This window comes from Acinetobacter terrestris, from assembly GCF_004331155.1.
Taxonomy (GTDB): Bacteria; Pseudomonadota; Gammaproteobacteria; order Pseudomonadales; family Moraxellaceae; genus Acinetobacter; species Acinetobacter terrestris.
In genome coordinates, this window is sequence record NZ_SJNZ01000005.1 from 1 (window position 1) to 57,671 (window position 57,671).

Annotated in this window: 50 protein-coding genes and 1 other RNA gene (1 of these 51 running past the window's edge); 13 read left to right on the forward strand and 38 right to left on the reverse strand. The window is 41.9% G+C overall.

The window, feature by feature from the left end; genetic code table 11:
• Positions 1–990: 990 nt before the first annotated feature.
• Positions 991–1,854 carry an SAM-dependent methyltransferase TehB gene (gene tehB / locus E0H81_RS04090; RefSeq protein WP_131316742.1) on the forward strand — a complete coding sequence of 288 codons (864 nt, stop codon included), beginning with the start codon at positions 991–993 and terminating at the stop codon, positions 1,852–1,854.
• Positions 1,855–2,416: 562 nt separating this feature from the next.
• On the opposite strand, the gene E0H81_RS04095 is transcribed toward tehB, so the two are convergent.
• Complete coding sequence (locus E0H81_RS04095) at positions 2,417–2,650, reverse strand: hypothetical protein (protein WP_131316744.1); 234 nt, start codon at positions 2,648–2,650, stop codon at positions 2,417–2,419.
• 1,238 nt (positions 2,651–3,888) lie between these two features.
• Between E0H81_RS04095 and E0H81_RS04105 the strand changes: the two genes are divergently transcribed.
• Positions 3,889–5,102 (forward strand): IS3 family transposase gene (locus E0H81_RS04105; RefSeq protein WP_131316746.1). Its coding sequence is split into 2 segments (ribosomal slippage): positions 3,889–4,216 and positions 4,216–5,102, totalling 1,215 coding nucleotides; the frame shifts between segments, so codons are not numbered across the junction.
• A 1,787-nt stretch (positions 5,103–6,889) separates the two neighbouring features.
• On the opposite strand, the gene E0H81_RS04110 is transcribed toward E0H81_RS04105, so the two are convergent.
• The 5 genes from E0H81_RS04110 to ssrA all read right to left on the reverse strand — a co-directional run bounded on the left by E0H81_RS04110 (position 6,890) and on the right by ssrA (position 10,840).
• Complete coding sequence (locus tag E0H81_RS04110) at positions 6,890–7,159, reverse strand: hypothetical protein (RefSeq protein WP_131316748.1); 270 nt, start codon at positions 7,157–7,159, stop codon at positions 6,890–6,892.
• Positions 7,160–7,274: 115 nt separating this feature from the next.
• Positions 7,275–7,400: a hypothetical protein gene (locus E0H81_RS16100; protein ID WP_244926497.1), complete on the reverse strand. Its 126-nt coding sequence runs from the start codon at positions 7,398–7,400 to the stop codon at positions 7,275–7,277.
• A gap of 260 nt (positions 7,401–7,660) precedes the next feature.
• Complete coding sequence (locus E0H81_RS04115; RefSeq protein ID WP_244926498.1) at positions 7,661–8,272, reverse strand: hypothetical protein; 612 nt, start codon at positions 8,270–8,272, stop codon at positions 7,661–7,663.
• 1,045 nt (positions 8,273–9,317) lie between these two features.
• On the reverse strand, positions 9,318–9,800 hold the full coding sequence (locus tag E0H81_RS04120) for a VOC family protein (protein ID WP_171458569.1): 483 nt from the start codon (positions 9,798–9,800) through the stop codon (positions 9,318–9,320).
• A 681-nt stretch (positions 9,801–10,481) separates the two neighbouring features.
• Positions 10,482–10,840, reverse strand: a transfer-messenger RNA (tmRNA) gene (gene ssrA / locus E0H81_RS04125).
• A gap of 131 nt (positions 10,841–10,971) precedes the next feature.
• Between ssrA and glpK the strand changes: the two genes are divergently transcribed.
• The gene (glpK, locus tag E0H81_RS04130) at positions 10,972–12,456 is read left to right on the forward strand and encodes a glycerol kinase GlpK (protein WP_131316752.1); all 1,485 of its coding nucleotides are present in this window, start codon (positions 10,972–10,974) and stop codon (positions 12,454–12,456) included.
• Positions 12,457–12,532: 76 nt separating this feature from the next.
• On the opposite strand, the gene E0H81_RS04135 is transcribed toward glpK, so the two are convergent.
• The 3 genes from E0H81_RS04135 to E0H81_RS04145 form a co-directional block, all read right to left on the reverse strand.
• Positions 12,533–14,065, reverse strand: a complete 1,533-nt coding sequence (locus E0H81_RS04135) for a DHA2 family efflux MFS transporter permease subunit (protein ID WP_131267797.1) — start codon at positions 14,063–14,065, stop codon at positions 12,533–12,535.
• 6 nt (positions 14,066–14,071) lie between these two features.
• Positions 14,072–15,223, reverse strand: a complete 1,152-nt coding sequence (locus tag E0H81_RS04140; protein WP_131316754.1) for an HlyD family secretion protein — start codon at positions 15,221–15,223, stop codon at positions 14,072–14,074.
• 286 nt (positions 15,224–15,509) lie between these two features.
• Positions 15,510–16,007, reverse strand: a complete 498-nt coding sequence (locus E0H81_RS04145) for a thioesterase family protein (protein ID WP_131316756.1) — start codon at positions 16,005–16,007, stop codon at positions 15,510–15,512.
• A gap of 106 nt (positions 16,008–16,113) precedes the next feature.
• On the opposite strand from E0H81_RS04145, the gene hemB reads away from it, so the two are divergent.
• Together hemB and thiO are read left to right on the forward strand one after the other, a co-directional pair.
• Positions 16,114–17,127 (forward strand): porphobilinogen synthase, encoded by a 1,014-nt coding sequence (hemB, locus tag E0H81_RS04150; RefSeq protein WP_131316758.1) that lies wholly within the window; start codon positions 16,114–16,116, stop codon positions 17,125–17,127.
• 18 nt (positions 17,128–17,145) lie between these two features.
• Positions 17,146–18,243, forward strand: coding sequence for a glycine oxidase ThiO (gene thiO / locus E0H81_RS04155; RefSeq protein WP_131316759.1), 1,098 nt, complete (start codon positions 17,146–17,148; stop codon positions 18,241–18,243).
• A 9-nt stretch (positions 18,244–18,252) separates the two neighbouring features.
• Here thiO and E0H81_RS04160 read toward each other — a convergent pair whose 3' ends face one another.
• The 4 genes from E0H81_RS04160 to E0H81_RS04175 form a co-directional block, all read right to left on the reverse strand.
• Positions 18,253–19,161: a TIGR01777 family oxidoreductase gene (locus E0H81_RS04160; RefSeq protein WP_131316761.1), complete on the reverse strand. Its 909-nt coding sequence runs from the start codon at positions 19,159–19,161 to the stop codon at positions 18,253–18,255.
• A gap of 72 nt (positions 19,162–19,233) precedes the next feature.
• A complete protein-coding gene (locus E0H81_RS04165) occupies positions 19,234–19,677 on the reverse strand; it encodes an ABZJ_00895 family protein (protein WP_131316763.1) in 444 nt (147 codons plus the stop codon).
• A gap of 398 nt (positions 19,678–20,075) precedes the next feature.
• Positions 20,076–20,657: a LysE family translocator gene (locus E0H81_RS04170; RefSeq protein WP_171458571.1), complete on the reverse strand. Its 582-nt coding sequence runs from the start codon at positions 20,655–20,657 to the stop codon at positions 20,076–20,078.
• Positions 20,658–20,886: 229 nt separating this feature from the next.
• Complete coding sequence (locus tag E0H81_RS04175) at positions 20,887–21,078, reverse strand: NF038215 family lipoprotein (RefSeq protein ID WP_131316766.1); 192 nt, start codon at positions 21,076–21,078, stop codon at positions 20,887–20,889.
• 329 nt (positions 21,079–21,407) lie between these two features.
• Here E0H81_RS04175 and E0H81_RS04180 point away from each other — a divergent pair, with 329 nt between their 5' ends.
• Both E0H81_RS04180 and E0H81_RS04185 read left to right on the forward strand, forming a co-directional pair.
• The gene (locus E0H81_RS04180; RefSeq protein WP_131316768.1) at positions 21,408–22,277 is read left to right on the forward strand and encodes a 1-aminocyclopropane-1-carboxylate deaminase/D-cysteine desulfhydrase; all 870 of its coding nucleotides are present in this window, start codon (positions 21,408–21,410) and stop codon (positions 22,275–22,277) included.
• A 67-nt stretch (positions 22,278–22,344) separates the two neighbouring features.
• Positions 22,345–23,544 carry a BaiN/RdsA family NAD(P)/FAD-dependent oxidoreductase gene (locus E0H81_RS04185; RefSeq protein WP_131316770.1) on the forward strand — a complete coding sequence of 400 codons (1,200 nt, stop codon included), beginning with the start codon at positions 22,345–22,347 and terminating at the stop codon, positions 23,542–23,544.
• A 277-nt stretch (positions 23,545–23,821) separates the two neighbouring features.
• On the opposite strand, the gene E0H81_RS15890 is transcribed toward E0H81_RS04185, so the two are convergent.
• From E0H81_RS15890 to eat, 6 genes are all read right to left on the reverse strand, one after another.
• A complete protein-coding gene (locus tag E0H81_RS15890; protein WP_165492587.1) occupies positions 23,822–23,995 on the reverse strand; it encodes a hypothetical protein in 174 nt (57 codons plus the stop codon).
• 73 nt (positions 23,996–24,068) lie between these two features.
• On the reverse strand, positions 24,069–26,006 hold the full coding sequence (locus E0H81_RS04190; RefSeq protein WP_131316772.1) for a mechanosensitive ion channel: 1,938 nt from the start codon (positions 26,004–26,006) through the stop codon (positions 24,069–24,071).
• A gap of 254 nt (positions 26,007–26,260) precedes the next feature.
• Positions 26,261–26,608, reverse strand: a complete 348-nt coding sequence (locus E0H81_RS04195) for a hypothetical protein (RefSeq protein ID WP_131267785.1) — start codon at positions 26,606–26,608, stop codon at positions 26,261–26,263.
• A gap of 122 nt (positions 26,609–26,730) precedes the next feature.
• A complete protein-coding gene (gene eutC / locus E0H81_RS04200; RefSeq protein WP_131316774.1) occupies positions 26,731–27,549 on the reverse strand; it encodes an ethanolamine ammonia-lyase subunit EutC in 819 nt (272 codons plus the stop codon).
• Between the two features lie 15 nt (positions 27,550–27,564).
• Positions 27,565–28,950, reverse strand: coding sequence for an ethanolamine ammonia-lyase subunit EutB (locus tag E0H81_RS04205; protein WP_131316776.1), 1,386 nt, complete (start codon positions 28,948–28,950; stop codon positions 27,565–27,567).
• A gap of 35 nt (positions 28,951–28,985) precedes the next feature.
• Positions 28,986–30,428, reverse strand: a complete 1,443-nt coding sequence (gene eat / locus E0H81_RS04210) for an ethanolamine permease (RefSeq protein ID WP_131316778.1) — start codon at positions 30,426–30,428, stop codon at positions 28,986–28,988.
• Between the two features lie 216 nt (positions 30,429–30,644).
• Here eat and E0H81_RS04215 point away from each other — a divergent pair, with 216 nt between their 5' ends.
• Complete coding sequence (locus E0H81_RS04215) at positions 30,645–31,067, forward strand: hypothetical protein (RefSeq protein WP_131316779.1); 423 nt, start codon at positions 30,645–30,647, stop codon at positions 31,065–31,067.
• Positions 31,068–31,246: 179 nt separating this feature from the next.
• Here the strand turns inward: E0H81_RS04215 and E0H81_RS04220 are convergent, their stop codons facing one another.
• Positions 31,247–32,008, reverse strand: a complete 762-nt coding sequence (locus E0H81_RS04220) for a ferredoxin--NADP reductase (RefSeq protein ID WP_131316781.1) — start codon at positions 32,006–32,008, stop codon at positions 31,247–31,249.
• 85 nt (positions 32,009–32,093) lie between these two features.
• Between E0H81_RS04220 and gigC the strand changes: the two genes are divergently transcribed.
• On the forward strand, positions 32,094–32,978 hold the full coding sequence (gigC, locus tag E0H81_RS04225; RefSeq protein WP_131316783.1) for a LysR family transcriptional regulator GigC: 885 nt from the start codon (positions 32,094–32,096) through the stop codon (positions 32,976–32,978).
• 53 nt (positions 32,979–33,031) lie between these two features.
• Here the strand turns inward: gigC and E0H81_RS04230 are convergent, their stop codons facing one another.
• The 16 genes from E0H81_RS04230 to ndhC form a co-directional block, all read right to left on the reverse strand.
• Positions 33,032–33,769, reverse strand: a complete 738-nt coding sequence (locus tag E0H81_RS04230; RefSeq protein ID WP_131316785.1) for a cold shock domain-containing protein — start codon at positions 33,767–33,769, stop codon at positions 33,032–33,034.
• Between the two features lie 124 nt (positions 33,770–33,893).
• The gene (locus E0H81_RS04235) at positions 33,894–34,190 is read right to left on the reverse strand and encodes a cold shock domain-containing protein (RefSeq protein WP_067726417.1); all 297 of its coding nucleotides are present in this window, start codon (positions 34,188–34,190) and stop codon (positions 33,894–33,896) included.
• 88 nt (positions 34,191–34,278) lie between these two features.
• The gene (upp, locus tag E0H81_RS04240; RefSeq protein WP_131316787.1) at positions 34,279–34,914 is read right to left on the reverse strand and encodes a uracil phosphoribosyltransferase; all 636 of its coding nucleotides are present in this window, start codon (positions 34,912–34,914) and stop codon (positions 34,279–34,281) included.
• A gap of 122 nt (positions 34,915–35,036) precedes the next feature.
• Positions 35,037–36,530, reverse strand: coding sequence for an NADH-quinone oxidoreductase subunit NuoN (gene nuoN, locus E0H81_RS04245; protein ID WP_131316789.1), 1,494 nt, complete (start codon positions 36,528–36,530; stop codon positions 35,037–35,039).
• Between the two features lie 3 nt (positions 36,531–36,533).
• Complete coding sequence (gene nuoM, locus E0H81_RS04250) at positions 36,534–38,138, reverse strand: NADH-quinone oxidoreductase subunit M (protein WP_171458572.1); 1,605 nt, start codon at positions 38,136–38,138, stop codon at positions 36,534–36,536.
• A 7-nt stretch (positions 38,139–38,145) separates the two neighbouring features.
• On the reverse strand, positions 38,146–40,035 hold the full coding sequence (gene nuoL / locus E0H81_RS04255; protein ID WP_131316793.1) for an NADH-quinone oxidoreductase subunit L: 1,890 nt from the start codon (positions 40,033–40,035) through the stop codon (positions 38,146–38,148).
• Positions 40,032–40,340: an NADH-quinone oxidoreductase subunit NuoK gene (gene nuoK, locus E0H81_RS04260; RefSeq protein ID WP_067726428.1), complete on the reverse strand. Its 309-nt coding sequence runs from the start codon at positions 40,338–40,340 to the stop codon at positions 40,032–40,034. The genes nuoL and nuoK overlap by 4 nt, the downstream gene beginning before the upstream one ends.
• Positions 40,340–40,858: an NADH-quinone oxidoreductase subunit J gene (nuoJ, locus tag E0H81_RS04265; protein WP_171458573.1), complete on the reverse strand. Its 519-nt coding sequence runs from the start codon at positions 40,856–40,858 to the stop codon at positions 40,340–40,342. The genes nuoK and nuoJ overlap by 1 nt, the downstream gene beginning before the upstream one ends.
• Positions 40,858–41,400 carry an NADH-quinone oxidoreductase subunit NuoI gene (gene nuoI, locus E0H81_RS04270; protein ID WP_067870251.1) on the reverse strand — a complete coding sequence of 181 codons (543 nt, stop codon included), beginning with the start codon at positions 41,398–41,400 and terminating at the stop codon, positions 40,858–40,860. Before nuoI ends, nuoJ begins: the two co-directional genes overlap by 1 nt.
• A gap of 18 nt (positions 41,401–41,418) precedes the next feature.
• On the reverse strand, positions 41,419–42,435 hold the full coding sequence (gene nuoH, locus E0H81_RS04275; RefSeq protein ID WP_131268668.1) for an NADH-quinone oxidoreductase subunit NuoH: 1,017 nt from the start codon (positions 42,433–42,435) through the stop codon (positions 41,419–41,421).
• 3 nt (positions 42,436–42,438) lie between these two features.
• Positions 42,439–45,123, reverse strand: coding sequence for an NADH-quinone oxidoreductase subunit NuoG (gene nuoG / locus E0H81_RS04280; protein WP_131316797.1), 2,685 nt, complete (start codon positions 45,121–45,123; stop codon positions 42,439–42,441).
• Positions 45,124–45,134: 11 nt separating this feature from the next.
• Entirely contained in the window at positions 45,135–46,466 is a 1,332-nt protein-coding gene (gene nuoF, locus E0H81_RS04285) for an NADH-quinone oxidoreductase subunit NuoF (protein WP_131316799.1), read from the reverse strand.
• On the reverse strand, positions 46,463–46,972 hold the full coding sequence (nuoE, locus tag E0H81_RS04290; protein WP_131316801.1) for an NADH-quinone oxidoreductase subunit NuoE: 510 nt from the start codon (positions 46,970–46,972) through the stop codon (positions 46,463–46,465). The genes nuoF and nuoE overlap by 4 nt, the downstream gene beginning before the upstream one ends.
• 13 nt (positions 46,973–46,985) lie before the next feature.
• Positions 46,986–48,773 carry an NADH-quinone oxidoreductase subunit C/D gene (nuoC, locus tag E0H81_RS04295; RefSeq protein ID WP_131316803.1) on the reverse strand — a complete coding sequence of 596 codons (1,788 nt, stop codon included), beginning with the start codon at positions 48,771–48,773 and terminating at the stop codon, positions 46,986–46,988.
• Between the two features lie 88 nt (positions 48,774–48,861).
• Positions 48,862–49,539, reverse strand: a complete 678-nt coding sequence (locus E0H81_RS04300) for a NuoB/complex I 20 kDa subunit family protein (protein WP_131268677.1) — start codon at positions 49,537–49,539, stop codon at positions 48,862–48,864.
• Positions 49,540–49,545: 6 nt separating this feature from the next.
• Positions 49,546–50,094: an NADH-quinone oxidoreductase subunit A gene (gene ndhC / locus E0H81_RS04305; RefSeq protein WP_131316805.1), complete on the reverse strand. Its 549-nt coding sequence runs from the start codon at positions 50,092–50,094 to the stop codon at positions 49,546–49,548.
• A 658-nt stretch (positions 50,095–50,752) separates the two neighbouring features.
• Here ndhC and E0H81_RS04310 point away from each other — a divergent pair.
• A complete protein-coding gene (locus tag E0H81_RS04310) occupies positions 50,753–51,109 on the forward strand; it encodes a hypothetical protein (RefSeq protein WP_131268681.1) in 357 nt (118 codons plus the stop codon).
• 49 nt (positions 51,110–51,158) lie between these two features.
• Here E0H81_RS04310 and bfmS read toward each other — a convergent pair whose 3' ends face one another.
• Both bfmS and bfmR read right to left on the reverse strand, forming a co-directional pair.
• Positions 51,159–52,817, reverse strand: a complete 1,659-nt coding sequence (gene bfmS / locus E0H81_RS04315; RefSeq protein WP_131316807.1) for a sensor histidine kinase BfmS — start codon at positions 52,815–52,817, stop codon at positions 51,159–51,161.
• A 32-nt stretch (positions 52,818–52,849) separates the two neighbouring features.
• Positions 52,850–53,566 carry a response regulator transcription factor BfmR gene (gene bfmR / locus E0H81_RS04320; RefSeq protein ID WP_067726452.1) on the reverse strand — a complete coding sequence of 239 codons (717 nt, stop codon included), beginning with the start codon at positions 53,564–53,566 and terminating at the stop codon, positions 52,850–52,852.
• 588 nt (positions 53,567–54,154) lie between these two features.
• Between bfmR and E0H81_RS04325 the strand changes: the two genes are divergently transcribed.
• The 3 genes from E0H81_RS04325 to E0H81_RS04330 form a co-directional block, all read left to right on the forward strand.
• Positions 54,155–56,989: a ribonucleoside-diphosphate reductase subunit alpha gene (locus E0H81_RS04325; RefSeq protein WP_131316810.1), complete on the forward strand. Its 2,835-nt coding sequence runs from the start codon at positions 54,155–54,157 to the stop codon at positions 56,987–56,989.
• A gap of 168 nt (positions 56,990–57,157) precedes the next feature.
• The gene (locus tag E0H81_RS16105) at positions 57,158–57,289 is read left to right on the forward strand and encodes a preprotein translocase subunit YajC (protein ID WP_228139769.1); all 132 of its coding nucleotides are present in this window, start codon (positions 57,158–57,160) and stop codon (positions 57,287–57,289) included.
• Between the two features lie 217 nt (positions 57,290–57,506).
• Positions 57,507–57,671 carry the start of a ribonucleotide-diphosphate reductase subunit beta gene (locus E0H81_RS04330; protein ID WP_131316812.1) on the forward strand. Its footprint extends 1,119 nt past the window's final position, so the window shows 165 of its 1,284 coding nt (coding positions 1–165); the start codon lies at positions 57,507–57,509; the stop codon falls past the right edge of the window.

Below are 57,671 nucleotides of genomic sequence, written 5' to 3' on the forward strand. Positions count from 1 at the left end.
AAGGGCACCAATCTTGGCTCATCAATTTTCTGACAAATATTTCTCAAATAAACTTCGAGTCATTTCTACCATCAATCAATGAAAATAATTTCGATCGATCAACCAGTAAAAATCCACACAAGTTGTTCTTCATAAGCTCTTAATGATCTACCTTGCTCTTCGTCAGAGACAAGTAACAACAAGATAATCTCAACAACTCAGCGCTTCGCGCTTCGTTCGTTTCAACATATCTCGTTGGTATGCGGCGTATTCTATACAGTTTCTCAAGGCGCGCAACCCCTATTTTTACTTATTCGTTATGAGTGTCTATTTTTTCAGCTAATTTGCTAAAAAACCGTATTTCGGTCCATTCTTTAACCATATCTATAATAAACCCTACCTAACAGGAGTATTTAAACTCATTTATATTCCAGCTTTCACATCTAGCATTGTTATTTCTCTCTATTATCTTATTAACAGTTTTTATTTTGACTTTGCTTATTTTGAAGTGAATGACCCCAAAAATGAATTTAGCTAGAAGACTGTAATCAGTCGTGAGTTGTCTGGTATTTTTCTAAAGTCGTTTAGCTCAACTTTAGACAACAAAAAAATAAAGACATCAGAACTCCTCTTTTTATCTCATTATTAGCTTGGTCTAAATCTACTCATTCATTTTCCGAGCAAACCAATTTATTGTACTTACCCAAATTCCACACTTTTTAAATAATGAATGCTAAAGCTAACCATCTTTACAGTTGCACTTTAACAATCAAACTTATTTGTTACTCATTCCTGAAGATCAATTGCGTATACATTTTAATTCTATCTGCATAGATATTCTTTCAACTGATTAATATCAAATTGAGCAAAAAGTAGTCTTAAAAATAAATATCTAAAATAATATGCTGAAAACGCTTAAAGTGGTCTTTACTGTAATTACTTTTCTTATTACCAGAATCATTCAGTAAGTTAAACAAAGATTAATAGGCCATATAAATACGTGAGGACACTATGCAAGAACTTATCTGCTACAGGCAACTTCCCCATTGGACGCATGATTCAATTCCCCAAGCTTTTCAAAGATTACATAATACTAAAGCTGGGACATGGGCAAAACTGACGATATTAAAAGGTGAATTAAATTTTGCGATGTTGAGTGAATCAGGAGAAATACAGTCTGAATATGTTTTTTCTACGACCCATCAACCGCCTTTCATTGAACCTCAAGCATGGCACAAGATTGTTTCCACCAGTCAGGACATTGAATGTCAGCTGAGTTTTTACTGTAAACCCGAAGATTATTTCTCAAAGAAATATCAGATCACGCCTACTCATTCGGAAATTTTAGCGGCAATGCCTGACCTGCATGGTGGGAAAGCACTGGATGTAGGCTGCGGTTCAGGACGGAACTCGCTGTTTTTAAGCCAGCAAGGTTTTGAGGTGGATGCGTGGGATATTAATGAAAATAGCATTCAGAAATTAAACGACATTATTCAGTCCGAACAAATCAGCAATATTCACCCTGCAATTCGTGATTTGAATCTAAATCCTGACATTGATGATCAGTATGATTTTATCTGCTGCACTGTCGTGATGATGTTTGTAGAATCATCAACCATTCCGCCGCTCATTCAGCAGATGCAAAATGCAACCAAACCTCAGGGATTTAATTTGATCGTTTGTGCGATGGATACCGAAGATTATCCGGCTCAGCCTGATTTTCCATTTGCATTTAAACCAGGTGAGTTAAGCGCTTATTATCAGGACTGGACCATTATAAAATATAACGAAAATATCGGAGAGCTCCATCGTGTTGATGAAAATGGAAATCGTATCAAGCAGCGTTTCTCTACCTTATTAGCGCAAAAGACTTAACAAGGTACATCTTGAAATTAAATGCCTATACTAAGTAAATTAAACGCTACTAGAGTAGTTATCATATTTAACCTTACTTTATATAGAGTATTTCACACAACAAAAGGTTCTAAATTTCAATAATTTAGTGCCTTAACTATAATTAATATCTACACATTACTATACAAGTTGAAATCAACTTCATCTACGAACTCACCTTAGCCTACACCTCAAAACAAGAAAAACGCAACCTCATCCACCTTGTCCAGTCCTGCATTTTATTTCAGACAAAATCTACAAATAATTTAATAAAAATTTTGTACATCAAAAAACCACCCGAAGGTGGTTTTATCAAATCTTGAGGTTAGTTGGCCATTTGTCCCAGACCATATATAACAAGCATAAGCATTAAAGTCGAAGATGAAGTTACAAATATTTCTATTGTACTCATTGCTCTCATTCCCTGCTTTTATTTGTTCTTTTTTATACCTATAAATAAGAGCAGGATCAATAATTAATTGAAACAGGATGTAAATATTATGAGAATTATCAACCATAAAATATCTTCACAAGTAGAAATGAATTATTTCTTTTTCCACTCGAATAAAGGTTCGTCATTTGTAGCGACTCCAATTTCACAGCCTAGAAATTTCATATCCACAATACCCGTATCCATTGGAGTAGTGCTAATAAAATGACTTTGCTCCTCGAGTAATTTTTTATAGCTATCGGGACTTATGAATAGATAATTAGGTACTTTATAGTTTTGATCTATGTAATCGAAAAATGCCTGTTTTACTTGTTCTGATAAGTTCATTTTACACCTCCACCGATAACCTAAAATAAGATGCAGAAAACGATCAGGTGGGTCGTTTTTTTACAGCCACCTTATCCGCTTAATTTTTATACATCCAGAATACATGCTCATTTTTCAAACTCAATATCTGATTTGTTCCTTCTCATTAAGCGGCTATAAACTCCAGCTTTCCAACAAGACTCGTACTTTTATACCCTTCAGATTAAAAGTGGCCTTCTAAATACGAGTGAATAGAGAATTCATGATCTGTTTTCAACAACTCTTCCACATAAAAAACCCGATCAATCTTCGCAAGCGACAGGGCTGATATGTATTGTATTACGTTGGTCAAATTGGAGGGAATTTAGTCTGGTTTAGTCTTATCATTCTCCTGATATTCAACTTCAGTAAATATATTGGACTCATAATCGTATGCATGAATACAAAATAATTTACTCAGAAATCTAATCATGGTTTCACCTAGGTTAATAAGTTGATGTTCAAAAATAAAACTATAGATGTAATTGCCGATATACCCATTTTAGGAATTCATTTTTATCCCTTAATGAAGGTGCTAATTTAATATTTACTATTTCTCGACTGCCAAATCTGCCTACAATCTTAGAAGGCGAATCAAGTCTTATTTCAGTTTGAAAATCCTCATGAATGGCCGAGAAGAATTCCAACAATAGATCCAGCTCAGTTTTCGATTTAAAGCCAGGATGCTCTGCAACAAAGTTATACACTTGTTGCAATATATAAAAATTAGCAATATTTTCAATTTTTTAATCAAGTAAGTGATTAATTAAACTATATACTGCATATACCCTTCTTAAAATTTAGAAAATATTTGTTAAGTATTTGCTTATATTTAGTATAAAAAAGCCCATTTTTTAGATGGACTTTTCATTTTTTATTTACAGTATTTATAGTTATTCCGAAAAAGATCAGATAAAAATAAGTTCATATTGGTAATTTATGCATAGCCTTCACTGAGTATTTTAAAGACGACCTGAGTTCGAGGATGCGTAAATGTCTCGTCATCCCTTAAATCAATGACTTTGTCTGTAAGCGCGATTTTAGATAAAGGTATCCATGCTTCGTCGTTACTCGCTTCACTTAGAACTCTTTCATAAATCCGTTCTACGATAATTTCTGTGCCACACTTACTTTTAGCACTCACCTTGTAATAGCCCCCAATTAAAACGGACACTTCTCAATTAAGACCTAGTCATAGCACTAGGGTTAAGGAGTGTTCTATGGAACGTATTGAAGTTATTACATCAGTTCAACGTCGTCGACGTTATTCAGGTCAGGAAAAAGCTCAGTTTGTCGCCATGACCATGCAACCAGGCTCATCCGTTTCCTCTGTTGCCAGACAGTATGGCATCTCACCAAGTTTGCTGTTTAAATGGAAAAGACTTATGCAGGATGGTGGAGTCACTGCCGTGGAAGCCAATGATCAAGTTGTTAGCGTTTCTGACTATAATTCGCTGTTAAAAAAGGTCAAACAGCTGGAGCAAATGCTAGGCCGTAAAACAGTAGAAGCTGAAATTCTCAAAGATGCCTTAGAGATTGCCCAGGCAAAAAAGTACATATCGCACATGCCCTTATTACCACCCAACGATACCCAACACAGCAAATAGCCCATACCTTAGGTGTGTCCAGATCGAACCTTTATCGGCGAATGAAGCAGCCAGAAGCTGCTTCTCGTTTACGATACTCTAAGGCGGATGATATGGTTTTATTACCCATCATTCGGGAGATCTGTGATCAACGGCCGAGTAATGGATATCGACGGGTTACCGCGCATTTAAACCGTTATCTGAAACAGCATGTAATAAAACTTGCTCGGGTCAACCCCAAACGTATTTACCGGATCATGAAGCAGAATCAGTTGCTTCTCACGCAAGACGAGCCATTAAAGAATGACCGGACGCATGATGGGCGAGTTGCAGTATCTGTATCAAACAGCCGCTGGTGTTCGGATGGCTTTGAGATCAAGTGTTGGAATGGTGAGAAAGTACGGGTGATCTTTAGCCTGGATTGCTGTGATCGGGAAATCATGAGTTATCTTGCAACAACTACTGGTATCAGTAGTGACATGGTATGTGATGTACTGGTACAGAGCATGGAAAAACGCTTTGGTGCGGTCAGTTATTTGCCTCAGCCCGTTGAATGGCTGACAGATAATGGCAGTTGTTATATTGCGAAATCGACACGACAATTTGCACATGCACTTGGTTTTCAGATCTGTACCACACCGATTAGAAGTCCACAGAGCAATGGGATGGCGGAAGCCTTTGTAAAGACATTCAAACGGGATTACGTCTATTTGAATGATGTGCCTGATGCTAAAACTGTGCTGAATGCTTTGCCGCTATGGATAGAAGATTACAATTGCAATCATCCACATAGTGGATTAAAAATGAAATCCCCTCGGGAGTTTCGGGCGCTAAAATTAGCGAGTTAACTGTCCGTTTTTACGGGGGCTAATACACACCTCTTTTAATTTGTGAAGTTTAGGCATTTTATCTGTCTCTTATTTTGTTCTAGGCATTATAAAAAAGCATTCAATAAAAATTGTAAATTTTATAATTAAATATGTAATTATTTCTTTAGAATTAGAAACTTATTTTATATTTTTAATAAAATCTGATATCAAGTGTTTCTCATTCATGTGATCGTCTTTTTTCGCCCCCTGATCTAATGCCTTATCAGGTTCTACTTTTCCCTCATAAAAACCATAGGATCTATATAGATACAGATTTTTTTGCTTAAGGAAATCGGAGATATTTTTTCTAGACAAAAAAAAATCCACACTTAGGAAAGTATGGATATAAACTAAAAACACCTTGGGAGGTGCAGAAACTACAGCTAGTTCCTGTTGATTATTTTGTATACTTATCCATCAATTTCCATTGGCGAAATATACCAAAAATTAAAATAATGTTACACAAATCAAATTATTGAAATCCAAATTTAATAATTGAGAGTAAATAAAAAGCCCGATCAATGATCGAGCTTCTAATATTTTTTACACTTTCCTAAACAGGAGTTAAAGTGTAAAAATTAATCCCCACAAACATTACGAATAAACTGGATAAAATCAAATAGGTATCAACAATATTAAAGCTTTTGATGAAATTCCACATATAATAGGAAGGTTAACTCTTGTAATAGTATGTAAAATATACTACATAATTCATGCATAATCAATGAGATGCTAATGCACTCATAGTTTCTACACATAAGACGCGATCTTTGAGCCTTTTCTTTTTTGATCACCTCAATGCAAAACCGTGAATAATAAAAATCCGCTTAACAGAGCCTATTAAGCGGACTTAAATAATTGTTTTTTTCTATTTTTATAGTTGTTTCTTTCTTGGAATAACTAGAAGATATCACTAAAAATTCATTAACAAAGTATAGAGAATATAGATAATCTGTTTTTAAACGTTTACTTTAAGTTGTTTTTTCTTTATCAAAATCAATTATATAAAAAAATTAAAAAAGCCCAATCAAATGATCGAGCTTCGTTTATCTATTATTGCAACAACATTTACTTCCTATTCGCAAGATGGAATAAAGAAGTTTCTGCCTCCATTATCAATATTCTTATTCTTTCTGATTTTTTTCTCTTAAAATCTGCATAAACCTGCATACCCAGTAAAGACAAACCTATCAGAAATATTCCACTTAGAATAATAACCCTTTTTCTATCCATGACTTAACCAGATGCACAATAGTTATTGTAAATCCTAGTTTTACATTCATTCCATACCCAGCAGCAATGGCGGAAAGAACCTATTCACTTTAAAAGTTTTTTGTTACTCATTAATATGGCATTAAACAATGCTGAATACTCCACTCTTTATAATAATTTTAAATGCATATTTAATTTATTTTTATATATCAATAACATAATATTGACTCTAATCCCTATGAGTTAATGGCTCATTAATTAAAAATATTTACCTTTTGTACTCAGCTTTTGATCGCATGATGGATAAACATGTAGACAATAAAAAACCTATTTTGGAGGCATAGATTAGAGCTATTGGAAGCTAACTTGCTATAAAAACTGATATATATTAAATATTTAGTAAGCTTAAGTGCGATTAAAATTAGCTACTGAAAAAAATCAGTTATATTCATTTTTCTTTATATTTATATATGGTGATTTCTATCTTTAATCCTCATAAAAACAGCATATCCGAGATCTTGCAATCTCATGCAGACCTCATTTATTATCTAAATTTAGGAATTTAATTGTTTATATACCCATTCCAAGAAATCAGTTTTATTTCTTAAGGGAGGTGATAAATCGATATTGACTATTTTACGACTTCCAAACATAAGAGTAATTTTAGAAGGTGAATCAAATCTTATCCCTGCTTCATGATCTTGATGAATTTCGGTAAAAAAATCTAATAATTGTTCCTGATTCTTTTTTACTTTAAATCCTGGTCGTACCACAATGAAATTGTAGACTTGCTCCAAGAGATGAAAATTAGCATTTTTGTCCATTTTTTATTATCTATGGAAGTAACTCATGGAGGTTTAATATGCCCGACTTATTAAAAGCTGTTTGTAGAATAAATGTTAATCCACCTATTAAGAAATATTAAACTGGCGACTTAATTTATTTATCTTTATCCATTGAATGAGGTGAAGTCGTTTTATCTTGTTGGGCAGTATCAGTATCGTGTTTCTGACATGCAGTTAAACCTAGCATTGCTACTAATCCCACTATCATGACTAATTTCATTACTTATTATCCTGATGTTGCTTGAAAATTAATAATATAATAATTACTCAGTTACACCGTTTAACTTTTACTGCATAAATGTAAAAAGCCCATCTTTCGATGAGCTTCTCAATTATGAATTTTATCTATACTTCAATCATTATAATAAAGAATTAACCACAGCTCGCATGGCTAATTTTTCTATTAACAGAAAAATAAGTTAACTTTAACTGCTGAATTTAAGGGTTTAAACATACCTGTATTATCCATCTCGACATTCACTACTTGACCGGAATCATTAAGTGCTGGTACGGCGTTCCAGACCACATTACGTAGGGAACAGCGGTGTCCGGCTGAGTATTCTTAGGGTACATGTCGTAGAAGCGCGGTTCAGCACCGACGATCATGACATGGGGTCCAGTCTTGATCCATTGATTGCCAGCAGTGGGTTTCTTGGCATAGGGATCTACATTGCTGGCATCAGTACCCCCTGCAAGCATATACATAAAGCCGACGTTACCCACCGTAGGCGGTTTGTGAGTCATCCAGGCATCTGCCCACTCTAGGGCTGCCTTGTCCATACACATCGGGTCAGGACCTGGTGTAGTTGGATTGTCGGGCATACAAGTAAAACCATTACTGCCTTGGCGCAAGGTGCGCATTTTGCCATCGGCACCTATAGCCATGATCGTGGCTGCTACGCCTACTTGTTTTGGCGCTGCACTCATTGCACTGCTGATGGCATTCTTATCGGCTGCCGAGGAAGTTCCCCCCGAGCTAGCTTTACCTGCCATGGGCTGGTCAGCTGCTAAAGCGGCGGATGCAGACAGCGCAACCCATCCGGCGATAAGTAACACTTTGGGAAAATTCATGGCACATTCTCCTTGAATCATAAGTGATAACACTTGAAATAAGCTGGCACAGACCCGATTGCTTTTCAGCGCTATCTCTTTTAGGGGAGAAAATAAATCGGGGAAGAACAGTCTTTTAGGTTAGTCAAATTTATCGCTAATAGCTTTTCTAACCCGGACTGATTTGCTTACCCAAGCATTTACCTATCCAGTTTTTTTTGTTGCCACTATTGGACTTGAACACAGCAACTACCGAATTGACGCGGAATCAGTGGCAAAGCCTTTTGGGACAACAAGACGTACTTCTAATGATCTATTAGGGTTTCTACATTCATCAAGCTCATCAAGCGCGAATAGATACCAGATGCACCTGTTAGGAACCTAGTAGCTAAATAGCTGACTCAAATACCATGAGGACGCAAGTTGTAGCATTCCTGCATATTCTCCGAATGGCAGAGTACATTTTTAATGGTTAAGTGCGTTTTTAACGCCTCATTAAAGTTATACAGCCTATTTGTCAGAGAGCTAAAACAGCATGAAGCATAGCTATTATTAAATTAGTTAATTTTTAATCATATTTCATTATTACTTCAACCTGATGTACCACAATGCACAGATTTCATAACAAACAAAATTATTGGGACATAATAGATTACACAGCTAAAAAGCTATATTGCGAAGGATTAAGTTAATATTTAACTGAATACGACAACTATTAAATAACGTATAAATATCCGCAAAATAATAGTTAACCTATTAATTCAAATAAAAATACATGATACAAGCTCGCATGTTGAGTTCAGCTTAATTATCTAAAGACATAAAAAAGCTTGATCACCTTAGAGTCAAGCCTTTCCACCTTACAATTCAGTCATATGAACCAAGGATATCAACTGAAATCAACTCACAATCCATGAACTTAAAAGCTAGCTCGGCAATCCAAAATTGATGACATGTGCTATAAATCGAGTGATTGTTTAACTTCATTTATTTAAAAATAGCGGTTAAGTCAGGAGAACTAAACATTACAATTAAACTGCACAGCAGAGCGACATCGACTTAAATGAATTGTTAGATCACCCCTTTCTCAACCACGGAATGCAGCCTCAATTGCGGAAATATCGATTTTCTTCATTGTCATCATTGCATCAAATGCTCGTTTAGCGGCTGCACGGTCAGGACTTGTGAATGCTTTGGTTAGGGCGACCGGTGTAATTTGCCAAGAGATACCCCATTTATCTTTGCACCAACCACACTCACTCTCCTGACCACTGTTACCAACGATCGCATTCCAGTAACGATCCGTTTCTTCTTGGTCTTCGGTCGCAACCTGAAACGAGAATGCTTCGTTGTGCTTGAACGCAGGCCCACCGTTAAGCCCAATACAAGGAATGCCCATGACAGTAAACTCGACTGTGATGATGTCGCCTTCTTTTCCGGATGGATAATCTCCGGGAGCAGCTACTACTGCGCCAATAGATGAATTCGGAAACGTCTCGGCGTAAAATCGTGCAGCGCCCTCGGCGTCGTTATCGTACCAAAGGCATATCGTATTTTTTGCAATATTCATGATTTCACCTCTCTGTTGAGAGCAGGATTAGGTTATTCGGTATAATGGCAACGCGCCCCGTATATCAATCTCACTAAGATATTCGGTACCTTTTTATATTTAACTAAAAATTGGAACAGACCTATTTCATAATTGTATTATTATTGATTTGAATATATTTCTTAGTGATCAAAACTATCGCTTTTCGTAGTGTTTAACAGAAAGATTTATTGATCAAAAAGTATTTAATATACTAATTTATAAAAAATCATTAACTTAGTAAGGCTATAAAATTCAATTACTAAGGATTCATTCACCTCTATAATTCAAAAATGAATAAGCCAGCATCTGGATTTACCGTACCCACCAGTTAGTCATATTTCGATAGCCTTAGCCTTATTGCACCATTTCAATCGATAATCCAATGATGCTCACTCTATTTGACTATTCTTACAGTAATGGAATTGTATAAACTTCCTTAAAAATGGAAATTTAATTTATTTTGAGAAGGGGAAGTTAATCAAGTTCATAAATAATTAAACTTATATTCTTATTAGATTTTTAACCCTTACTTAACCCTTATTTTATTAATTTTAAAAGTATTAAAAGAAAGTTTTCTTTTTTTACACCCAATAAAAAAGCCTTTAAACATTGAGTTTAAAGGCTTTTTTAGATTCCGATGGATTGCTTCGGAAAGAATTTTGGTGGAGGTGGCGGGAGTTGAACCCGCGTCCGCCAGCATTACGCTCGAGAATACTACATGCTTAGATATCGTCTATTGTTTTAACTCTTTGTGACCCGACGAACAGGGTACAAATCGCGATCCTCTTAATTTAGTACAAAGCCCCGAGGCTTGACTTTATACGGCCTTGTGTGCGTGCGCTTCAGTCGGTCTCTCTAACCACAAGTATTCGGAGAGGCGGACAAGCTGCCCTTAGGCAGCTAGAGCGTATGATTCGTCGTTTGCGACTAAAAAATGCAAATTTGATTTACGAGAGAAAATGCGCTCTCGGCATGCATCTATGAGTTTCATCACCAGCGTCGAAGCCAGAAACACCCCCAAAGTACAAAGCGATCATAGCATAAATGTTAAAAATTACGACCTCTTTTCTAAACATTTACACAACTAGATGCGCTTAATTACATTATTGCGCTAATATTTTACTTTTCAAGTCGATTAAAAGAAAAAATTATGAGCTATTTACTTGCACTCGATCAGGGAACCACTTCTAGTCGGGCGATTATTTTCAATGAACATGGACAAGTGCAGGCAACCGCTCAACGTGAAATCCATATCAAGACACCGCATTCGGGCTGGGTGGAACAAGATGCCCAAGAAATCTGGACGACACAAATTGCTGTGGTGCAACAAGCACTCGCCTCTGCCCGCATTCTTGCCAAAGACATTAAAGCCATTGGGCTGACCAATCAGCGAGAAACCACCGTTATTTGGGATAAACGAAATAGCAAGCCACTCGCCCCTGCCATTATCTGGCAAGATCGCCGTGCAACCGAATGGTGTAACCAGCTCACACAACAAAATTTGCAGGATAAAATTCAGCATAAAACAGGTTTACGCATAGACCCCTATTTCAGTGCTGGAAAATTGGTGTGGTTACTGGAAAATGTAAATGGCTTACGCGCTCTTGCCGAACAAGGACATATGGCTTTTGGTACGGTCGATAGCTGGCTGATGTGGAACTTAACCCAAGGTGCTGAACATGTGATTGAAGCCAGCAATGCGTCACGTACCATGCTGATGAATCTGCAAACTCAAACGTGGGATGAAGAACTGCTTGAGCTGTTTAATATCCCCCGTTCCGTTTTACCCGAAATCATTTCCTCAGATAGCTATGTTGCCGACACCGCCACCGGTTTGCTCGGTGCCAATATCCCGATTACCGGTATTTTGGGCGATCAGCAATCTGCGCTTTTTGGTCAATCTTGCTTTGATGTAGGCACAGCGAAAAATACTTACGGTACCGGTTGCTTCATGCTGTTTAATACCGGCCATCAAGTTCAGTTTAGTCAAAACAAATTAATCAGCACACTTGCATGGCAATGCCACGATCAAACCACTTATGCACTGGAAGGCAGCGTGTTTATGGCTGGTGCCATCGTGCAATGGCTGCGTGATGGTTTAGGGATTATTCAAACTAGTAGCGAAGTGGAAAAACTGGCTTGCCAAGTGAATGATACCGACGGCGTGGTGCTTGTGCCTGCCTTTACCGGACTGGGTGCGCCGCATTGGGACAGTGATGCTAGGGCGCTACTTTGCGGAATGTCTCGAGGAACCAACAAAGCCCATATTGCCCGTGCAGCATTGGAATCAATTGCTTTTCAGGTGTCCGATGTGCTCACCGCAATGCAATCCGACATTGCCCATCCGTTGAAAGAATTACGGGTAGATGGTGGTGCCAGTCGCAATGATATGCTGATGCAATTCCAGGCCGATATTCTCAATGTTCCGGTACTGCGCCCGAAAATGCTGGAATCGACTGCATGGGGTGCAGCGGCGATGGCAGGTTTAAAAGCCGGTGTATTTTCCAGCTTGTCAGAGGTTTCCGAATCTTGGCAGTTAGATCGTGCATTTGAACCGAATATGCAGGCGGATCAGCGTCAAAGCCGTTTGAATCAGTGGCAAACCGCTTTAAAACGGACACGGTCAGATATATAAAACTTAACTGCAATATTCCTGATTATAAAAAAAGCCGCTGAATTTAGCGGCTTTTTTATGTCTTAGATGATGAGCATTAATGCGCGTGACCACCGCCACCCATACCCAGTTTGGGCCTTGGCGCAAGCCAAACAATCAATGCAGCAAAAACAAAGACCATCGCTAAAATTAAAAACACATGATTGGCAGAGAGCGTTAATGCCTCTTTATCCACCAGACTGGATATATAGCCCAGCGCACCTTCTGAACTCATGCCACTTTGCATCAGGGTATTCTGAACTTCATCTACATGTAAGTTGGAAACCATCTCACTACGGGCAACTTTAGTGTGGTCATCCCACAACGTTACGGCAATAGAAGCACCGATTGCCCCAGCCATGGTACGCAGGAAGTTCATTAAGCCGGCAGCGGATGCCATTTCATGTGACTGCACCGACGCCAATGCCATATTCGACAAAGGAATAAAGAAAAATGGCACCGCAAAACCTTGCAGAATTTGTGGCCATGCCAATGCCATAAAATCGGAATCGGTGGTCCAGAATGCACGCATCAAGGTCACTGCGGCCAAAAGACTTAAACCAAAACTGGCTAAAATCCGCTGGTCATATTTGGTCGCCATTTTCGCCACAATCGGTGACATCAGCAAACTGCCAAAACCCATGGTTGCAGTGAGATAACCGGCCCATGTTGCGGTATATCCCAAGTTGATTTGCACCCACTGCGGAATCAGGACAATACTGGAGAAAAATGCCCCAAAGGCAAAGGCCAAAGACAATACCGAGAAGGTAAAGCCGCGATATCTAAAAATCTGAATATTGACCACAGGATGCTGTTCGGTCAGCTCCCAGATAATAAACAGGACTAACCCGACGACGGTAATCACCGCCAAGATACAAATAAAAGTACTGTTAAACCAGTCATTTTCATGACCAAGATCAAGCATCAACTGCAATGCGCCAATCCATAAAATCAGCAAAAACAGCCCAATGGTATCAATCCTGATTTTTGAAATTAAAGTTTCTGCCGGTTTTAATAAGCGTAATGCGGCAATCGCACAGAAAATTCCGACGGGAATATTGATAAAGAAAATCCAGTGCCAGGACAGGTTATCACTGATCGAGCCGCCTAAAATCGGACCCAGAATCGGGCCAACGACTGTGGTCATTGCCCACATTCCCATGGCTTGAGATTGCTTTTCCGGAGGGAAAATACGCATCAGCAAGGTCTGACTGAGCGGCATGATTGGCCCGCCAAACAGACCTTGTCCGATCCGGCAGAAGACCAGCATTTCCAGACTGCTGGATAATCCACAAAGAACGGAAAAAACCGTAAAGCCAATCAGGCTGATCACAAACAGTCGCACCGCACCAAAGCGCCCTGCGAGCCATCCGGTTAGCGGAACGCAAATTGCTTCTGCAACCGCATACGAGGTAATGACCCAAGTCCCTTGCGAACTGGACACCGCCAGACTGCCGGTAATATGCGGCACTGAAACATTGGCAATGGTCATATCCAGAACCACCATAAAGTTGGCCAAAGCCAACACAAAGGCAGCAAGGATCAGGCGGCCCCCTTTCAGGTCGCCAAATGGTAGGTAATTATTATTCATCAGCCACTACTTCGAAGCGAGGTTGATTTTCGCTTCCATCGACAAGCCTACGCGTAATGGATGTTCAGCCAGTTCTTTAGGATCAAGGGCAATACGCACCGGTAAACGCTGAACCACTTTAATCCAGTTACCGGTCGCATTTTGTGCAGGAATTAAGGCAAATGCGGAACCTGTACCACCTGAAAATCCAACCACTGTGCCGTGAAACTCAACATCATCGCCATATAGGTCAGAAGTAAGCGTAGCTTTCTGCCCGGCTTGTACTTTTGCCAGCTGGCTTTCTTTAAAGTTGGCATCGACATAGAGTTTATTAATCGGCACCAGCATCATTAATACAGTACCTGCGGCAACACGCTGTCCAACCTGAATATTTCGACGCGCAATCACACCATCAAACGGCGCTTTAATTTCGGTGCGTTCCAGATCAAGCATTGCCTGTTTCAATTTTGCCTGAGCAATCAGTACATCTGGTGTTGAGGTTTCATTACTGCCACGAATTAAGGCTTCATTTGCAGCCAAAGTACTTTGCGCCGCTTTTTGACTGGATTGTGCTTGAGCCAATCCAGCTTTCGCCAAATCCAGTCCGGCCTGAGCATTATTCACGGCACTTTGTGCAGTGCTGAGTTCTTCTTTAGAAATCGCCCCTGAAGCACTGAGCTGTTTACGACGCGCCAAATCATCCTGTGCTTTATTCAGCTCGGCTTGTGCTTTAGCCACCTGAGCCTCTGCACTATGAATACCGTCATCACTGACAAAAACTTGCGAATTTAATGCACTGCTATTGGCTTGAGTCTGCTTGTATTGACGTTTTGCTTTCATCAATTCTGCTTGCGCCTGCGCAAGCGCAATTTCTGCATCACGATTGTCTACACGAACCAGGACATCGCCCTGTTTGACCTGCTGCGTATCGCTGACCAGTACCTGCCCGACCTGACCATTCACCATGGAGGTAATGGATGCGGTTTCTGCACCGACATAGGCATTATCGGTAGTGACTGAACGATTCAAAAATAACGCCCAGATTGCATACAAGATCACTGCAATAATAAAGATTAACGCGACCAGGCTTAAGGCTTTCTTGCGTTTTGTTTTTGCAGTAGTGTCTGAAATTTCTATGTCTGGTTGTGTTTCGGGCAGGGTATTTTGCGCATCTGTCATCGATTATTCCTAAATCCAACAGACTTGGTCACTACACATCATAGCTGCCGTTCTGATTAATCGAGACGAACCGCTATGCAAGACAATGAATGTCAGAAGATGGTGTCAATGAGAAAGTCATTTTTTCTTTAAATATTGCTACGCATTTTAATAACAAAAAATCATGATGCGATAATAAAAATGTAACTCGCCAGTCTTTAAAAATGAATTCGGCACTGAATTTTCATTCAATGCCGAATAAACAGGTTCTTTGCGCTGGTTTTAGCACACTGACCTTAAAGCCAACTTAATAGGCATACGATGCAATTGCAGTGGCAATCGGCTTATCTTCATCATTGACCAAGGTCATGCGCATAGTGCAACCCTTGCGACCTAAACGTAAGGTTTCAGCACGCGCAATAAAATATTTGCCCCGGCCCGGTGCTAAATAATCGACCCGCATATCAACCGTTGCCAAGCGAGTGACTTTTTTAATGGTGTCGGGCAGTTGATCAGGTTCAGCCTTTTTATATAACTCGCCCATTGCAACAATACCGCCGATACTGTCCAAAATCGTTGCCGCTACACCGCCGTGTAAAATCTGAAAAGCGACATTGCCAATCATAAATGGCTGCATTTCAATATAGGCTTCAATTTGACCATCAACGACACGCATGACCATCTCGTTGTGCTTGAAGTAAGGAGAGCTATTGAATGCATGACACAATTGCTTCAGGACCACATCGATATCCACTTTCGAGCCCAAATGAATACTGCCTGTCCACTTTTTATCTGAATCACTCATAATCTGCTCGAATACCTTAATTTGAGAAATAGCTATTAACTTTTGCCCCAAAATTTTATTCTGGGGCTACAATAGCCATAGTTTAATACTGATCATTGAGATTGTTATGACTTATACGTTCAATCGTCCTGCATTTCCTGCGACTCGCATGCGCCGAATTCGAAAAAATGACAAATTGCGTTCTATGGTACGTGAAACCCAGTTGACGACAGATCATCTCATTTACCCAGTATTCGTACTTCCGGGACAAAACCAGACCCAAGATATTCCAAGTATGCCGAATGTTCAGCGACTTTCCGCTGATCTGCTGTTAAAAAAATCAGAACGCCTGCTTGAATTGGGGGTGTCTAAACTGGCTTTATTCCCGGTCACACCACAAGAAGATAAAAGCTTAACTGCAGAATCTGCTTGGGATGAAAATGGGCTAGTTCAAAATACCATTCGCCTGTTAAAAAGAGAATTGCCAGAAATGGTGCTGATCACTGACGGCGCACTTGATCCTTATACCACGCACGGTCAAGACGGCATCATTGATGACACCGGTTATGTGCTGAATGATGAAACCGTTGAATGCCTGATTAAACAAGCCTTGAGTCATGCCGAAGCCGGTGCAGATGTGGTTGCACCGAGTGACATGATGGATGGCCGTATTGGTGCGATTCGTACTGCGCTCGAAGCCAATGGTCATATCTATACCAACATCATGGCGTACTCGGCTAAATATGCTTCTAGCTTCTACGGCCCGTTCCGTGATGCGGTCGGTTCATCAAGCAACCTGAAAGGTGGCAACAAATACAATTACCAGATGGATATTGGCAACCGCGCTGAAGCCTTACATGAAATTGCACTGGATATTCAGGAAGGTGCAGACATGGTGATCGTAAAACCGGGTATGCCTTATCTCGATATCGTACGTGAAGTAAAAGATACTTTTGGCGTACCGACTTTCGTTTATCAAGTCAGCGGTGAATACGCAATGCTGGCCGGTGCCATTCAAAATGGCTGGTTATCAGATGATGTGATTATTGAATCCCTGATGAGTTGCCGCCGTGCCGGTGCCGATGGCATCTGGACTTACTTCGCTGAAGAAGCTGCACTTAAACTCAAAGACATGAAATAAGGATTTGTGGTCTAAGCGATGAAAATTGCCATTATCGGAGCAGGCATTAGCGGTCTACTGTCTGCTTTAGAATTTGTGGAACAAGGATGTTCCGTCATTATTTTTGATCAACAGCAAGCAGGCAAAGCGGCCTCCTGGGCGGGTGGTGGCATCCTTTCTCCGATGTATCCATGGCGCTATCCACGCGCGGTGAATCAATTGGCACAATATGGCAAGTCACTGTATTTGGAATGGAATGAAAAATTAAAACCTGTTACGGGCATTGATTTTGAAATTCATAATACCGGTATGCTGATTCTGGATGAAAGCGATTTTGACATCGGACAGCGCTACGCCCAGCAGTTTGATGAACCGATGCAGCAATGCCAACTGCTTAAACAGCCGCAACTGCAGCAGATTAATCCGCATATTTCCGAGCAATTTAACCAGGCGCTGTATTTTTCACAGTTGTCTAATATCCGTAATCCACGCCTGCTCAAATCCATCATCAGCTATTTAAAACAGCACCCTCGCGTACAGTTTCATGAAAATACCTGGGTAGATCATTTTCATATTCAACAGCAGCGTGTGACTTCCATTCAGACCCAATCTGGCCAACAGATTCAGGCCGACCAGATCGTCATTGCCACAGGTGCATGGTCCGCGCACTGGTCGCAACAACTGAATATGAGCATTCCGGTCAACCCTGTTCAGGGACAAATGTTGCTGTTTAAAACCCCTGAGCAGTGGTTGCCAACCATCTGCATGAATAAGGTGATGTACCTGATTCCACGTCAGGACGGGCATATAGTCTGTGGTTCCAGTATGGATGAGCTGGGTTTTGAACATCGTCCCAATATGCAAACCCAACAGCACATTTACAAAGCCTGTCTGGAAATGGTACCGGAACTTGACCAGTTTCCGATTGTGAAACAATGGGCAGGACTCAGACCGAGTTCGCCTACCGGTGTGCCCTATATTGGGAAAATGCCAGAGCTTGATAATCTATGGGCCAACTTCGGACATTTCCGTAATGGCTTATGTATGGGCCCTGCCTCTGCACGTTTATTAAGACAGTTGATGCTTGAGCAACCCACATGTGTAGATCCTTCCGCTTTTAGCACTCAGAGATTATAATCTGAAGCTTTAAGCACCCGCTAAAATATCGGCCAAAGCCTGCTTTAAAGTGGGATATTTAAACTCAAATCCCAGTTCCTGCAGTGCTTTCGGTTGTACATATTGACCGTTTAAAACCAGTTGGAATTGTTCGCCAAGCATCCCCTTCAAAACAAAAGCCGGCAAACAGAATAAAGGTTTACGATGCAGTTGCTGTGCAGCTGTTTGAGCAAATTGCCCTTGAGTCATTTTTTCTGGACAGACCACATTGAAAATTTGTGTGCTGGTTTCATTTAACATGAGAAATTCAATTGCACGCAGCACATCCTGAATATGTACCCAAACCACAGGTTGCCGGCCATGTCCTATTTTCCCAACCATATTCAGTTTAATCGGCAGTAGCATACGTGGAAGAATACCTCCCTCCTTTGCAAAAACGATACCGAATCGCACGATTTTAGTATTCTGCTGTTGAAAGCTTAATGCCGCCTGTTCCCACAACTGGCACAGTTCCGACATAAAAATAGGTTGTGGCGCAGACTGTTCTGTACAAATTTCTAACCATTGTTCGCTCGGATCAATACCGTAATAGCCCACTGCAGAACCTGAAATAATACGTTTCGGAAAAATCTGTCTTTTTTCTAAATATCGGTACAGCTGATGGGTCATTTCAACCCGACTCTGAATCAGTTGCTGCTTTCGTTTCGCTGACCAGCGCGCCTGACCAATATTTTCACCAGCCAGGTTAATCACATAATCAATCCGATCGGTTTTAAGCTGATCCAGACTCTGCACCCAGGTCAGATCAGGATGATTGGATCGCTTGTTTTTCTGTCGGGTCAGCCCAAATACAGCATAATCACGCGCCAATAAATAAGGCAGTAGATGCGAGCCGATAAAACCACTGCCACCCGTGATCAATACAGATGCTTTTTGCATTTTTATGAGCGCTCTTGTTTTTTCTATCTATAGAGCAAGCTCATTGAAAACTCAAGCACACATCGGTTTCAATCAGCCAAACATTTTTTTCGCCATACGTTGTGCCTGTTTGCCATAAAACCAATAGGTCAAAATATAAAGCGGGATCGCAATAAGTAAAAACATAATCAGCACCACACTCATAAATTGTGGATTTTTTAAATAGAGCAGGAAATTCTGCCAAACTTCCGGATCGCCTTTAGAAAAAATTAAAATTCCAAGCAGTAAAAATGCAAGGTTATACCCCCAAAAAATCAGGCTGAACCCCAATGTTATTTTTTTTCGTTCTTGTTCGCTTGGTGCACGTTGTTGTTGTTTTAAAAACTTATATAGTACTAAAATCATGGCAGCCAAGTAAGGAACAATAGTGAGAATGCCGCCCATGCCTCTAGGCAGTAAGGCTGCGAGCACACCGCAGATACAGGTGAAAATAAAACAAAAAAAGAAAAACCATAAAAAATAACGACTTAGTGACACCGTATACCTGCATAAGCAACTTTTAGACAAGCAGTATAAAAAAAAATGAGTTTTTTTTCATTTTATTGTCAACCAATCTGTAAACCTCTGCGTTATATAGGGTAAGAAGTTCATAAACCCGTTAATTTGGACCGGCATCCACAATATTTTCGGTGAACTTTTCCTAAAGCAATAAACTTAGTTTCAAGTTTTGGTAAGGAACAGCAGCCCAAGCTAAAACTTGTGACAGATTTTTTTTGACCGACGATTTCATCATCACTCGAATCGTCGGTCTTTTATTTTCTATAGTCTATTTTTTTATTTTAGAGATACATTTAAAGCACTCACTTCACCAAATACCCGATGCATCACTGAACTATAAGAATAATAAAATGATCTCACTCATGAATGATGAAAAACTATTTCATTCCAAAAATGAGTTTTAAACCAAGCAAAGTCATTACCCCACCTGCAATACGGTCAAATATAGCTTTAAATTTTAAATAGACTTTTCGTGGACCTTCAGCCGACAATGCAACCGCAACCAATGAATACCAACCTGCATCAATAAAGAAACACAGCACCGGCAAAACCACATAAAAATAAGCAGGAATATCTTTGGGTAAAAGTGCCGTAAAAATACTGGCTAAAATAATCGCAATTTTAGGGTTACTCATTTGCGTGATTAAACCCAAACGATAGGCTTGTTTATAACTCATCGGTTGAACTGCATCATCTGCAGAATTCATCGGCTGTTTGGCATGTTTAATAATTTTAAAAGCCAACCACAGCAAATATAAACCACCGCAAATTTTTAAGATCAGATAAGCAGATGGCACAGCCAGTAAAACGGCTTGCAAGCCCATCACGGCAAGTAAGCCAAAAATGGCAGCGCCGGTACCTGTGCCCAAAGCGGTAAACAGACCATGTTTACGAGAAATCGCAATTGAATTTTTAGCGACATAAATAAACGTTGGCCCTGGGCTGATTGCACCCAACATTAAAGCCAAAGTAATTGAGCCTAATATCAATAACGATTCCAATGCTTTTTACCTTAAATCATGAGGAAAAATGTGTGGGCCAATTCTACGTGTTTTAGATTCTTATTACCCTAATAATTTTATGTTTATGATCAATTCTACAAGCATATTTTATACAGATCGCAAATAAGGCATCTACATCAAATTTTCGTAAATCTGAGGTAGATGCCTTATTTTTCTTTGCAATCTCTTAGTGCTCAGCCACTGGCTTGATTTCTTGGGCATTGAGCTGTGAGAGACGATAATCATGCTCATGAACTGGCATACCGCCAATAATCATGGTTCGGACTTCGGTTTTCGGCTTGTTATAGTCATCTTTTGCATCACAAGCGGTGAGCAAAAAAAGTACGCAAATGGATAAACCCACGGATAGCTTTTTCATCACATATCCTCTTTTTCATCATTGTTATATTTTCTAGCTTAGCATCAATGCCTGTTTTTTGATCATTTTTTTATATTTTTAATTCAACTATTTAAGATATTTTTACAAATAAACATCGATCATAAATTTGCAAGGCACAGTAATGTCCATTCAAAATTAATTTCAATCAAATGATTTATAAGAATTGAACACGTCTACCTTGGCATGTCTATGTAGCGACCTGCGTAGATCCCCGCTCTCAAGCAAATAACTTTCAAACAGATAATAGAGCTCTAGATAAAAATATTTTTGCGTACAATACGATTGAATATTCGAAGGATCATGATGAAATGTTTGATCAGATTGCACAATCAGTGGCTTACCAAAAACTTACTCTTGATGCGGCTGTGTCAGTCACGGTTAAGCGATTAGATCAGATTCATCCGCAAATCTCCGGCAACAAATTTTTTAAACTAAAATACAACTTTCTGGAAGCACAGCAGCAAGGTTTAAATAAAGTCCTCACTTTTGGCGGGGCTTATTCAAATCATATTGCGGCAACGGCATATGCAGCGCATTTATTTGGCTTCAGAAGCGTCGGGATTATTCGCGGTGAAGAACTGGCAAGCAAAGCATTGAATCCGACTTTAGCCACGGCACAGCAGTTTGGCATGAAGCTGCATTTTATTTCGCGTGAACAGTATCGCTTAAAAGACCAGCCCGAATATATTGCAACATTGAACCAACAATTTTCTGAACATTTTATTATTCCTGAAGGTGGAACCAATCCGCTTGCCATTCAAGGCTGCAAGGAAATTTTAAATGCCGAAGACCTGCAAAATTATGAGGTCATCTGTTGTGCCGTCGGTACAGGCGGAACCCTTGCAGGAATTATTGAGGCAAGTTCAGCGCATCAAAAGGTTCTGGGTTTTTCAGCCTTAAAAGGTGATTTTTTACAGCGCGATATACAACAATGGACGAACAAGCAGAACTGGCAAATCACCGATGCTTATTGTTGTGGAGGTTATGCCAAAACCACGCCTGAGCTTTTACAGTTTATGCCGTCTTTTGAAGCCAGGCATACTATTCCTCTAGAACAGGTCTATACCGCCAAAATGATGTCCGGCTTGTTTGATTTAATTGAACAAAATTACTTTCCCAAAGGCACACGGATTTTGGTGATTCACACTGGCGGCTTGCAAGGTCGCTACGCTAGATAAGATCAAGCCTGAAATTGAGTGCAAAATTGTCTATAATGCCCTGTTTTTATCTCCCGTGAGTTGTCCCATGTCTACAAATCAGTACGATGTCATTGTTTTAGGTGCAGGTGCATCAGGTCTGATGTTGGCATATATGGCGGCACAACGTGGTCGTAAAGTTTTGGTGGTGGAAAAAGCTAACAAAGTCGGTAAAAAAATTCTGATGTCTGGTGGTGGTAAATGTAACTTTACCAATCTGTATGTCGAACCTGAAAATTATATTTCACACAATCCGCACTTTGTGATTTCAGCCTTGACGCGTTATACCAACTGGGACTTTATTGGCTTGGTTTGCGAACACGGCATTGAATATGAAGAGCGCAAACACGGTCAGCTGTTTACCTTAAACGGCGCTAAAGAAATTTTAGCGATGCTGTTGGCTGAATGTGATAAAACCGGCTTGGTGGATATTAAAACCAGTTGTGAAGTGAAAGCTGTAACGCCTGTTGAAGGTCAAGGTTTTCAAGTCGCCACTTCTACGGGTTATTTTCAGGCTGAATCTGTAGTGGTGGCAACCGGTGGTTTATCCGTTCCTACACTAGGTGGTTCAGGTATTGGTTATGAGATTGCCAAACAGTTCGGGCATCATGTACATGCGACCCGTGCAGGTTTGGTGCCTTTCACTTTTTCCGATCAATTCAAGGAAGTTACGACTCGTTTAAGCGGCAACGCGGTAGATGCAACCCTCTCTAATGATTTAAACAGTTTTACTGAAGCCTTATTGTTTACCCATCGCGGTTTAAGTGGCCCAAGTTCACTGCAACTTTCCAATTATTGGGATGTCGGTCAGCGCTTTAATATTAACTTCCTGCCTTATATCGACCTGGTAGATTTCTTTAAATCGAAAAAAGCCAGTCAACCGAAAGTTTTGCTGCGTACCTTGTTAAATGAGTATCTGCCTAAAAGTGTAGTACTGGAATTACAAAATTTAATCTGGGCTGAATCGGCAGATCTGGCGATTGGGAATTTAAGTGATGAAAAAATAGAACAGATTGCTCAGCGCTTGCATGCTTTTGAAGTGAAACCCTCGGGAACTGAAGGTTATCGTACTGCAGAAGTAACTTTAGGCGGTGTGGATACTACAGAAGTTTCATCCAAGACCATGGAAAGTAAAAAGCAGAAAGGCATTTACTTTATCGGTGAAGTGCTTGATGTATCGGGTCATCTAGGCGGTTTTAATTTTCAATGGGCATGGGCGTCTGCACATGCCGCATCGCAATATGTTTAAAAAAAGGTTTATTCAAAATAGATTATTCTAGATAGCCTGTACCGAATAAACGAACAGGTTTAGCCTGCTGTAAACGGGCAATTGTGATCTACATGTTCACAATTGCTTTAGCCTCAGATGAAGTTTCAGCATTACTCAACATGGTCTAAAGTGACTTAAAAAATTTATTTAATAACATCATTGTCTCCTTTATTATTATTTATCTAAATGCTTATATTTTATTGAATAGTTATTTTATAAACAGCCTAAAAACTCCAGAAAAATAATCATGATTCAACTAGTTCTCATCTTGTTTTTGTGGTGGCGTATCTGCTGCATAATCATGTTTTAATTGCTGATCTACTGGCTTCAGCTTAGCAAATACGAACCGATAAGCACTAACAAAGAATCCCGCGGTAATTCCTGCAATCACAATTGGTGCGATAAAGTTATTGGGGCGTTTTTTCGACATTCTCATTTCCTTTTAATTCTTGAATTAAAAATCGACCACATCACTGTGGCCGATTTTATCTCAACTTAAGCGATTACTTGTTGTCATCTTTAGGGTTGAGGTTAGGGTTGGGATTGATGGTATTTGGGTCTTTGTCAGGATGAATATCAACTTTTGGCTCTTCTTCACCGGTTGATCCAAATGGATTATTTTTTGGCGGCTGTTGAGGATTAACAGGTACAGAGTCTGGAACGGCCTGATCTGTATCTAAAGTTGTATCATCTTGAGGTGCAGTGGTCAGTGATGCAGGTGTCGGATTGGATAATGGGAATCGACTCTCTGCTGCAGATTTTGCAATGTCAGAAGGTGTTGAAGGCGCGCCTCCATCCATTTCCAATTCAGAAGATTTATCGACTGAAGGATCAGTGCCTTTACCTACGCCTTGTGTACCATGTTCAGTAAATTCTTGCGCAGCATGGGCTGAGATTGAATCTGAACCATTTGCATGGGTTGTGGTCATGAGATCTGAATTGTCCTGATGTAAAGGATTGGGTTCTTTCGCATCTTTCTTACATTTATGAATTAAGTCATTCAGTACTTGTTCTGCAGGCTGGCGTCCACCTAAACCGAAGGCTAGAGCAAATGCCACTGCAACTGCGCCTAGCGTTAAACCGAAAGCAAGATTAACGATAGAGTCGGCAATACCCATTGCACGTAAGCCCATGGCAATGACCAAGCCTATAATCAGGATGCGAACCAGGTTTGCCAACCAGCGTGAACTGTTATATTCACCACGACCAATGACTTTCGCAACAATGTTTGCCAGCCAGAAGCCGATCATCAAGATGACAGCACCGAGTAAAATATTAGCACCGAACTGGATAAACATCGAGATCAGCGCACTGACCTGTTCAAATCCAAGACGGTTTGCAGCTTCCGATACTGCAAATAGCATGGTAAAGAAAACGATCATGTATCCAACAATGGTCGATACTTTGGTCGTTCCCAAAAAGCGTTGTGCATCCATTTTGGCAGGCAATTCATCAACACCTGTGCCAGCCAATACATCAACCACCAGATTAGCCACGAAACGTGAAACCACATAAGCCAAAATTAGAATTAGACCCGCCGCAATAATATGCGGAATCGCATTCATAATTTCATACAGCATTGAAGTCGCGGGTTGTGAAATGGCTTCAATCCCTAAGGCTTCAAATGCAATAATCAGCGCAGTAATAATAATCACAGCGAAAACAAAAGAGCCTAGTACTTTTGGCAAATTAGAATTTTTCAAGAAACCAATTTTTTGTGTTTCGTGCTGTAAATTTAAACTGCCGACCAGACCTTCAACAATGCCGCGTACAATTTTTGCCAGGATATAACCGACAAACACGATAACAGCAGCAATAAAGATATTCGGCAAGTAGGAAACGACATCACTCACCATATTCTGGATTGGGAATAACAGCCCGTTCAGTCCTAAAATAGACAATACAATTGGCAGGAATAACAACAAAATGAGCCAGTAGACAATATCGCTAATATTCTTGCTGATCGGACTAACGCCAACATCGGCACTCAATTTTTCATCTAGCTGGGTTCGGTCGAGCAGTTTTTGCATGCCGACTTTAACCAGATTCGCCACAATCCAGCCGATAAAACCAACGGCTATTGCAGCTAAAAGTTGTGGAATAAACAGTAGGAACTGTTGAATCATATTGCTAAATGGCCCACTCACACTGGTGAGATTAAGTACATTTAACGCACCTATGACTGCAATGATCAGTACAATCCAGAACACGATACGCGATACGATGCTTTCAATATTTGCGCGATGTCCAGTTGTGCTTGAAAGCCGTTGATTTGTCCCTAGTTTTTCTAAGAGTTTTTTAATTCCTGCTGCAATAATAAGAGCAAGAATCCAACCAATCAATAAAATGGCAACAGCGGCTAGAATGGGATGGAACTGATTCCAGTAATACATGGCATCCAATTCACCCCCTCTAGGGCCTCCGGAAAAATATTCATTCATGTTGTATTTCCTCTTGTTATTACTTATTGAAGTCTTACTGCATTGAAGCGCTTTATTATCTTGACTAAGTTATCTTGACTAAGCTTGTGTAAGCGAGCCGAACCAAAAATTATCAGGTTAAAAACACATTAGAATTTGCTTATTTTTAATTCAATACAAACCATCATAAATACAACAAAAGCGCACATTTGATTGCAAAAAAGCCCTAATCTTTTCAGATTAGGGCTTCAAATATTTACTTGAATGTTATTCTTTTAATTACCATTACTTTTTCCCACGCCTACATTGTCAGCAGCATTGGTAATCGCATCACTTTCACCTGCTTCTGTTGCAGTATCCACATCGGTTGCGACTGCTTCATCGGTTGCAGTGGCTGTTCCAGTTGTTGGAGTGGTATTGTTTGGTGTTGCTGTTTGGGCTGAAGGATCAGGATGTCCAGGAGGCGCATCTTTAGCACCTGGTTCGCTATCTGCAAACATGTAAGCCAGTAAGGCGATTAGAAAAATACCTACAATAACCAAGATATAAACAGGCAAGCGTCTCTTTTGCGATTTTTCTTCTGGAGTGATTACATGAGGCGGTTTATTGAAGTCGTGTGGCATATGCCTATCCCCTTTTTATTTGTCATGTCCGTATTTTTATACTAGCAATACTTGTCGCCCGGTTATGTATAGAAGCATAGTGACATGGTGAATACATGTAAATTTCACTTAAAGGTTTAAGCTTAAAAAATCCGCTTTGCAGGGGCTGGAGCGACTAGTTCCACAGCTACCTCATGTTCGTCTTTCAGTTTGACACCAGAGAGCTGTAACTGTCGTGATTTTCTCATTAGTGCCATTAAACGCTGAATGGCCACCCGTTCAGACAACCCGGCAGAACGCACATTGGAAATACAGTTGCGCATCGCATCATGGCAGCCTTTATAAGCATTCCAGGTGTAATAGATGCCCATACTGTCCGGTGAACTCAAACCTGGACGTTCCCCGATCAGCATCACCAGCATTTTGGCATTTAAAATCTGTGCGACTTCATCGCCCAATGCCACGCGGCTACCTGTTGCAATCACCAAAGGCGCGACAGACCAGCCTTCATTGATGCAAGACTGGTGTAATGCTGCAATAAAATGCACTGCATTGTCTTCAATGGCACGCGCGGATAAACCGTCACCCGCCACAATCAACACATCATGTTCTGCTTGATGTTGCTGCTGATATTGTTTTAATAACTGCCGGGATGCTTCTGACAGTTCCCGACCTAAATCCGGGCGTTTTAAATAGAGGTCCTTATCTTCTGCACAACTGGAAATCTGCAAAATATCGCTGTTCAGTTTCACCAATTGTTCTACCAATGCCTGAACATCAAGAAGCTTCAAAACCGCATCTTTGGCCTGCGCATGTGCCAGTTGAAATTCCAGTGAAGGCTTGGTCGGTTGACTGCCACCCACGCGTCCCAAGGCAATTCGGGCATCGGTAAACTGTTTAAGTTGTTCCCAAGCATTTTGTGTCAGTTCCGGTTGAAATTGAATATCGTATTGGACTTTCATTGTTAAAGTCTCGACTCATGACAGAATTAAACGGGAGAACTTTTCAGGAAGCTGGCTTGGCCATTGCAGTTGTGAGGACTGCTGTTTCAAAATTCCCTGTTGTTCAAGCCAAGCTGAAAACTCGGGTGCAGGCTGTAAACCTAATAATTGGCGAATGTATAAAGCATCATGAAAAGAGGTGGTTTGATAATTCAGCATCACGTCATCTGAACCTGGAATGCCCATAATAAAATTGATGCCGGCATTGGCCAGTAAAGTTAATAGCACATCCATATCGTCCTGATCGGCATCGGCATGGTTGGTATAGCAAATATCACAGCCCATCGGCAGGCCCAGCAATTTCCCGCAGAAATGATCTTCCAGTCCTGCCCGAATAATCTGTTTGCCGTTGTATAAGTATTCAGGTCCGATAAACCCGACTACAGTATTGACCAGAAAAGGATGATATTTTCTGGCCACGGCATAGGCACGGGCTTCCATGGTTTGTTGATCGACCCCATGATGGGCATTACTGGATAAGGCACTGCCCTGTCCGGTTTCAAAATACATGACATTTTGACCAAGCGTGCCGCGCTTTAGACTTAAAGCCGCTTCATAACCCTCTTGCAACAGATTCAAGTCAATGCCAAAAGCACGATTGGCGGCTTGTGAACCGGCAATTGACTGAAACATCAAATCGACTGGAATGTTTTTATTGGCCAGTTCTATGCCTGAACTGACATGCGTCAAGACACAAGACTGGGTCGGAATTTCATATTCATGAATAATATGATCCAGCAGTTTTAGCAGTTCTGACAGATTTTGAAGATTATCGGTAGCGGGGTTAATGCCAATCACGGCGTCACCATTGCCATACATCAAGCCATCTAAAATACTGGCGGAAATGCCAAGTAAGTCATCGGTTGGATGATTCGGTTGTAATCGGGTTGAAAGTCGCCCTTCCAGACCAATGGTGTTACGAAATTGGGTGATCACCTTGCATTTTTTGGCGACCAGAATCAAATCCTGATTTCGCATAATTTTGCTGACTGCAGCCACCATTTCGGGGGTCAAACCGGCTTGTAAATTTTGCAATTTTTCTATGGTGGCATCTTCACTGAGTAGCCAGTTGCGAAAGTCACCTACAGTAAAATGTGCAATCGGATAAAAAGCCAAGCCATCATGTTCATCAATAATTAAACGGGTGACTTCATCCTGGTCATAATCAATCAGCGTTTCATTGAGAAACTGCTTCAGTGGTACATCTGCCAGACACATTTGCGCTGCGACCCGTTCTGTTGCATCACATGCTGCAATTCCTGCCAGCTGGTCACCTGAGCGTTCAGGTGTCGCTTTTGCCATCAAGGTTTTTAAATCTGCAAAAACATAATGATGATGAGCCACATTAATTTGATACAACATGATGCATAGCTCCTGATTCTATCTTCTAATAAGTATTATTTCAGTTCCTGTTCTGCTGCCTGAATGTTGGCAAACTCTTCTTCGGGTGTTCCGGCAACCAGTTGATTTCGGCTATATAAAAAGAAATAAAGAATAAAGGCGGCATAAATTGCGGCCGCCATCAGCCAAACCTTAGGGTCAACCACAAAGCCTGCCACGACCGCAATGGCTGCCAGAACCAAAGCAATCGATGCGGTGACAATCCCGCCCGGTGCTTTATACGGACGCGGCATATCCGGCTTTGACGTTTTCAGTTTGATGTATGCCATCATCATCAGTACATAGGAAATGGTTGCACCAAAAACAGCCATCAAGATAAGAAGGTCACCTTCTCCGGTTAAAGACAGCATAAAGCCAATCATACCCGGAATGATAATTGCCCAATGCGGCGCATGGTTGTTATTTGTTAAAGAGAGTTTTTTTGGTAAATAGCCGGCACGTGACAGCGCGAAAACTTGCCGAGAGTAGGCATAAATAATAGAAAAGAAACTTGCGATTAACCCTGCCAGACCCACAAAGTTTACAAAGCCTGCTAGCCAGGTATTTTCGCCATAAACCGCTTTTAAGGCATCCACCAGCGGTGCACCTGAATTTTTTAAAGCATCTGCACCTGCTGCACCCGTCCCTAAAACCAAGATGCTTAATGCAAAAATGGCGAGGATAACCATGGAACCGATTAAGCCACGCGGTAAGGATTTATGCGGCTCTTTGGCTTCTTCCGCCGCTAAAGGTACGCCTTCCACTGCCAGGAAAAACCAGATGGCATAGGGAACTGCTGCCCAAATGCCTAAATATCCTAAAGGCAGCAATGCACTAGATCCTGTTGCTTCAGTATGTACTGCAATGTTAAACAAGTTTGCACTATTAAAATGGGGCGCCATGGCGAAAATAAATACCAATAAGGCGACAGCGGCAACGGCGGTAATCATGAAAATGATTTTTAATGCTTCACCTGCACCTTTTAGATGCATTCCCATAAACAGTAAATAACAGACCAGATAAATGATCCATCCCCCGATCCCAAATAACGATTCGCAATACGCCCCAATGAAACAGGCAATCGCTGCAGGAGCAATGGCATATTCAATGAGAATCGCAGTTCCTGTGAGATAGCCACCTAAAGGACCAAATGCGGTGCGCGCGAAACTGTAACCCCCACCTGCGGTCGGCAACATGGTCGACATTTCCGACATCGCCAGACACATGCACAGGTACATGATCGCTACGATCACCGTGGCAATGAACATGCCACCCCAACCACCCTGAGCCAGACCAAAGTTCCAGCCGGCAAAGTCACCCGAAATCACATACGCCACACCTAAACCGACCAGCAACAACCAGCCGACTGCGCCTTTTTTTAACTGTCTTTGGGCAAAGTATTGTTCTGCTGTATTTCCCTCGATCAGGGCATTTTCTATGACATCTTTAAGATCTGACATACGCACCTCTTATTTTATTGAATCAATAACAGCGTTATGCATAAGCCATACCAATTTTAAAATTTGGTAAAAAAGCGGTTCACGTGGCTGTGATACGAAAATAAATAATTGTAATTTTTATCTTTAATCTCAAATAAAGATGACTCTGGCTTTAGGTGCTGAAATAGCTAAAATGAGCTATAATTATGCACCTTGTTTTTCATGCTGCTTAACTTTATGGCGTATCGTCAGAAATCTGTAACGCTTGATTTGGACACTGATGTCACTCATCAATGTTGCTTGCATTACACTCGTGATGAACATCTCATTGGGATTATTGAATTTAATAAGCCCAGTTACGTGCTTAAATGGGGTGACCTGGAATATTTCCGTCGTCGTACCGAAGAGTTTTCAGTGATGCCTTTCCCTGAATGCATCAACGCAATGGTAATCGATATTCGTAATATCGCACCTTTCTTGGACAATGAAGTGCCAATTATTCCTTGGCGTTTATTGGAAGAAGAATGTCCAATTCGTTTGGTGGTTCCACAAGATCGTCTTGAACATTATGCAGGTCTGTTTGAACCGACCTGGCTGACTTCGGACGTTGAAACCGCGATCCAAGAAATTCGTGAATATATTGATATGTTTGTACATTAATTATAAAAGTTGATTTAAATATCCCTCATTTAAGAGGGATTTTTTATGCCTTGTATTCCCTCTCCTTTTAGGAGATGAGAATCCTCAGAATATATTCTGAGTTCGCAAGGGAGAGGTAAATTATAATTATTTAAATTAAATAGCCCTCTCCCTCAGAGAGAGGAAGCTTAAAAGATTTTTTACCAATAATTTTCAACTGCAATATTGCCTTCACCGCGACGATTCATGATCAAACCACGCGCCTTTAAGGCTTCTTTGGTATCTTCAACCATTTGCGGATTACCACATAACATCACATGACTGGTTTCAACATTAAATTCTAAACCGACTGCTTTTTCTAATTCACCATTTTCAATCAGTACAGGCAATCGGTCATGCAATGCTGCATTGGGATCACGGGTAATAATCGGCACAAATTTAAAACCGCTATGCCCTTCCCCAAAGGTTTCTGCAATCTCTTGAATACGCTCAACATAGGCCAGTTCAGATTCTGTTCTTACGCTATAGACCAAGTGAATATTTTTATATTTCGACCATGTGTCAAAGTCTTGCAGCATAGACAGAAATGGCGCTAAACCTGTCCCTGTTCCCAACAACCATAAATCTTGGGGTAAAGGCAGTTGATAACGTGCCAGTGTTAAAAAACCATAGGCGGTTTTTTCCAGGTACAGTTCATCACCCACTTGCAGGTGTTGCAAATTTGAAGTGAAGGCACCCTCTGGAACCACAATTGAAAAGAATTCCAAGGTTTCATCAAAAGGTGATGACACCACAGAATAAGCGCGAACAACCAGTTCATCTCCGACTTTTAAACCAATACGCGCAAATTGCCCTGCGTTAAATTTAAAATGCGCAGGTCGTGTCATGGTAAAACTGAATAAGGTATTGGTCCAACGGTGTACAGATAAGACTTTTTCTAAGCTAAATTTTTCAATTGACATGATTTCAACGTGGCATGAAAGACTACGCTCATGGTAGCATGACAACATAATTTATTAATATTTTTTAAATGTTAAGGCTCTATTCATGCGCATGACTTTACGCCAGTTGGCTGTTTTTGTAGCAGTCGCCCAAGAAGGCACAGTAACCAAAGCCAGTGATGCCGTAAAACTCACCCAAAGTGCTGCAAGTATGGCTTTAGCAGACTTAGAAGATGGCTTAGGTGCTCCGCTGTTTGACCGTTTGGGTAAACGCTTGCAATTAAACGACTTAGGGCGTTATTTATTACCGCAGGCCTTAGAAATTTTAGGCCGTTGTGATGCCTTTGAACAAGCTGCAAAAGGCGAACTACAAAGTATCGACTTGCGTTTAGGCGCTACACTGACCATCAGTGACTATTTGATTCCAGACCTGATGGCAGACTTCCTGCAAATTCAGCCACAAGCACATTTACAACTTCAAGTCGGCAATACCCGCCAAATGATTGAAGCTGTGAATCAATTCCAGCTTGATCTGGCGCTGATTGAAGGTTCATGTCATCTACCGCAGTTACAGTGTATCCACTGGCGTGATGATGAACTAGCGGTATGTTGCTCGCCAGAACATCCACTGGCGCAGCTTGATCGCGCACTCACCCCTGCTGACTTTGAGGCGGCAGGCGTGGAATGGATTTTACGTGAAGAAGGTTCAGGGACTCGCGAAGTCTTTGATAATGCGATTCTCCAAGATTTACCCGATGCCAATATCCGTTTAACTCTCGGTCATAATGAAGCGATTCTTAAAATTGTGGCAGGTGGTATAGGGATGTCTTGTATTTCTAAACTTGCGATTGAGCCTTTACTTGAAAAAGGTCAGTTGGTCATTCTAGATACTCCATTCTGGCAACTCACCCGTCCATTGTTCATGTTAGTACATCGCCAAAAGTACCAGGGTCCAGGTTTAAAAGCCTTTATAAAATTCTGCGAAAAATAATTTAAAGTCATAAAAAAAGCGCCTTGATGGCGCTTTTTTTTATTTAGATTTTTTTACCAACGTGAATCATTTTCACAGGGTATTTTGTCACCATCTCCATCCATTTTATTATCTGGACAATGTTGAACAAACCATTCAGCTTCTGCTCTTGAATTCATTTGGCTACAATGTTGTCGTCCATCACATTTAAATTGCGAAGGCTGCTGATGTTGTACAGCATTTTGTTTTTCAATACTGGCACTGACTTTTTCTGAACGGGGTTTATTGGTTAAATAGGTCTGATCTTCCAGATTTCTTTGTCCTTCTTCTGAAAGGACTCGATCCGGTAAATCCCCCAAAGCTTCTCGCTGCTGTTCCACAATCTGCACCTGTTGTTGCATAAGTTGTTGTGCTTTCAGTTGCTGGGCCTGTCTATAATCTTGATATTTGTTATAAACCACTACTGCCAGCACAGCGATAATGATTAGCCCAATAATAGTAAAAATACGACCTTTAGAATTACGCTCATTAAAACGTGGCGAAGCACTGTTATTGCTATACGAGCGTTGTTGGGGAACATCTTCTAAAGCTGCTGTGTTTTGCTTTAAATCCAAACGTACAATCTGATCGGCTTTTAATTTGCCGTTCTCTTCGACAATACGGAACTTTAACTTTTCCCCGAGTTTCGGTTCGACACTTTTATTGGGAAAATCCTTAATATGAAAAAATAAGTCTTTCGACTCCCCGTCAATTGCAATAAATCCAAAGCCACGCTCAATGATGTAGCTTTTAATTTCCCCCTCAACAAACATAGCAATCTCTTATTATTTAAGTCTTATGCCGAGAATTGTAATAAAAAAAAGCGCCTAAATGGCGCTTTTTAATGAATATTTTAATCATCTAAATAAAATAATGAGATGACGAAAATTTATTCAATCAACGTTTAAAGTTTGATAACAACGCTGTTGAAATGGCTTCATTGTGTTCCAATATTTTTTTCTGTTTGGTTTTGGCTGGATTTGGATCCACACGCTCAATACGTGTTGCCTTCATCTTCTCGCCATTTTCTTCAAGCACAAATTTTACTTTTTCATTGCGTTTTGGCTCAACCTCTGTGGCTGTGGCAAAATCTGAGATATGGAAAAATATATCTTCCCCTGCCATTGAAATAAAACCGAATCCTTTTTCAGGATTGTATTTGAATACTTTGCCGAATCTATATTCTAATTTCATGCTGCTGCCCTATTTTAAAAATGCCATGTGTACATTATATAAAAAAAGAGGCTTAAAGCCTCTTTTTTCGATCTTTTAAAAAGACGAATTAATCTTTTTGTACAGAACCAAAGATTTTATCGCCAGCATCACCCAGACCCGGAACGATATAACCATTTTCATTCAAACCATCATCAATTGATGCGGTAAAAATGATGACGTCAGGGTGCGCCGCTTCAACACGTTTGATCCCTTCAGGAGCAGCAACCAAAACCATGACACGGATATCTTTACAGCCACTTGCTTTCAATACATCAATAGCGGCAACCAGTGATGAACCAGTCGCCAACATTGGATCGATAATCATCGCCAAACGGTTTTGAACGTCCGGTACCAATTTTTTATAGTAAGTACGCGCTTCTAAAGTTTTTTCATCACGTTCTAAACCCAGAACCGATACTTTCGCACTTGGAATCAGATTCAAGAAACCATCTAACATGCCAATACCGGCGCGTAAAATTGGCACAACGGTAATTTTTTTACCGACAATACGATCTACAATTACCTTGCCATTCCAGCCATCAATTTCGTGATCACATACCGGTAAATCTTTGGTCGCTTCATAAGTGAGAAGCATGGTGACTTCTTGTGCTAATTCGCGGAAATTTTTTGTACTAATGTCTGCACGGCGTAGCAAACCAAGTTTATGTCGAATGAGCGGATGACGGATTTCATGAATAGCCACGGGAGAACACCTAAAAGATGAGATAAAATTTCTCCTATTATAAATGTTTTTTATATCTCTTATAAACAAAAAAGCCCCCTAATCTAGGAGGCTTTTTGTTTAAAACTAATCGTTTTTTTAGATTACTGCTGAGAAAGCATGAAATGCAGCGGAGATAAAATCTCTGCTTGAAGCGCTAACTTGATGATTGGGTCAGGGTAAACACCGATTACCAATACAGCGAGTGCAGCAGCAAGCACCATAAGACCACCGACTTTTTGACCCCAATGTTTATCGGCATCAATACGCGGGGTATCTGGAGGTGTCATGTACATCACCACCATCACACGAAGGTAGTAATACAAACCAATACCAGAACCCACGATGATCATTGCAGCAAGGAACCAATGTTGCGTTGTTACCGCAGCCATGATTACCAGGAACTTACCAATGAAACCCGCAGTTAGTGGAATACCGGCAAGCGACAACATCATGACAGTCAAAGTTGCAGTCAGGATTGGACGACGCCAGAACAAACCACGGTAATCCGCCAAACTTTCTGCTTCATTGTCGTTGTTGTACGGGCTCGACATTAACGCAACCACACCGAACGCACCAATTGTTGTTAACACATAAGTGATCACATAAACCGTTACGTTACCAAGGCTTGCGTAAGTCATGCTGATTAAACCAATCAACAAATAACCAAAGTGTGCAATTGAAGAATAACCCAGGATACGTTTCAAGTTGACTTGACGTACCGCAAGGAAGTTACCCACCAAGATTGAAAGCACCGCAATAATCGTGATGATGGTTACAATTGAATCAACCAGGATTGCACCTGAAGAAAGCAAGTAACGTACAAATAAACCAATCGTTGCAACTTTCGCAACAGTCGCAAGGAATGTTGCGATTGGCGCTGGTGCACCGGCATAAACGTCTGGTGTCCATTTGTGGAACGGCGCAAGAGACAATTTAAATGCTACGGCACAGATGATTAAGCCTAAACCTAAAATCACCATTGGTTGCTGGATCGCTTGCATTAAGGCTTGAACATTGTCATAGAAAGACAATGAACCGGTATACGCATAGATATATGCCATGCCCATCAACAACATTGCTGAAGCGGTTGCTGAAAGCACTAGGTATTTGATACCCGCTTCTAAAGAACGTGACCGCTGATGCGTATATGCCAACAGACCGTATACAGGAATCGACATCAACTCAAGGCTGATAAAGAAAGATGCATAGTGAGAGCTTGCTACCATCAGCATTGCACCCGCTACCGAGCACAACATCAAGATATACAGTTCTTCACGGTTATCTGTGTAGTTTTCAATATACGCGTGTGACAAGGTACAGCAAGCAAGGGCCGCAACAATAATCACCAATTGATAAAGCATGCTAAATGGATCAACCATAAACATGCCCATCACGTTTGATGGTGCAAATGCCCCACCAAACATAGCGAACAGGATATACAGCAAAGCAAGGTTTAAGCCCACTACAGATGCTGTTGCACTTAAATTATGGTTACGTTTAATTGCAATGAGAAGCATCACAACGATCGCAGTTAAAGCCACGATCATCACAGGAGCTAATGGCATAAGCTCAGAAAATGACATTGTGAAGTTCATGGCTTATTGGATCTCCACATTTTGTTGAGATACGACTTGTTGAGTCGCATCGACAACGTCTTGAACTGGAATATAGCTATTTGCTAACCACGCCATGCTTGAATTTGAAATATCAAGGAAGCTCTGTGGGTAGATACCAAGCCATAGTAGAGCAACGGCACACACCAACAAAATAACAATCTCACGTGAGTTTAAGTCTTTCAGTGGGTTTGTATAATGTTGTTTTTGCTCTTCGTTTGGCGTACCAAACATTGCTTTGTGGATGAGGATTAAGCCATAAAGACCTGCCAACACCAAGCTGATTGCTGCCAAAATGGTAAAGGTTGGGAATTTTTCGAATGAACCCATCAAAATCAGGAATTCACCAATAAAGTTACCCAGACCCGGAATACCAACAAGGGCTGCGACAAAGAACATCAAGAAAAATGGCAGGTATTGGAACTGACCACGAATACCGCCCATTTTACGTAAGTCACGGGTATGTAAACGCTCATACACTTGACCACACATAATGAACAGTGCAGCAGATGAAATACCATGTGCCAACATCATGATCATCAGACCTTGGAAGGTCAAAATGTTACCTGCGTAGATCGCAAGGAGTACAAAGCCCATGTGCGAAATAGAGGTATAAGCCAGTAAACGTTTCATATCGGTTTGCTGGAAAGCACACCAGGCGCCGTAGAACACACCAAGTAAACCGAAGATGATTGCGATGTCTGCAAACTGTGCAGAAGCCGCCGGAAAGAATGGAATAACGAAACGCAGTAAACCGTATGCCGCTGTCTTAATCAAGATACCTGCCAAGTCGACAGAACCTGCTGTCGGTGCTTGAGCATGCGCATCTGGTAACCAGCCGTGCAATGGGAACACTGGAAGTTTCACAGCGAAACCAATGAACATACAGATCATCAAGGCATAAGCCACTGATGGTAATTGTGCATCAAGCGTATTCGCCACACCTAACAAGTAGTTGTAATCAAATCCGATCATGCCAGTCATCATGTAACCGTAAACCACAAGGCCTAGGATACCGATGAGCATGATTAAACCTGCAACCTGGGTATAGATGAAGAACTTGGTCGCTGCGTATACACGTGATTTGTTGTCCGCGCCTTTATGACCCCATAACGCAATCAGGAAGTAGATTGGTACAAGCATCATCTCCCAGAAGAAGAAGAACAGGAACAGGTCAATCGCGATAAATACACCGATGACCCCACCCAAAGACCATAAAAGGTTTAAGTGGAAGAATCCGACATTCTTTTGAATCTCACCCCATGAACAGCCAACTGCAAGTACACCCAGTAATGCAGTCAAGCCAACCATCAGTAAAGATAAACCATCCACAGCCAAGTGAATGTTAATGCCGAGGGTCTGAATCCAAGGCACCATGAATTCGGCAGCCCAAGTCGGAACTTTAGCGCCTAATTCATAGTTATAAGTACCTGATTGCCAAAGCGCAACAGTTAAGCCCAAAGTGATGAGCATACCAATTAAGGCAATATAACGTGGCAATTTGTCGTCGAACTTGTCGACTAACCAACAAATAAAACCTGCAATGAACGGTACGAGGATCAGCGCGGGTAAAATCCAGTTGTTTGTGATTTCCATCTTATTTCCCCACTACCTGAATCACGATCAAGATCATCAGCAAGACCACTACACCGAGTGACATACTTGATGCGTATTCACGCAATGAACCTGTTTGACGTGAGCTTGTGAAGCTATGACCACCTTTAACAATGGCAGGAAGCACCAACCACAAACCATCAATTGGATCACGGCCTAAAATTTTCGCAATAAACAAATATGGTTTTACAAATACGATGTTATACAACGCATCAAAACCAAGTGCATTACGGCAAATATTGGCAAGACCTGCACCCAATGTAGTTTTAGCAAACGCTTTAACTGCTTTATAAGCAAAGGCAAACAAGATCACGCCAACCACAAGACCGGCAAGTGCAATACCGACTGCTGTATATTCAGCGCCGTGTACACCCGCTTCAAGTGTTTCAGGAATAATAAACGCCGGAATTTTCGCAGAGTTTAAAATTGCTTCTACGGGCGCTTTTAAGAAGTAAGCCAAACCAGTTGAAAGTACCGCCAAGATACCCAATGGTGCCCAATAAGTCGCACCTTTGATTTCGTGATACGGTGTGTTTTCTTTACCAAAGAATACAACCCAGATTAAACGGAATGTATAGATTGAAGTTAAGAATGCACCAGCAACACCGACCCAGTACAAGCTGTTATAAACTGCAACACTTTGCCCCTGCGCCCAAACTGCACCAAGGATGGCATCTTTCGAGAAGAAGCCGATGGTCAAGAATGGAATTGCAGCCAAGGCACCGCCACCAATCGCGAAGCAGGCAAACAAGAATTTGTTATGTTTGAACAAGCCACCCATTTTGAAGATGTTTTGTTCGTGGTGGTAAGCCAGAATCACCGCACCAGACGACAAGAACAATAATGCCTTGAAGAATGCGTGTGAAAGCATATGGAATAAACCGGCTTGGTATGCTTCAGCACCGACAGCCATAAACATGTAACCGAGCTGACTCATGGTTGAGTAAGCCAAGATACGTTTGATGTCGGTTTGAACCAATGCAGCAAAACCAGCAACAATCAATGTTACCGCACCTGTAATCGAAATGAACATCATCACTTCAGGTGTCATTTCAAACACGGAGAACATACGGCAGCACAGGTAAATACCTGCAGTAACCATTGTTGCAGCATGGATCAATGCAGAAACAGGTGTAGGACCTGCCATCGCATCAGCCAACCATGTTTGTAATGGAATTTGCGCAGATTTACCGGCAGCACCCAAGAACAACATTAAAGATGTCCAGATCGCAAGTGAATGGTCACCCGCTAAAACTTGAGGTGCATTGGCAACGATTGTTCCGATATGCAAAGTACCAAATTGTTGGTAAAGCAAGAACAATGCGATCAGCAAGAATACGTCACCGATACGGGTTACGGTAAATGCCTTAATTGCTGCATAACCATTTTCAGGTTTTTGGTAGTAGTAACCAATCAGCAAGTATGAGCAAAGACCAACGCCTTCCCAACCCAAGAACAATAACGCCAGGTTATCGCCAAGGACCAATAACAACATGCTCGCTACGAACAGGTTGAAGTAAGAGAAGAAACGTGCAAAGTCTTCATCCCCATGCATGTACCATGATGCAAAGATGTGGATTAAGAAACCAACACCCGTCACCATGCCCATCATCAGTAATGACAGACCGTCTAGATGCAGGCTCATGCCCGGTGCTAAGCCACCGACATTGAACCAGGTCCAAAGATGTTGAACCTGAGCAACCGAGCCATTCTCGACAAAGCCCATACCAGCGATTAAAGCAAATAAAGCAGAAAGACCTACTGAACCTACCCCAATAATGGCTGCCACACTTTCAGGAAGCTTGTTGCGCCCCGCCGCTAAAAGGATAAAACCAATGAGCGGAAATAATACTGTTAAATATAAATAACTCATCCGCGCATCTCACTAGCAGCATCCACATCCAAATGATGGAAGCGATGGTAGAACTGAAGGACGATCGCAAGACCAATACACGCCTCTGCAGCAGCAAGGGTTAAAATCAGGATGAACATGATTTGTCCATCTGGCTGTAACCATGCGCTACCCGCTAGAACGAACGCAAGTGCAGCTGCGTTCATCATCACTTCAAGGCTCATTAACATAAATAATAGGTTGCGTCGCACCATTACACCGTAAAAACCGAGTGCAAAAAGAATGGTTGCAACGATCAAACCATGTTCTAAAGGGATGTTGCCCATTATTCTTTTTCCTTTTCTGCACTTGGTTCACGTTTACCTAAATGGAATGCTGCAACCAGGGCTGCAAGCAATAACATCGCGGCAACTTCTACCAATAGTAAGTAGTGAGTAAAGAGCGCTTGACCAACAGCTTTAGGTCCAATCACTTCTGTGCCCATGACAGGCCCAGATGTTGTGTAATCTGAACCGAGCATCCAAATAAGCACTAGGCCCATCAGGAAACTCACCATTGCAGGATATGCCCATGCAGATGAAGTGAGCCACTTAGTTTCCTGATCAACTGTATGTTGACCAAGATTCAGCATCATCACCACAAACACGAACAACACCATGATCGCGCCTGCATAAACAATAATTTCAAGTGCACCAGCGAATGGTGCACCCACGATCATGAACATACCTGCAACTGCAAGCAATGAAACGATCAAGCTAAGCAATGCATGTACAGGATTCGCGTTGGTCACAACGCGAATCGTAGAGACAATGGCCACAAGTGCCATCAAATAAAATGGCCACATCATGGTAATAAGCTCCGTACGTCAACAGGCGCGCTTTCGCGTTGTGCTTGACCTTTATCTTTACCTGCTACAGCCATACCGGCTACGCGGTAGAAGTTGTAGTCAGGATATTTACCAGGACCTGAAATGAGCAAGTTTTCTTTCTCATAAACCAAGTCTTGACGAACGTATTCGCCTAATTCGAAATCTGGTGTCATCTGAATTGCAGTCGTTGGACATGCTTCTTCACACATACCGCAGAAAATGCAACGAGAGAAGTTGATACGGAAAAATTCCGGATACCAACGACCATCTTCTTTTTCTGCTTTTTGCAGTGAAATACAGCCCACCGGACAAGCAACCGCACATAAGTTACATGCAACACAGCGCTCTTCGCCATCTGGGTCACGTGTCAATACGATACGACCACGGAAACGCGGCGGAACAATTTGTTCACCTGGTACTTCTGGATATAAAATGGTGTCACGTTTACGTGTCACGTGGCTGAATACCATCCACAATGAACGTACGATTGACCCGAATCCAGCTAGAATTTTATACATTTTGTACTCCCTGCTGTCCTAGGCCTGATTCATCAGAATCACAGCACCAGTCACCAACAAGTTGACCAACGCCAATGGCAAACAAATCTTCCAACCAAAGTTCATTACTTGGTCATAACGTGGACGCATTAACGAACCACGAGCCAAGACAAACATCATTACAAAGAATGCTGTTTTGATAATGAACCAGAATACTGGTGGAATAAATGGAATTTCTAGGTTGAATGGCGCTAACCAACCACCGAAGAATAAAGTTACGATCAGTGCTGAAATAAGAACCACGTTGACATATTCTGCAACGAAGAACATACCCCATTTCATACCGCCGTATTCGACATGGTAACCTTCTGCCAATTCTTGTTCAGCTTCGGGTTGGTCAAATGGATGACGATGCGTTACCGCAACACCAGCAACAATAAAGATCAAGAAACCCAAGAATTGAGGAATAACGAACCAGACATCACGTTGTGCTTCAACAATCTCACGCATGTTGAATGAACCCGCAATTGCGACCACACCCATCAGCGAGATCCCCAAGAACACTTCATAAGAAATGGTTTGAGCTGCAGAACGAAGACCACCCAATAACGCATATTTGTTATTTGAAGACCATCCACCGAACAGTACTGCATAGACTGCAATACCGGCCATTGCCATAAAGAACAATAGCCCGATACTCATGTCCGCAACACCCAGTGTTGGACTTACAGGAATCACCATGAACGAAAGTACCGCAGTTGCCATCGCAACTGCGGGTGCTAAACGGAAAGTCAGCTTGTCCGCAAACTTCGGTGTCCAATCTTCCTTAAACATGATTTTCAGCATGTCGGCAACGATCTGGAACATACCCCCAGGACCAACACGGTTTGGACCGTAACGGTCTTGCCATAACGCAAGTAAACGACGTTCGATGAATGACATCAACGCAGCGACAAGCACCACCACAAGCAAGATCACAATCGCTTGAACTACAGAATAAGCGATTGGCCAGTTCTCAGCCCAAAGCGGTGTTTGACGTATTAATTCTTGTTCCATGAATTACACTCCTACCGCGACTGATACAGGCTCTGCAAGTGAAACCGTTGGTGCAAGACCAATTGGATAACCAATATAACCTGTAGGTAAATATTCAATCACTTGAACTGGCAGGCTAATGTTTGCTTCGCCAGATTTCACCGTGATTTTTTGACCGTCTTGAACATTTAAGCGTGCTGCATCTTGTTCACCCAGTGCAAATACTGCTTCAGGAATACGTGATTCCATGGCTGGTGTTTTAACAGTGAACTCACCAGAACCAAAAATGTGGTGCATCGGTACTAAACGGAAGCTTTCTGGATGCGTAACGACTGGCGTTGGTGCAACGAAAGTACGTGCAGGACGTTTTTGCAGACGATCGAATAAACGAACACCTGAATCACCACCTTTTAAGTGACCACCCACGTTGTCTTGGTATTTATTCCAAGCTTGTGGAGAGTTCCAGCCCGCAGACCATGCAAATGGGATCAATGAAGATGGCGTTTGATTTCCGACATAACCTTCCATAGAGAACGTTAATGCAGAATCGATATCGATTGGTTGTTTCGGTTCATGTACAGATAACGGCGCACGCATGGCAGTACGACCTGAATAACGGCGTGGTTCACGCGCAATTTTCAAGCCATGTACACGGTAACCCGCATCTGGTGCCACATCTCGAATCGCTTCAAGTGCAGGAACATTTTTCGCAACTGACTCGATCACGTCATCAAGCAATGTCCATGAAATTGCCTTACCTTGTAAGCCAGTTTCAAGGGCATGTAACCAGCGCCATGATTCTTTAATCGCATACTCTGGTTTGTGATAGCTTGGGTCATACACTTGGTAGAAACGTTGTGCACGGCCTTCCTGAGATACCACAGTACCATCACCTTCCGCGAAGCTTGCCGCTGAAAGTACAATCGATGCTTTGGCAACAGTTGCAGTTTCAGAATGATCAACCACGATCACCTCAGCTGCTTTGGCAAATGCTGCATCCACCTGAGCTTTTGGTAAACGACGGTATAGGTCGTTTTCAACCACGATAATGGTATCGTAATCTTGAGCGAATGCCTGTTCTAGGCTTAATCCGCCAAAGATTGCCAAGCCCATTGAGTTCACTTCAGGAACAGTCAATGTTAGACCTGCATTTGAACCCAGGTTTTGTGCGACTTGCGCAGCCGCTTCCATGATTGCCGGGTCTTGCAAGCTTGTACCAGAGATAATCAATGGTTTTTTCGCAGCTTTTAAGGTGTCGGCAATGGTTTGTGCAAATGCTTTCGCATCGTCATCCAGACCCGTGATGTTTTCACCTGCAACTGCCGCAGCAACCGCAAAGCCTAAACGCGCGATGTCGTTTGGAGAAGCAACCACTTCGCCTGTCGCAACATCAGACAAACGAGTTTGAGTCGCAGCAAGGATGTAAATCGGAGATTTCGCATCTTGACCAATACGTTGTACCGGTTCAGCCAGCCATTCTTGGGTACGACGTTCTGCCGCCATTTCTTTGGCTTTGTTTTTCGCAGCCTGGCGAACAGACAATGCCATACGTGGCGCAGTTTGAGTTAAGTCTTCACCCAAAATCAACACAGCGTCATAGCTTTCGATTTCACGCATCGTCGGGTTATAAACACCCTCGGTTTGCATGATAGAGGCAGCAAGTTCAACCAGGTTTTGTTCTTTTTGCGACAGACCGGTTGAATAGTTGTCTTGACCGACCAATTCACGAAGCGCGAAGTTGGATTCAAGCGATGCTCGTGGCGAGCCAATACCCAAAACTTTTTTGCCTTGAATATTTTCAATCACGGTATCTAATGCTTGATCGACAGAAACATTGCTTACGCTGGCGCCATTACGGAACTGTGGCTGACGTGGACGATCTTCACGGTTTACATAACCCGTACCGAAACGACCTTTATCACACAGGAAGTATTGGTTAACGTCACCGTTAAAGCGGTTTTCTACACGACGAAGTTCACCATAACGCTCACCCGGAGAGATATTACAACCTGAAGAACAGCCGTGGCATACGCTTGGCGCATACTGCATGTCCCATTTACGGTTATAACGTTCTGAGTGGGTTTTATCAGTGAATACACCTGTTGGACAAACTTCAGTCAAGTTACCCGAGAATTCAGATTCTAGAGTCCCTGATTCAGGACGACCGAAGTAAACACGAGAAGCGCTCGCATACACACCAAAGTCTGTACCGCCTGCGTAGTCATTGTAGTAACGAACACAACGGTAACATGCGATACAACGGTTCATTTCATGAGAAATGAATGAGCCTAGCTCCTGGTTGTAATGCGTACGTTTGGTGAAACGGTAGCGACGACGGTCGTGCTGTGTCATCACCGTCATATCTTGTAAATGACAGTGACCACCTTCTTCACACACTGGACAGTCGTGTGGGTGGTTGGTCATCAAGAATTCAACAATCGATGCACGGAATTCCGTTGCTTCTTTGTCTTCAATTGAAATATAGGAGTTGTCAGAAGCTGGCGTCATACATGACATCACCAAACGACCACGCGTATCTTCAGGATTTGCGTATTGTTTGACGGCACATTGACGGCAAGAACCAACTGAACCTAAGGATGGATGCCAACAAAAGTATGGAATATCCAGACCCAAAGACAAACATGCTTGCAGCAAGTTTTCCGAGCCATTTACTTCGTAGTCTTTTCCATCGACATGAATTGTAGCCATAGTCGAATTCCTTAAACTTGTTCTGCGTGGCTAGCTTGAGCAGCAGGACGATTCGTCACTTTTGCTTCAAACTCGCTACGGAAATGTTTGAGTGCGCCCATAAGCGGCTCCATTGCACCCGGTGCGTGGGCACAGAAAGTTTTACCAATCCATAACTTACGAGTTAACTCTTGTAAGTGATCGATATCTTCCTGCTTACCTTCGCCATTCTCTAAAGCTTTAAGCGCTTTAACTGCCCAAGGTAGGCCATCACGACATGGGGTACAGAAACCACATGATTCACGCGCAAAGAATTCTTCCAAGTTACGGGTCGCTGAAACCATACATTGGGTTTCATCAACAACCATTAACAAACAAGTTCCTAAACGTGAGCCTGCTTTCATGATGCTTTCCGCATCCATTGGCAGGTCAATGTGTTCAGCAGCCAAGAAGTCTGTAGAAGCACCACCTGGTAGCCATGCTTTGAGTTTAAGACCATCACGCATACCGCCAGCATGATCTTCAATCACTTCACGCGCTGTGGTACCAAAAGGAAGTTCCCAAAGACCTGGGAATTTCACCTTGCCTGATGCACCGTAAATTTTAGTGCCAGGATCTTTCGATTTACCTTCAGATAAACCCACATACCATTCAGGACCACGCAGCAGGATTGCCGGTAAATTGTTAAAGGTCTCTACGTTGTTGACAATGGTAGGACGACCCCAAGCACCTGCAACTTGCGGGAATGGCGGTTTGGTACGCGGATTGGCACGGCGACCTTCAAGCGAGTTAATCAATGCAGTTTCTTCACCGCAAATATAACGACCCGCACCGGTATGCACATGCATCTCAAAGTTCCAGCCTGTTCCAAGGATGTTTTCACCCAAGTAACCTTTGGCACGAATTTGCGCTAATGCTTCATTTAAGTAAGCAGCAGCTTCGATGTACTCGCCACGGATGAAGATATAACCTTGAGTTGCTTCTAATGTATAAGCCGCAATCAACATACCTTCAATCAATTGATGTGGAAGTTTTTCCATCAACAAACGGTCTTTGAAAGTACCCGGTTCCATTTCATCGGCATTACAGATCAGGTAACGAGGACCGCCATCATTTGGCGCCATCAATGACCATTTAATCCCTGCCGGGAAACCTGCACCACCACGACCTTTTACAGTTGCAGCTTTAACTACATCCAGTACTTCAGCCGGTTTCATGGCAATGGCTTTTTTAAAGCCTGCATAACCTTCCAGCGCTTCGTAATCATCAGCGTTACGAACTTCATCACGCTTGCTTAAACGCCAAGTCAGTGGATGAGTTTCTGGGTTACCGTCGCCATAAATCGGTTTTGGTTCAGTATTCATACATACTTCTCCAATAACTGTTTAACTGAAGACACTTCAACCAGACCGTGAGTGTCTTCATTAATCATTAGGGTTGGACCTTTGTCACAGTTCCCCAAGCAGCAGATTGGCAAAATCGTGAAACGACCATCAGCAGTCGTTTGACCAAATTGAATACCAAGCTCGCGCTGGAACGCTTCAGCCAAAGTTTCCGCACCCATCAAGAAGCATGCAATTGAATCACATAGCAAAATTACATTGCGACCTACTGGTTGACGGTAGATACGGTTATAGAAAGTAGCAACACCTTCCAAGTCCGCAACACTCATAGAGAGCATTTGCGCAATCGCATTCATTTGCGCATCATCCACCCAGCCATTACGGCGTTGAACGCATTTCAATGCATCCAAACATGCTGCACGCGGGTACGGATAATGTTCAATGTGATGTTCGATATCATGGATTTCTTCCGAAGTTAAAATCCCTTCAACATTCACACGTGGTTTTTTGTCAGTCAAAATCATCATAATGCGTTTACCCCTAGCGATCCACGTCAGCCATTACGACGTCAATTGTCGCTAAATAAATGATCAAGTCAGACATTAAGCTGCCGTTAATCACAGAAGGCATTTGCTGTAAATGCGTGAATGTTGGTGTACGAATACGGGTACGGTAACTCATGGTTGACTTGTCAGAAGTCAAGTAGTAGTTCGACGCGCCTTTTACTACTTCAGCCATCACCGATGCTTCACCCGCAGGCATTACAGGACCCCATGACACGCTCAAGAAGTGCGTAATCAAGGTTTCAATATCTTGCAAGGTCTTGTCTTTTGGTGGTGGAACAGCTAATGGATGATCCGCTTTATAGGCACCAGACGGCATGTTGTCTAAACATTGCTGGACGATTTTGAGTGATTCTTCAATCTCACGGAAGTGAACCATAACACGCGCATAAGCATCGCCTTCGTACTCTAAAGGCACTTCGAAATCATAGTTTTCATAACCGCTATAAGGACGGTATTTACGAACATCGAAATCGATACCTGTGGCACGTAGACCAGTACCCGTTACACCCCAAGCCAATGCAGATTTTGCATCGTATTGCGCAACACCTTGGGTACGACCCATGAATACCGAGTTGCGTAATGCAGCTGTGTAGTATTCTTTCAAACGGCTTGGCATCCATTCAAGAATTTCACGAATGAGTTTTTGCCAGTTGTTTGGAAGGTCGTGCGCTGTCCCGCCAATACGGAACCATGCCGGGTGCATACGGTAACCCGTGATCGCCTCAATCGCGTCATAGATTTTTTGACGGTCAGCGAACATATAGAATACTGGCGTCATACCGCCGGCATCCTGAATTGCAGTACCGATATACAACAAGTGGTTATTGATACGGAACAATTCAGACATCATGACACGGATACATTGCGCACGATCAGGAACCGTGATTCCGGCCATTTGTTCCACACCTAACACATAAGGCATGTTTTGCGCACAACCACCCAAGTAGTCAACACGGTCGGTATATGGAATGAATGAATGCCAGGTTTGACGTTCAGCCATCTTTTCCACACCACGGTGGTGATAACCGATGTCCGGCACGCAGTCTTTGACTTCTTCGCCGTCTAGCTGAAGAATAATACGGAATGCACCATGCGCAGATGGATGGTTAGGTCCCAAGTTCAGGAACATGAAGTCTTCATCGGCATTACCGCGTTTTAGACCCCAGTCTTCAGGAACGAAGCGCAAGTGTTCTTGCTCGAAATCCTGTTTCGCCTGGTTCTGCATGTATGGCGTATATTCAGTCGCACGTGCCGCATATTCTTTGCGCAGTGGGTGACCTTCCCAATACGTTGGCAACAAAATACGACGGAGCATTGGATGCCCTTCGAAATTAATGCCGAACATATCGTATGCTTCACGTTCGTACCAGTTGGCATTTGGCCAAATGTTGGTCGCAGTGGGAAGATTTAAATCATTCTCATTCAATGCAACTTTAATACGAATATCACTGTTACGCTCTAGCGATAACAAATGATAGAACACGGTAAAGTCTGAGGCAGGCAAACCGTCTCGGTGCGTACGTAAACGTTCATCTACCGCCGACAAGTCGAACAACATCACGTATGGACGTGACACTTTACGCAAGAACATTAAGACGTCTTGTACACGTGCGCGCTCAACCCAGACCGTTGGAAAATCTTCAAAAGTCGCTTGCACGTAGAAGTTCTCACCAAACTTGGTTTTGAGTTCTTCTACAATTGCAAATGCTGGGCGTGAATCAACAGGCGTTGATTCTGGCATAGCAATGTCAGTTTCAGCCATTGGCTTGGCTTCCTATTTTATACAAATTCAAGTCAACTTTAACGACAATTACACCCAGACCGGGTGCATCAATATTTCATCGTTAAAATTATTCAATTTCATCCATAGAGCGTAAGTTTTTCACTGCAATACGTTCAGCATTCTTACGGTCACGTTCTGGCTGCATCTTTGGCTTATACACTGGCTGAAGATCATCACCAATTACCGCTGAAAGTGGACGACGCTCTAGTTGAATTTGGTCTTGTAACAGCATCAAGGCTTGTAATAATGCTTCAGGGCGTGGCGGGCAACCTGGGACGTACACATCGACAGGAATGATTTTATCCACACCTTGTACAACTGAATAAATATCGTACATACCACCAGAGTTTGCACAAGCGCCCATTGAAATCACCCATTTAGGCTCTAACATTTGCTCATATAAACGCTGGATTACAGGTGCCATTTTTACAAAGCAGGTCCCTGCGACAATCATTAAATCCGCCTGACGCGGTGAAGCACGAATAACTTCGGCACCGAAACGCGACATGTCATGCACACCGGTTAAGGTGGTTGCATACTCTACGTAACAGCATGATGTACCAAAGTTAAAAGGCCAGACAGAGTTTTTACGACCCCAGTTTACAGCTGTATGCATCACGTCCTCTAAACGAGTCATGAATACATTTTTATTCACTTCTTCTTCAAGCGGATCGGTAACGATCTGGCGCTCCTGAAGTGGATATTGATCAGCATCCGGATTCGCACGGGTTAATGTATATTTCATCCCGAGTTACTCCTTAATAGATGATGTAGCCGGTGTTTTAGCTTTCACACGACCAGAAGATTGAGCTGGAATTTGACCTGTAGGGTCCATAACCAACTCTTCGATAGAGTTAAAGCGAGTAATTTCTGCAAGGTCCATATTTGCTGAACCCATTTTTGATGCCATAGCTGCTGATTTGCGACGATCAATAGGAGACCAATTCAACGCCCCTACTTTCACTGCATAAATCAACGCAATCAATAAATCGACTACAAAAATTACAACAGTGGTAAAACCGAACCAACCTACCTCACGAACAGATGTAGCCCATGCGTAGAGATAAAGTGCTTCCAAGTCAAATACTACAAAGAAAATCGCAACCAGGTAGAACTTAGCAGACAAGCGGATGCGTGCTCCACCAGCACCTACCACACCTGACTCAAATTGCTCTTGCTTCGCACGGCCCCATGACTTACCCCCAAGGAGTAAAGGAACTGTGAGCATAAAGACGCAAAGAAATGTAACGCCGATCACGAAGGCAATAATTGCCCAATCGTATGGAGTAATGGCACTCATGCGGGGATAACTCCTGGCAGGCCTAATTTATTAACAAAGAATGTATGTATTGGCCTTCAAATACACCAAACACAAAATTAATCCCGCCAATTGTACCTGATTTATGATTTCACTTGCTAGCTTATAAGCCTTAGTCTTTTGGATGATTTTTTAGTCATTTTGCCTTTTTTTCAAAGCTTAAGCCCTATTGTTTATCTAGCAATCGCTTTATTAAATCAAAAAAAGAAAATTGATTATTTTTTTCAAATTTATGAAATCCAGGTCCATTTTTTCCCCGAATAAATCCAAATTTCAGTGTTATCTATTTATTCAAGCACATCTACACTCGGCGCAATACGATCAAACTTGGGCACAATGTCCTTCCAGCTCACACTTCCATATCTAAACCACTAACGTAAATCAAATCATTAGCGTAAATCATTGTTGTTTTATTTCTCCCCTAAAGATCAGCGCTTTTAGCAATGCGATGATCCATATGAGCACTCTTTTTAGTGGATGTTTTTTTAAATCCTTAATATCTATATAAAACGATTAATAGGACTTCAGAGTACATATTTTGTGTGTCTTTTTGCAACTCTGATGCATCTCGGGATGATCTGTCTGCCTATTTATGCTATTCCTATCTGTATCCGTAGGACAAAAAATAAGGAACAAACACATGGGCTTAGAATACAAACACGAATCTGAATATTTTTTCTTTGCACAGCTCCTCGTGCGTCATGTGGAAGGATATATTGAAAAACATCCGGATGCCCAGAATGCCATTTTCGACCTTCGTGATATTTATGAGCTTTTCCGCCAAGACTTTGCTTCTGCAACCACCAATCTGGATGCTATTTTAAACATCGCAGATCAATATAAAGTTGAAACACTGAACGGTGACCAAAAGCTGATTAGCCATTATGCGATTGATCCTAAAAACAATGCTTTGCTGCTGGATTTCAATACCGAAGCCTTAGAAAGCTTAAGACAAGGCAAAACCATTATTGAACCCGATGCCACGCTTCACGAATAAGCCATAAAAAAAGCACCGAATCCGGTGCTTTTTTACATTTTTACATGACTTAAAATTCTATGCTGTCTTTAGTTAGACCAGTTTTTTTGCCAGATTTATTAAATCTTTCTACAGGCCAGGTCATGGTAAAACGCGCCCCGCCCAAACTCGGGCTTTTATCGACATCAATGTTACCGCCAAACCAGTAAGCAATACGACTTACAATAGACAAGCCCAAACCATAGCCACCAGAAGCACGGGTACGGCTATCATCTAAACGGGCAAAAGCTTCAAAGATACGCTTGCGTTCTTCTTCGGGAATACCCGCACCATCATCTTCCACTTGCACATAAGCCAGACCTTCGTCATTGATCCCGCCGCTCACAATTACTTTATGATCACAGTAGCGCACCGCATTTCCCACCAAATTCTGTACAACACGGTGCAAGTAACGACGCTCGGCATCCACCACAATAGTAAGAGGTGGCGCTTTCAGTTCAATTTCTTTCTGGGTCTTGAGCGCTTCAGTTTCAACAACAACTTGATCCAGCACTTCAAACAAGACAAGTTTTTCAAAATCTAAGGACGGTGTACCCTGCTCGAGTTTTGCATAAGTCATGATTTCATCAATCAGGGTATTCAGCGCTTCAATATCTTTATCAATCTGCTCGACCTGCTGTAAGCGGTATTCGTAGTCATCTTCATCCGCGAGCATTTCCATACCAAAGCGGATCCGTGCCACAGGTGTGCGCAGTTCATGCGAAACCGCACGCATCAGTTCACGTTGCGCTTCAATCAAGCGCTGAATGTGATCGGACATACTGTTGTAATTGGTCGCCAGACTTGCCATTTCATCGGTACCATCAACCGGTAAACGCAAGGTCATATCGCCGGACTTCATGCGGTGCAAGGCATAATTGACTTCACGCAAGCGACGCTGCATAGGTACAAGCAAACCATACACCCCCAGACTCAAAACAAACAAGCTGAGCAAGGTAATTCCGGCTGCTAGCTGAAAAGGCATCCAGTTAAATAACGGTACAGGACCAAGAACCAGCACTTCAGACGGTGAACTTGGCATAGGTGAAACAATTGAAATGGTCGTTCCACGAACCGATGCACTGTCACGGTATAAAATAATACTGTGGTCTAAGCGAAGTCGACCAATCTGCTCTGAGTCGAGCGGCAGGTTTTGAACTTTTTCAATCTGAATGGGATAGGAAAAATTCGATTGAATTTTTGCCAGATATTCTTTTTCTTGACCTGGGTAATAGACCAGATAATCCAGAATAAAAATGGGTAACGCTTTCATTTGGCGCTCCCCAATTTTATCGACTTTTATATAAAGCAAATGCTTTGGATCATTCTTCAAGCCAATAATCACATAAGCAATCGAGTTTTGTGCGTCATAACGAACCGCAGCCTTGCGATTGTTAATTCGTCTTTGCTCGCTACGCGATAAATCGACTTTATTTGAATCTACATAATAAATGGGCAGCTCCAGCAAATCCGAGGCATCAGAAATCCAGTCTTTTTTCTGCTGTTCATTCGGCTGCCGTGCAATGCCCTCGCTAATAATATAGGACACACCATCGGTTAAGGATTCACGATATTCCTGCGCACGCTGGTAATTAATAATCTGTACCAACAGGTAGCCAAACACCGCTACCAAGGCGACTAAAATCACTAACCCCGCATAGATACGCAAGAATATACTATGTTTAAACAAGACGATGTCCTATAAGAATTAGGTGCAACCTATTAAAGACCGTTGGTTTCTTTAACGAATAAATAACCTTTACTACGGACTGTTTTAATACGTTTTGGATTTTCAGGATCATCACCGATTTTTGGACGAATACGTGAAATACGCACGTCGATTGAACGGTCTTGACCATCGTATTCAATACCGCGCAGACGTTCAAAAATATCTTCGCGAGATAGGATGCGACCGGCATTTGAAGCCAACAACCACAACAGGTCATATTCAGCACTGGTAAAGTCAACCAACTCACCATTTAAAGTCACCGAACGACCACCGTTGTCAATCACAAGGTCATCAAATTCGATGCGCTGCGCAACTTCGTCTTCTGGTGCTTTGTCGGTACGGCGGAGTAATGCACGAATACGCGCTAAAAGAACACGTGGCTGAACAGGTTTAGCCACATAGTCATCTGCCCCCATTTCCAGACCCAAAACCTGGTCCATATCTTCGGTACGTGCAGTCAACATCAAAATCGGTTGATGATAATGTGGACGAACTTCACGACAAATGGTTAAACCATCAGCACCTGGCAGCATTACATCCAGTACAACCAAGTCGGGCTGTTCAGCAATAATACGACGGATTGCGCGATTACCGTCAGGTTCTACCCCAACTTCTAATCCATTACGAATCAGGTATTCTTGAGTCAAACGTGCAAGACGTTCATCGTCTTCAACAATTAAAATTTTAGGTAACTTTTCTTCTTGGCTCATAAAATGCCCCTTTATATGGATTAAGGTATCCTTAAAAATCCTGCGGATACGCTTCAATATACACAGCAATATACACACGTTTACATTGTAAACAAGATGGCATTCACCAAACTGCTACATCAAAGTAGTTTTTTGTTATATTTTTATTAACTGTTGAATTGATTGAACTTTTAAAATTTAATGCATATTTCCACCATTTAATTGATATATCTTGTTACAAAATGATGAATTTATATACATTTTGCCATTTTGTTCAGAATATGACTAATTAATCGCATTCTTTCAACTTATCCACAATGTTATCTATAAGCACTTAATCCCAGCTTTGTTATGCTAGAGCCCTGTCCAATAAGGCTTATACAAGAAACATAAAAATAGAGATCTTTTTGCAATGAGATATTGCGAAGAAATAGAAAAATTTTTACTAAAATGTCAATATTGATCTAAGCTCATTTTTCCCGTATCTTGTGTTCAATTCGATTTTAAACCACTAGTTCTTGTGTTTACTCCTCAAACACTGAGATGAAATTTCGTCCAGTTCAAATGGTCCACACACATAACAATAGATGACAATGGAGCTATGCCAACATGAGCGTAATCACTTCAATTCCTGGTCAACTTCAGGTGATTAAACGCACCGGTGATGTTGCTACTTTTGATGCAGAGAAAATCTCTGTCGCGATAGGTAAAGCTTTTCTGGCTGTAGAAGGTCAACAAAGCGCTGATTCAAGCCGTATTCATGACCGTATAGAACAACTTACTGAAATGGTAATGAATACTTTTAACCGTCGTTTACCGTCAGGTGGCACGATTCACATTGAAGAAATTCAAGACCAAGTTGAACTTGCGCTTATGCGTACCGGTGAACAGAAAGTTGCACGCGCGTATGTCATCTACCGCGACCAACGTGCTGATGCGCGTAAACAACTCGGCGCACACCATCACCCGACTTTACAAGTAACGGGTGCCAATGGTCAGCTTAAACCCCTTGACTTAGGCGCGCTACAGGCACATGTAGAAAAAGCGGCTGAAGGTTTAGAAGGTATTGATGTTCAAGCGATCGTCGATGAAACCATCAAAAACTTGTATAACGGCGTAAAAGAGTCTGACATCTCAACAACAATGATGATGGCGACCCGTACCCGTATTGAACAAGAACCTAACTATACTTATGTGACTGCACGTTTACTTCGTGACAATCTGGTTGCTACCGGTTTAGAGTTCTTAGGCTTAGCTACAGACACCAACGAAGGTGATGCTTTAGAAACTTTCCTTAAGAAAGGTATCGAGCTTGAACTTATCTCTCCGGAACTGCTTAACTTTGACCTTGCGAAACTGGCAGCAGCGATTCAACCAGAACGCTCAAACCAGTTCACATACTTAGGTCTGCAAACATTATTTGACCGTTACTTCATTCATTCAAATGGCATCCGTTTTGAATTACCGCAATTGTTCTTCATGCGCGTTTCAATGGGTCTGTCGTTAAATGAAGAAAACCGTGAAGATCGTGCCATCGAGTTCTACAACTTGTTGTCTAGCTTCGATTACATGGCTTCAACACCGACCCTATTTAACTCAGGTACTTTGCGTCCACAGTTATCTAGCTGTTACTTAACCACCATTGGTGATGACCTGTATAACATTTATGGCGCAATGCGTGATAACGCAATGTTGTCTAAATGGGCAGGCGGTTTAGGCAATGACTGGACGCCAGTTCGTGCCTTGAACTCATACATCAAAGGGACAAACGGTAAATCACAAGGTGTTGTTCCGTTCCTTAAAGTTGCCAACGATACTGCAGTAGCGGTAAACCAAGGTGGTAAACGTAAAGGTGCAGTTTGTGCGTACCTTGAAACTTGGCACTTGGACATCGAAGAATTCCTAGAGCTTCGTAAAAATACTGGTGATGACCGTCGCCGTACACACGACATGAACACTGCAAACTGGGTTCCAGACCTGTTCATGCAACGTGTATTTGAAGATGGCGACTGGACATTGTTCACACCGTCTGAAACGCCTGACCTACATGATTTAATGGGTGCAGAATTCGCTGAACGTTATGCTTACTACGAAGGCATTGCCAAAGAAACAAACATGTTGCACAAAGTTATTCGTGCAAAAGATTTGTGGCGCAAAATGCTGTCTATGTTGTTTGAAACTGGTCATCCTTGGATCACATTCAAAGACGTATGTAACTTGCGTTCACCACAACAACACGTGGGCGTAGTGCATTCATCTAACTTGTGTACAGAAATTACTTTGAACACCAGTGAAGATGAAATCGCGGTATGTAACCTGGGTTCAATCAACCTTGTACAACACGTTCAAGGCGGTGTGTTAGATCGCGAAAAATTGGCGCGTACAGTAAAAACTGCTGTTCGTATGCTAGACAACGTGATTGATATCAACTACTACGCTGTACCACAAGCACGCACTTCAAACATGAAGCATCGTCCAGTGGGTATGGGCATCATGGGCTTCCAGGATGCTTTATACGAAATGAACTTGGCCTACGGTTCTGATGCTGCAGTTGATTTTGCCGATGAATCTATGGAAGTGATCAGCTACTACGCGATTTCAACTTCAAGCGATTTGGCTGTTGAACGTGGTACGTACGAAACATTTAAAGGATCACTTTGGGATCAAGGCATCTTGCCAATTGACTCTTTAGATATCGTTGCAAAATCACGTCCAGAACGCATGTTCGAAGTTGACCGTACCACTCGTCTGGATTGGGATACTTTACGTAGCAAAGTTCAAAAAGACGGTATGCGTAACTCGAACGTGATGGCGATTGCTCCGACTGCAACCATCTCGAACATTTGTGGTGTTTCTCAGTCTATTGAACCGACTTTCCAAAACCTTTATGTGAAATCTAACCTTTCTGGTGAATTCACAGTGATCAACCCGTACCTGGTACGTGCGTTAAAAGATCGCGGTCTTTGGGATTCAGTGATGGTGAACGACCTTAAACACTTTGAAGGTTCTGTTCAGAAGATTTCGCGTATTCCTGAAGAGCTTAAAGCCATCTTCGCGACTGCGTTTGAAGTTGAGCCACGCTGGATTGTGGATGCTGCATCACGTCGTCAAAAATGGATCGATCAGGCACAGTCTCTTAACCTTTACATCGCTGGTGCAAACGGTAAGAAACTGGATATGACCTACAAAATGGCTTGGTTACGTGGTCTTAAAACCACTTATTACCTTCGTGCATTGGGTGCGACTTCTACAGAGAAATCGACCATTAACACTGGTGCATTGAACGCAGTAAAATCAAACATGGGCCCTGCTGTTATCACTAGCGCACCTGTGGTTGAAGCAGTGAAAAAACCTGAAGCAGTAGCGGAAGAAGATTTTGCTCAAGCAGCTCCAGTGCCATTAGCATGTTCAATTGACAATCCTGATTGTGAGGCTTGTCAGTAATGGAAAACTCATCTATGGGGCTAGTGATTATTTTTGTAATCGCATTAACAGCTTTGATTGCAGTAATTAAATCTTAATTATTCCAATCTCCGGAATATCAGCCTCTTAATGAGGCTTTTGTTCCGCCCCATAGATAAAACTAATTATTACAAGTAAAAGGAAAAGACCATGCTCCATATGACCCATAACTATATGTTAGGACTCGCGGTTCTGGTTATTTCCTTTATTGTTTGTTTTTACGTTCCTCTGACCTATGCATTCGTTAAGGTTCGAGCACAACAGCGCAAGCAAAATAAGTAATACTAATTATTTTAAAGAATGAGTTTAGGCATTGTGTTTGTTTGGATGGTCGCTTTGCGATTTTTCCGATAAACCAAAATTTGTTAAATATTCTAAAAGAATAGCAGAACCCCTAACCATTTAGTGTTCGCATTAAATGGTTTTGAAATAGAGAGAGGTTTATAATCTCTATTCTATTTCACTGGGGTTCACCTGATTTTTAATTAAGGAGAATCCCATGTCTATCCTAAGTTGGGACGATTTCGAAGATGATTCGCAAAAACCGGCTGCACCTGAACTCAAGTCTGCGCCCGTCGAGCCGCAAAAAGCGACTCATACACAAGTGGTATCTGATGCACAACCATCAGCGTCGGATTTGGGTGCTGCACAACCCGCTAGAACC

Coding starts and splice junctions, on each gene's coding strand:
- tehB (WP_131316742.1), top strand. CDS start 991: ATGCAAGAACTTATCTGCTACAGGCAACTTCCCCATTGGACGCATGAT.
- E0H81_RS04095 (WP_131316744.1), bottom strand. CDS start 2,650: ATGAACTTATCAGAACAAGTAAAACAGGCATTTTTCGATTACATAGAT.
- E0H81_RS04110 (WP_131316748.1), bottom strand. CDS start 7,159: ATGGACAAAAATGCTAATTTTCATCTCTTGGAGCAAGTCTACAATTTC.
- E0H81_RS16100 (WP_244926497.1), bottom strand. CDS start 7,400: ATGAAATTAGTCATGATAGTGGGATTAGTAGCAATGCTAGGTTTAACT.
- E0H81_RS04115 (WP_244926498.1), bottom strand. CDS start 8,272: ATGATTCAAGGAGAATGTGCCATGAATTTTCCCAAAGTGTTACTTATC.
- E0H81_RS04120 (WP_171458569.1), bottom strand. CDS start 9,800: ATGAATATTGCAAAAAATACGATATGCCTTTGGTACGATAACGACGCC.
- glpK (WP_131316752.1), top strand. CDS start 10,972: ATGAGCTATTTACTTGCACTCGATCAGGGAACCACTTCTAGTCGGGCG.
- E0H81_RS04135 (WP_131267797.1), bottom strand. CDS start 14,065: ATGAATAATAATTACCTACCATTTGGCGACCTGAAAGGGGGCCGCCTG.
- E0H81_RS04140 (WP_131316754.1), bottom strand. CDS start 15,223: ATGACAGATGCGCAAAATACCCTGCCCGAAACACAACCAGACATAGAA.
- E0H81_RS04145 (WP_131316756.1), bottom strand. CDS start 16,007: ATGAGTGATTCAGATAAAAAGTGGACAGGCAGTATTCATTTGGGCTCG.
- hemB (WP_131316758.1), top strand. CDS start 16,114: ATGACTTATACGTTCAATCGTCCTGCATTTCCTGCGACTCGCATGCGC.
- thiO (WP_131316759.1), top strand. CDS start 17,146: ATGAAAATTGCCATTATCGGAGCAGGCATTAGCGGTCTACTGTCTGCT.
- E0H81_RS04160 (WP_131316761.1), bottom strand. CDS start 19,161: ATGCAAAAAGCATCTGTATTGATCACGGGTGGCAGTGGTTTTATCGGC.
- E0H81_RS04170 (WP_171458571.1), bottom strand. CDS start 20,657: ATGTTGGGTGCAATCAGCCCAGGGCCAACGTTTATTTATGTCGCTAAA.
- E0H81_RS04175 (WP_131316766.1), bottom strand. CDS start 21,078: ATGAAAAAGCTATCCGTGGGTTTATCCATTTGCGTACTTTTTTTGCTC.
- E0H81_RS04180 (WP_131316768.1), top strand. CDS start 21,408: ATGTTTGATCAGATTGCACAATCAGTGGCTTACCAAAAACTTACTCTT.
- E0H81_RS04185 (WP_131316770.1), top strand. CDS start 22,345: ATGTCTACAAATCAGTACGATGTCATTGTTTTAGGTGCAGGTGCATCA.
- E0H81_RS15890 (WP_165492587.1), bottom strand. CDS start 23,995: ATGTCGAAAAAACGCCCCAATAACTTTATCGCACCAATTGTGATTGCA.
- E0H81_RS04190 (WP_131316772.1), bottom strand. CDS start 26,006: ATGAATGAATATTTTTCCGGAGGCCCTAGAGGGGGTGAATTGGATGCC.
- E0H81_RS04195 (WP_131267785.1), bottom strand. CDS start 26,608: ATGCCACACGACTTCAATAAACCGCCTCATGTAATCACTCCAGAAGAA.
- eutC (WP_131316774.1), bottom strand. CDS start 27,549: ATGAAAGTCCAATACGATATTCAATTTCAACCGGAACTGACACAAAAT.
- E0H81_RS04205 (WP_131316776.1), bottom strand. CDS start 28,950: ATGTTGTATCAAATTAATGTGGCTCATCATCATTATGTTTTTGCAGAT.
- eat (WP_131316778.1), bottom strand. CDS start 30,428: ATGTCAGATCTTAAAGATGTCATAGAAAATGCCCTGATCGAGGGAAAT.
- E0H81_RS04215 (WP_131316779.1), top strand. CDS start 30,645: ATGGCGTATCGTCAGAAATCTGTAACGCTTGATTTGGACACTGATGTC.
- E0H81_RS04220 (WP_131316781.1), bottom strand. CDS start 32,008: ATGTCAATTGAAAAATTTAGCTTAGAAAAAGTCTTATCTGTACACCGT.
- gigC (WP_131316783.1), top strand. CDS start 32,094: ATGCGCATGACTTTACGCCAGTTGGCTGTTTTTGTAGCAGTCGCCCAA.
- E0H81_RS04230 (WP_131316785.1), bottom strand. CDS start 33,769: ATGTTTGTTGAGGGGGAAATTAAAAGCTACATCATTGAGCGTGGCTTT.
- E0H81_RS04235 (WP_067726417.1), bottom strand. CDS start 34,190: ATGAAATTAGAATATAGATTCGGCAAAGTATTCAAATACAATCCTGAA.
- nuoN (WP_131316789.1), bottom strand. CDS start 36,530: ATGAACTTCACAATGTCATTTTCTGAGCTTATGCCATTAGCTCCTGTG.
- nuoL (WP_131316793.1), bottom strand. CDS start 40,035: ATGAGTTATTTATATTTAACAGTATTATTTCCGCTCATTGGTTTTATC.
- nuoK (WP_067726428.1), bottom strand. CDS start 40,340: ATGGGCAACATCCCTTTAGAACATGGTTTGATCGTTGCAACCATTCTT.
- nuoJ (WP_171458573.1), bottom strand. CDS start 40,858: ATGTGGCCATTTTATTTGATGGCACTTGTGGCCATTGTCTCTACGATT.
- nuoI (WP_067870251.1), bottom strand. CDS start 41,400: ATGTATAAAATTCTAGCTGGATTCGGGTCAATCGTACGTTCATTGTGG.
- nuoH (WP_131268668.1), bottom strand. CDS start 42,435: ATGGAACAAGAATTAATACGTCAAACACCGCTTTGGGCTGAGAACTGG.
- nuoG (WP_131316797.1), bottom strand. CDS start 45,123: ATGGCTACAATTCATGTCGATGGAAAAGACTACGAAGTAAATGGCTCG.
- nuoF (WP_131316799.1), bottom strand. CDS start 46,466: ATGAATACTGAACCAAAACCGATTTATGGCGACGGTAACCCAGAAACT.
- nuoE (WP_131316801.1), bottom strand. CDS start 46,972: ATGATGATTTTGACTGACAAAAAACCACGTGTGAATGTTGAAGGGATT.
- nuoC (WP_131316803.1), bottom strand. CDS start 48,773: ATGGCTGAAACTGACATTGCTATGCCAGAATCAACGCCTGTTGATTCA.
- E0H81_RS04300 (WP_131268677.1), bottom strand. CDS start 49,539: ATGAAATATACATTAACCCGTGCGAATCCGGATGCTGATCAATATCCA.
- ndhC (WP_131316805.1), bottom strand. CDS start 50,094: ATGAGTGCCATTACTCCATACGATTGGGCAATTATTGCCTTCGTGATC.
- E0H81_RS04310 (WP_131268681.1), top strand. CDS start 50,753: ATGGGCTTAGAATACAAACACGAATCTGAATATTTTTTCTTTGCACAG.
- bfmR (WP_067726452.1), bottom strand. CDS start 53,566: ATGAGCCAAGAAGAAAAGTTACCTAAAATTTTAATTGTTGAAGACGAT.
- E0H81_RS04325 (WP_131316810.1), top strand. CDS start 54,155: ATGAGCGTAATCACTTCAATTCCTGGTCAACTTCAGGTGATTAAACGC.
- E0H81_RS16105 (WP_228139769.1), top strand. CDS start 57,158: ATGCTCCATATGACCCATAACTATATGTTAGGACTCGCGGTTCTGGTT.